The sequence below is a fragment of the Vibrio sp. IB15 genome, assembly GCF_016406055.1.
In the GTDB taxonomy this organism is placed as follows: domain Bacteria; phylum Pseudomonadota; class Gammaproteobacteria; order Enterobacterales; family Vibrionaceae; genus Vibrio; species Vibrio chagasii.
Map to the genome: position 1 here is coordinate 57,672 of NZ_JAEFCE010000007.1, position 55,900 is coordinate 113,571.

A 55,900-nucleotide genomic window follows, 5' to 3' on the forward strand; every position below is an offset into this window, starting at 1 on the left:
AATACCGCGAGGGCTACGCGCACCAGTGTCTGATTGTGCCACCATTTCTTGCACATCTGGAGACGGTGATGTTGTCTGCGTCATGTACTTTATCCTTATTATTGATGGTCTGCCTTTCTTACGAACAACGAGACGTTATTTCTTTCCTATCTAGTGTAGTGAATGGATAGGGAAATGCGTTTTTTGTTCGTCTTTGTCTTAGGCTTGATACGAAGGTAAGTTCGCCAAATTGGAGAAACTTAAAGGTTTGCTCTTTTCACTTAAGTTATTTTTATAAAACGTGAAAAGCCAATAAGGAGGGCTGGCCTCCTTATTGGTGTAGTAGGCTTAAAGTAGAATTACTTTAGAAGGCCTACTTCTTTGTAGTATTTTTCTGCACCTGGGTGAAGAGGGATAGAGATACCCGCTTTTACCATGTCTTCTTTCTTCAGGTTAGCAAATGCTGGGTGTAGGCGTTTGAAAGTGTCAAAGTTTTCAAATACCGCCTTAGCAACGTTGTATGCTACTTCATCAGAAACGTCAGAAGTGGTTACCATAGTTGCTGCAACACCGAAGCTGTTTACATCAGCATCTGTACCACGGTACATGCCTGCAGTAACTGTGCTGTATGCGTAGTATGGGTTTTCAGCTACGATTTTGTCGATCTGTGGTCCTGTTGCTGAAACCAATTTTGCGTCACAAGACGTTGTTGCTTCTTTGATTGATCCGTTCGGGTGACCAACCATGTAGATGAATGCGTCAATCTTGTTGTCACAAAGCGCTTGTGAACGCTCAGAACCTTTAAGTTCAGAAGCAAGCTTGAAGCTGTCGTTAGTCCAACCCATCGCGTCCATTACAACACCCATAGTTGCACGGTCACCAGAGCCCGGGTTACCAATGTTTACACGCTTACCAGCTAGGTCTGCAACATTGTTAATACCAGCATCGGTACGAGCGATGATGTTGAACGGTTCTGTGTGTAGAGAGAACATAGCGCGTAGTTTTTTGTACTCGCCCTGATCTTTGAACTTACTTGTACCGTTGTAGCCATGGTACTGCCAGTCAGACTGAACAACACCGAAATCTAGTTCACCAGCACGGATGGTGTTAACGTTGTAGATTGAACCACCAGTAGACTCTACAGAGCAACGAATGTTGTGGTCTTTGCGGCCCTTGTTCACTAGCTTACAAATCGCACCACCAGTTGGGTAGTAAACACCTGTTACTGAACCAGTACCAATTGTGATGAACTCTTGAGCGTTAACAGCGCCAGCGCCCATTACAGCAGCTGCAATAGCACCAACTTTGATAAGTTTGGTAAATGCCATGAATTTCCCTTCCTTTATTCATTATTAACCCAAAAACAAGTGTAGTTGTTTCTGGAGTTTCCTATTTGGAAACGGCACCTTTTTCAATCCATGTGATGAAAAAGTGTCTGAATAATATCAAAAATTGGCAGAAAATTACTCGAATGTTAAAAGATATAGCTAAAAAATCTAACAAATGATGCCTAGATCTTGTGTTTAATTTGCTACTGACTTTTTTAAAATCAACGGTTTAGTGTTGCTGGGTAGAGAGGAGGGGAGATATTCTAGGATGTGATTTGGATCACGAAGTCAATAGATGTTCGCGATCCATTTATATGGCTGATAATTATGAAACTATGAGCAATTATCCAGCGTATTCAAACAGTTCACAGACTGAGTCAAATAGCTGTTTAGTCGTAACGGAAAGGGTTGGAGTGATAAAGATAGTGTCATCACCTGCGACTACGCCCAGTATGCCTTCTGACTTACCTAGTGAGTCTAGCAAGCGAGCAATCAGTTGAGCAGCGCCAGGGCCTGTGTGTATCACAACTAATGCATTGTTGTGGTCAATATCTAAGACAAGTTCTCTCAAAGAACTTGAAACTGTAGGAACACCCAGCTCAGCAGGAAGACAGTAAACCATCTCCATTTTAGCGTTACGAGTTCGAACCGCGCCAAACTTGGTTAACATACGCGAGACTTTAGACTGGTTGATGCTTTCAAAGCCTTCATGCTTAAGGGCATCAACAATTTCGCCTTGTGAACCAAAACGTTCTTCTTTTAGCAGCGCTTTAAAAGCACGGACCAAGTTGTCTTGTTTTTCTGTATTGCGCATATGTCATTCTTATTCATTAACAAAGATGTTTGCATATTCTCGCATACATATTCAATTTTAGCCAAAACAACCCGGTAATTTGTTAGTCATATCACTGTAAATATTTAATAGAATAATGTGTTATTTGCGACGACTTATTTTGTTATTTCAGTCGATTATCGCCATAATGCCAACTTGTTGTGTAGCACGGTTTTACTGACTTGCGCGAAGTCGCAAAGCTGGCGTTAATTGATTGTAATCACTTTGTGATTAATATAGTTTTTTAACTTTAATTTAGCTCAAGAATTACCCTACCAAGAATTTATAAGAGAAAGCTCTCAAGGAGAATAACAATGAAAGTAGCTGTTATTGGTGCCGCTGGTGGCATCGGTCAAGCCCTAGCCCTACTACTTAAGAATCGCCTACCTGCTGGTTCAGATCTTGCACTTTACGACATCGCACCGGTAACTCCGGGTGTTGCTGCCGATCTTAGCCACATCCCAACACCTGTTTCGATCAAAGGTTACGCGGGTGAAGATCCAACACCTGCACTAGAAGGTGCGGATGTTGTACTTATCTCTGCGGGCGTTGCTCGTAAGCCTGGTATGGATCGTGCGGATCTTTTCAATGTGAACGCTGGCATTGTGAAGTCTCTTGCAGAGAAAATTTCGGTCGTATGTCCAAAAGCTTGTGTTGGTATCATTACTAACCCTGTAAACACGACTGTGCCAATCGCTGCTGAAGTTCTTAAGAAAGCGGGCGTTTACGACAAGCGTCGTCTATTCGGTGTTACTACTCTGGATGTGATTCGTTCTGAAACTTTTGTTGCTGAGCTAAAAGACAAAGATCCAGGCGACATTCGCGTTCCTGTTATCGGTGGTCACTCTGGTGTGACTATTCTTCCTCTTCTTTCTCAAGTTGAAGGCGTAGAGTTCACTGACGAAGAAATCGCAGCATTAACGACTCGTATCCAAAATGCAGGTACTGAAGTTGTAGAAGCTAAAGCGGGCGGCGGTAGTGCAACACTATCTATGGGCCAAGCAGCTTGTCGTTTCGGTCTTGCTCTAGTGAAAGCTCTACAAGGTGAAGAGAACGTCATCGAGTGTGCATACGTTGAAGGTGAAGGCGAGCACGCACCATTCTTTGCTCAACCAGTTAAGCTAGGTAAAGAGGGCGCAGAAGCTATCCTTAGCTACGGTGAATTGAGCGATTTCGAACGTAATGCTTTAGACAGCATGCTTGAAACGCTAAATGGCGATATCGAGATTGGTGTTGAATTCGCTAAGTAAGCGAGACACGATTCATTTAGCCAAACAGATATAATAAAAGCCGACTTTATAGGTCGGCTTTTTTGATCTTTTCATCTCAATCTGCGTATTAGAGTCAGTGTAAATTCACTTTGTGAAGGAAAAGATGATGGAAGCAAATCGAATCCGTAAAGGTCTAGTAGTAGAGTGTCAGCAAGGGGTAGGAACTATATTGGTAGTTGACCAAGAAGCAGAAACTGTGTTGTTGGCTAAGCAGGGCTCGGAAGAGCAATTAGCGGTAAGCTTTGATGAGATCGAAGATAACCCTCAACTACACGGAAGTTGTGAGCAGTACTATTAGGTTGAACATGCATCCACTCAGCTATCGACCAATAGATAACAAAAAGGAAGAGCTCAGCTCTTCCTTTTTACTCTAGGGTCTTTGTATTCAGCCTTAGCTAGTTCGCTTCACGGCAAGATGCGCAAGAGTCGTCAGAGCTTGCTTATATTCCGAGTCTGGCAGTACTGAAAGCTCAGCAATCGCTTTGTCAGCTTCTTCGTATGCTTTGCTGGTGGTGTACTCTAACGAGCCTGTCTCTTTCATCACAGCCATAATGTCGTCGAGACGTTCCATGCCGTTGGCTTTTTCAATCGCCTCACGAATCATGCTTGCTTGCTCTGGAGAGCCATTGTGCATTGCGTATAAAAGAGGCAAGGTCGGTTTGCCTTCTGCTAGGTCATCACCAACGTTCTTACCCATCTCTTTGCCATCTGCGGTGTAATCCATCACATCATCAATCAGCTGGAATGCAGTGCCTAGGTATTTGCCATAGTTTTGCATTGCCGTTTCGATGTCTGGTGACGACTCAGTCAGAATCGCGCCAATTTGAGTCGCAGCTTCAAACAGGCGAGCAGTTTTCGAGTAGATAACCTGCATGTAGCTTTCTTCAGTGGTGTCTGGGTTGTTGCAGTTCATTAATTGTTGAACTTCACCCTCAGCAATCACGTTTACCGCTTCACTCATTAGCTCGAGGATCTTTAAAGATCCTAGCGTCGTCATCATTTGGAATGAGCGTGTGTAAATAAAGTCACCTACCAAAACACTGGCAGCATTACCAAAGGCTGCGTTGGCGGTTGCCTTACCACGTCTCATGTCTGATTCGTCGACAACATCGTCATGAAGCAGAGTCGCGGTATGAATAAACTCAATAAAGGCTGCAGAGGTAATATGTGCTTCGCCTTGGTAACCAAGAGCACGAGCAGATAAAAGAGCAAGCAAAGGGCGTAGGCGTTTGCCGCCGCCGCTAACGATATAAAAACCAAGCTGGTTGATTAAACTTACGTCAGAATTAAGTTGGGCTTGAATTGTTTCATTCACTTTTGCCATATCATTGGCAGTAAGCGTTTGGATAGCTTTAAAATCCATTGTTCATCCGGCTGAAGTTAGACCCTGTAAGGTTTATACGTTGTATTAATTGTTGAATAATACACTAAAAAACGTTGATTAATACATCGCTTAAGGGCATGATTGCCGCACTTTTCTTTGGCGAACAGGTTTTCGCCAATTTTTTAAAAATATGGCTTGTCATAGCGCCATGATTCCCGTAGAATCTGCGCCCTATTGATTAGTTTAGCGCACACCCGAGTTGTACAAATAACAACCATAGGCTGTGCGGAAAAAGCGGAGTAAAATATGTACGCTGTTTTCCAATCTGGTGGCAAACAACACCGAGTAAGCGAAGGTCAAACACTTCGTTTAGAGAAATTAGACGTTGAAACTGGTGCAACTGTAGAATTTGATAAAGTTCTTCTTGTTGCTAACGGCGAAGAAATCGCTGTTGGTGCACCTCTTGTTGAAGGTGGTAAGGTTACTGCGGAAGTAGTACAACACGGTCGTGGCGATAAAGTAAAAATCGTTAAGTTCCGTCGTCGTAAGCACTCTCGTAAGCAAGCTGGTCACCGTCAGTGGTTCACAGAAGTGAAAATCACTGGCATTAACGCTTAAGTATTAGGAGAGTTTAACAATGGCACATAAAAAAGCTGGCGGTTCTACTAATAACGGCCGCGATTCAGAAAGCAAACGTCTTGGTGTTAAGCGTTTCGGTGGCGAATCTGTTCTTGCAGGTAACATCATCGTACGTCAACGTGGTACTAAGTTCCACGCTGGCACAAACGTTGGCATCGGTAAAGACCACACTCTTTTCGCTCTTACTGAAGGTAAAGTGAAATTTGCTGTTAAAGGTCCTAAAAACCGTAAGTTCGTAAGCATCGAAGCTGAGTAATTTAATCTTTAATTAGATTTTATTATAGCTTTCAAGCTGAATTCAAAAGCCCTGCCGATTCGGCAGGGTTTTTTATTTATAACGAGAATAAAAAAGTAGACGCTCTTGTTTAAGCTTTAACAAGTTTCAAGCAAAGAACCTCTCCTTATTTGTTCCTTGGTTGCAGGTCGGCCTAGATCTTAGGTGATCGATCTAAACTCGGATCTGCTAGAATTTATATCACTCCTTGATGAGTGGTAACGCAACGTAAGTGCGGAGTTAAAAAATGAAATTCGTTGATGAAGCGGTAGTAAAAATAGAAGCCGGTGATGGCGGTAATGGTACAGTGAGCTTTTGGCGCGAGAAATTCGTCGCTAAAGGCGGTCCTGACGGTGGTGATGGCGGTGATGGCGGTGATGTTTACATCCAAGCCGATGAAAACCTAAACACATTGATTGATTACCGTTTCCAACGCTTTTACAACGCAGAGCGTGGTGAGAACGGTCGCGGCGGTAACTGTACTGGTAAACGTGGTAAAGACATCACGTTGAAAGTGCCTGTAGGTACTCGCGCTGTTGATATCCATACTAATGAAATCGTTGCCGAAGTTGCTGAGAACGGCAAGAAGGTGATGGTTGGTAAAGGCGGCTGGCACGGTCTTGGTAACACGCGTTTCAAATCGTCTGTTAACCGCGCTCCTCGTCAAAAGACAATGGGTACTAAAGGTGAAGTTCGTGAACTGCGTTTAGAGCTTCTTCTATTAGCTGACGTTGGTATGCTTGGCCTACCAAATGCAGGTAAGTCGACCTTTATCCGCTCTGTTTCTGCAGCGAAGCCAAAAGTAGCTGATTACCCGTTCACAACCTTGATCCCAAGTTTGGGTGTGGTGAGCGTGGTTCCTGAGAAGAGCTTTGTTGTTGCCGATATCCCAGGTCTGATCGAAGGTGCTGCTGATGGTGCAGGTCTTGGTATCCGCTTCTTGAAACACCTTGAGCGTTGTCGTGTTCTTCTACACATGATTGATATCATGCCGATCGACGGTTCTGATCCTATTCAGAATGCACTAACGATCATTGATGAACTTGAGCAGTACAGTGAAAAAGTGGCACAAAAACCTCGTTGGTTAGTGTTCAACAAAGTTGACCTAATGCCAGAAGAAGAAGCAGACGAAAAGATTCAAGAAATCATCGATGCTTTAGGTTGGGAAGACGAGTACTTCAAGATCTCTGCAGTGAATAAGCTAGGCACTAAAGAGCTTTGCTTTAAACTTGGTGAGTTCATGGAGAACCTACCACGTGAAGTGGAAGAAGTTGCCGAAGAAGAAAAAGTCGACTTTATGTGGGATGACTACCATAAAGATGCGATGAGCGGCAAAAATGTCGTTACCGAAGATGATGACGATTGGGATGATTGGGACGACGAAGAAGATGACGGCCACGTTATCTACGTTCGTGACTAATTGAGTCAATTAGATAAAAACCGCAATTAATATTGCGGTTTTTTTGTATCTAAATCATGAACAGAGTTTTATTGTTAAGGCAAAATTTACCTCTTAAGTATTAACGCCAATGGGAAGGAAATCATGGCATCAAAACAAAGAGCGATCTCAAGACTTGTCGCTCAGTCAGGGCAAATGTTATTAGCGCATGGCGCGGAAAGTACTTTAGTTGGCGACATTATGCGTCGTATCGGTATTGCTTGTGGAGTCGACGAGGTCGAGGTTGCGCTGTCTGCCAATGCACTTGTTGTGACGACAGTAATGAATGATCACTGTATCACGACCACTCGAAGCTGTGCAGATCGTGGGATCAACATGCAAGTGATCACCGATATTCAACGCGTGTGTATCATGATGGAGAAAGGGATCCTCGATTATGGGCTAGCGTATAAAAAGATCCAAAATATCAGCCCTGAGCGCTATAACCGTTGGTTAGTCGTTGTGATGATAGGCCTATCTTGTGCTTCTTTTAGTCGGCTTGCAGGCGGTGATTGGCAGGTGTTCATGATGACCTTTATTGCTTCTGCCTGTGGCATGATCGTCAGACAAGAGATTGGTCATCGCCACTTTAACCCACTGTTAAACTTTGCAATCACAGCTTTTGTTACCACGACTATCTCTGCTCAAGCTGTCCTCTACAATATTGGTGGTCAGCCAACTATCGTAATGGCTTCATCGGTATTGATGCTCGTGCCTGGATTCCCACTGATTAATTCTGTTGCAGACATGCTCAAAGGGCACATCAATATGGGGTTGGCGCGCTTTACCATGGCAAGCTTACTTACTTTGGCGACTAGCTTAGGCATTGTTGCTGCGATGAGCCTATCTGGTGTTTGGGGGTGGGCGAGCTAATGAGTATCTTCGAACTGTTTTTAGGCTTACTTAACGATATGTTTTTTGCAGCGATTCCGGCTGTCGGATTCGCATTGGTGTTTAACGTTCCGCAACGCGCTTTAATTTATTGTGCACTCGGCGGCTCTATCGGTCACGGTAGCCGTTATTTGATGATGCACTTTGGGATTCCAATTGAATGGGCAACCTTCTTCGCCGCAACAGTGGTTGGTCTCATAGGTGTGCATTGGTCTCATAAGCTGTTGGCTCATCCCAAGGTATTTACAGTCGCGGCTCTGATTCCTATGGTGCCGGGCGTCTTTGCCTTTAAAGCGATGATTGCCATGGTTGAGATTAATAGGGCAGGATATAGCCCTGAGCTGGTTGCGATGTTGATGGAGAACTTTTTGAAATCGATGTTCATTATCGCAGGTCTAGCGGTTGGCTTAGCTGTGCCTGGGCTGTTATTCTACCGACGCAGACCTATTGTCTAGCATCCATTTTCTCAGTTAAGGACAGGACTTTCGATTTATGATCATCAGTATGATTGCAGCAATGGCCAATAACCGTGTAATAGGTAAAGATAATCAGATGCCTTGGCACTTGCCTGCGGACTTCGCATGGTTCAAACGCTCAACGATGGGGAAGCCTGTAGTCATGGGCCGTAAAACCTATGATTCGATCGGTCGTCCTTTACCTGGTCGATTGAACATTGTGATTAGCCGTGATGCGAACTTGGAAATTGAAGGTGTGACAACGGTTACCTCAATTGAAAAAGCTCTGGGGTTAGTCAGCGATGTTGAAGAGGTGATGATCATCGGTGGTGGCTCAATCTATGAAAGCTGCCTACCTAAAGCAGATAAGCTGTACCTGACTTATATCGATTTTGATGTTGATGGTGATACTCAATTCCCAGATTGGGGGGAAGGTTGGAAGCAGAGCTTTCACGATATGTATCAAGCGGATGAGAAAAACAAACACAATATGGAGTTTGTGATCCTCGAACGTTAAGGTCCATGGTGTTAGAAACGCTTGCGCTGCGAAATCAGTAGCGCAAGCTTCTCGTATCTCGTATCTCGTATCTCGTATCTCGTATCTCGTATCTCGTTTTTATAACGCTTTTTGAGTAAAAAACTGTTTGTCTTCCCAACGAAGCGCAGTCAGCTCTCCTCCCCAAACACACCCAGTATCTAGCCCTATCACATCTTTACCTTGATAGCCTTCAAGTGCAGCCCAGTGGCCAAAAACAACCGTTTTATCGAGCTTTATACGTTGTGGAAGGTCAAACCATGGCACCAATGGTTCATTAGTAATTTCACTTGGTGGTAGCTTGCATGCCATATCAAGCCGAGCATCGGTAAAGCAGAAACGCATTCGGGTAAGGCTGTTAATCGCATAACGATACCGTTCAATATCGTGCAAATTCACGTCCCATAGATCGGGTGTATTGCTATACATATTCTCGATGAGCCACTGCCATTTATCCGAGCGTAATAGGGCGACGACTTTTTGATTCTCTATGCGAGCTCTTTCAAGGTTCCACTGTGGCGAAATACCCGCATGAGACATTATGAACTCAGGGTGCTCTTGAATTAACGGCTGCTGTCTCAACCATTCGAGTAGCGACTCACGGTCTTCGGCATCTAGGATAGCTTGCGTCTTATCTTTAGGCTTTGCTGGAAACAATCCTAGAGATACCGCGAGCAGGTGTAGGTCGTGATTGCCCAATACCACCTTTGCCGAGTCACCTAAACCACGAATAAAGCGAAGTGTTTCTAGAGACTTAGGACCTCGGGCAACTAAGTCACCAGCAACCCATAAGGTATCTTGTTGTGGATTAAAGTTGATGGCTTCGAGTAATAACTGAAGTTCGTCGAAGCATCCTTGGATGTCTCCGACAATATAATTAGACACAGTATTTTCCTATGGCTGCAAAGGTGGTTAGTTAAGGATGTTAGGAATGGCGAGTCTGAATGGGTCGACTTCGGCAATAAAATCGATGCCCTTGTGATCGGTCATAACATAATGACCCTGCATAACGCCTACGGGCGTTTCGATAACGGTACCACTGGTGTAAGTGTATTCGTCGTTGGACTCGATAATTGGTTGCTGACCAACCACACCATCGCCTTCAATGGTCAGTTGCTTACCGTTAGAGTCGGTAATTAACCAGCGACGTGACATGAGTTGAACCGTACTTTTACTTAGGTTTTTGATAGTAATGATGTAGGCGAAGACATAACGATTCTTCGTAGGCTCAGACTGCTCCTCTATGTACTTAGAGTGAACCTGGCATTTGATACAAGGCGTAGATATATCCATATTCGCACCTTTTGTTGTTGATATACTTAATGTAATTAAAGTATTACATAAAAAAGGCTCCTAACCGAAGTGTAGGAGCCTTTTTATTTTATTTGTCAGCGTTGTGGTTGTCGTGCAACCAGTTCGCCATATCGACAAACTGTTCGAGTGTTAGGTTCTCAGGACGCATGCTTGGGTTGATGCCAAGCTCTTCTAGTACGTCCTTATCAATCAGACTCTTGTAGCAGTTACGAACTGTCTTACGACGTTGGTTAAATCCTTCACGACATACGCGATCTAGCCATTTTAGGTCTTTAGCCGGGTAAGGCAGCACTTCGTATGGCTGAAGACGCACAACTGCAGAATCTACCTTCGGTGGCGGAACGAAAGCCGTTGGTGGCACTTCCAGTACTGGTGTCACTTTACAGTAGTATTGAGCCATCACTGTCAGACGACCGTATGCTTTGCTACCAGGGCCTGCAGCTAGGCGGTTCACCACTTCTTTTTGTAGCATAAAGTGCATGTCTTTAATGTCTTTATGGAATTCAAAAAGGTGGAACATCAGCGGTGTCGAGATGTTGTATGGCAAGTTACCAAAGATACGAAGCTTATTGTTTGGTTTAACAAGTTGCTCGAAGTCGAACTTCATCGCATCACCTTCGTGGATCGTCAGCTTATCAGCTAGGTCCGGGTGGTTACGAAGACGTTCTGCAAGGTCTCTATCCAATTCGATAACAGTAAATTTATCGACAAGCTTACCTACCGGCTCAGTAATTGCGCCAAGGCCTGGACCGATTTCTACTAGGTTTTGACCTGGTAGTGGGTTAATGCTAGATACGATGCCATCAATAATGTATGGATCGTTAAGGAAGTTTTGACCAAAACGTTTACGCGCTTTGTGTCCTAAGTGGACATCATTTCTCATTGCTTTTTCTCTACTAATTCAATGGCGTGCGTGAGCGCTGTTCTAAAGCTCCCTGTATCGGCTTGGCCTTTCCCGGCCAAGTCTAAGGCGGTACCGTGGTCGACTGATGTACGAATAAACGGTAAGCCAAGCGTGATGTTCACTGAGCGACCAAACCCTTTGTATTTCAATACCGGGAGTACTTGGTCGTGATACATACCTAAAACAGCATCTGCATCTTGCAAATATTTTTCATTAAAGATGGTGTCTGCTGGCAATGGGCCAACCAAATTAATCCCATCTTTTTGACGAATTTTTTCTAGCGTAGGGGTGATGGTTTCGATCTCTTCACGTCCTAAACAACCATCTTCACCGGCATGTGGATTCAAACCACATACGTAGATAGTTGGTTTCTCAATCGCAAATTTTTCGATCAAATCTTTATTCAGAATCGCAATGATTTGCTCTAACCTGTCTTCAGTCACTGCTTGAGATACATCTGCTAGTGGGATATGTGTTGTCACTAATGCAACACGCAGCCCTTCTGTTGCCAACATCATTACTACAAGTGGCGTGTTGGACTTCTCTGCAAAGAACTCGGTATGGCCGCTAAAAGCAACGCCAGCTCGGTTAATTACACCCTTATGAACGGGGCCGGTGACAATAGCATCAAATTCATCATTCATACAGCCAATTGCTGCGGTTTCTAAAGTATTTAATACGTAATGACCATTAGCTTCGTTAAGTTGGCCTGCAACAGCGCTTTCAGCAAGTGGGATGTGTTTCACAACCAGTGTGCCAGAGCGTTGCGGTTGCTTTGGTGCAGCAGCGTCGTAATCTAACAACTCTACTTCGATACCAAGTAGTTCAGCACGTTCCACGAGAAGGTTTTTATCTGCACAAACCACAAGTTGGTGAGGCCAGCTCTCTTGAGATAAGGCCAGAGTCAAATCTGGGCCTATCCCGGCTGGTTCACCCGCGGTAATGACAATACGTTTAGTTGTCATCTTTGTCGTCCTCAACCATTTCAACAAAGGCACTCGCTCGTACTTCTTGCAGCCAAGCTCCTGCTTCTTCGTTGAACTTACGGTTAAATAAAATTTGGTAAGCTTTGTTTTTTAAAGCGGAATCTGTACGGTCAACTTCGCGACGGTCCAGTACTTCGACAATGTGCCAACCATGAACCGTTTTAAATGGTGCACTGATTTTACCTTCCGGCAGTGTTTCTACTTGGTGCTTGAATTCAGGTACGTATAAATCCGGTGTTTGGTAGCCTAGCTCACCATCCTGAACGGCTGAGCCCGGGTCTTGGCTATATTGCTGAGCCATATCCCCAAAGCTTGCTTCGCCTGCGTTCACACGACGAGTGATCTCTTCAAGTTGCTCTTTCGCACCGTCATCGCTAAGGATTACGGTTGGTTTAATCAGGATATGACGAGCATTCACTTCAGTAACAGCTACTGTCTCTAAGCCTTTCACATCTTCAATTTTTAGAATGTGGAAGCCGACACCGCTGCGGAAAGGACCAATGATGCTGCCTTTATTTTGCATTTTGATTTGGTCTGCAAAAATGGTTGGCATCTCTTCTTTACGCATCCAACCCCAATCACCACCTTGTAGGGCTTTAGGGCCTTTAGAGTAAGTATAAGCCATGGTGCTGAAGTCTTTACCAGAGTTAAGCTCTTCTACAAGTTCTTTTGCTTGAGCTTCTAGTTCTTCTTTGGTTTGGTCGTCGTTGAAACGAAGTTGAATGTGGCCAATTTTATATTGGACAGTCGCATTAGTCTCTTGAGCAAGAATATCTGCTAGGTTGTCTACTTCCGCTGGAAGGATGTTGATACGACGACGAACAAGAGCGTTACGGGCTTCACTTGCCGCGATCTCTTTTCTTACTTGCTCACGGAATGCGTTGTAGCTCAGACCTTCTTCTGCAACTGATGCAGTGAGTTGTTCTACGGTTTGGTTGTTGTCTTTGGCGATGCCTTCAATCGCTTGATCAAGTCGAGCATCATCAATACGAACACCGATACGTTCCGCTTCTTGAGTTTGGATGGTATCGATAATCAGCTTTTCTAGTACTTGCTCATCAAGTACGTCTTGAGATGGTAATGTCTGACCGCTTTTCTTCGCGTTTGCTCGTAGAGTTTTCATCGAAGTATCGATGTCGCTCTGTAAGATCACGCCTTCGTTTACGATCACTCTTACGCTATCGAGTTCAACTGGCGTAGCAAAGCTTGTTGATACAGTGCAAGCTGCTGCGATAGCGATTAATGTGCGTTTCCACAATGTCATGTGTAATCCTTTAAACTTACTGATGCGTTATCAATAAAGAAAATTAGTTATTTAAGAAGAATGGACGACCGTAGCTCAGAGAGTTATCAGAACTGCTTTCCCCAATTGCGCCTGAGTCTGAGCCGATATTGGTACCAAAGCCAATAATACCGAAGTTCACACTGAAGTTGTTTTCGTATTCAGGAGTAGTATTTGGAACGCTAATGTTATTCGTCAAACGGTTACTATAGGTAAATCCGATGTACCAACAATCTGATTTGTAGTTTAAACGTGCTAACCACTCTAGATCTTCTTGTGTGGTTAAGTCATAGAAATATTGAGCACTGGTGCTCCACTTTGGTGAAATTTGGTAAGCACCAAGTAACCCCGCTTGTGAAATACCGTCTCTTGTTATTGATGATACGTCAAAATCTACCGTTTCATTTATGTACTCTTCTGTTACATAACGGTAATTGGTTTGTATGTAGCCACTAGAGAAACGGTATTCTAATGTACTGTTTGCGAGCTGCATGGCTGTGGTATCGATGTCGTATTGCACACCACCATGATAGAACAGGTAGTCATCATAGTTGAAATCCACTTCAATAGCCCAAGACGAATAATTAGTTTGATTATCAGAGTCGTCGTTGTCTAAAGTCTGTTTTGTATCTTTATCGATATAAAAAATTTGGCCGAAAGAGATATTGAGGCGCTCTTTATATTCATCATCAAAGAAGCGAGATGAGGCGCCATAGCTGATTTGGTTTGCCGCAGCAATGCGGTCTACGCCACTGTATTTACGACTTCTAAATAAGCCGTAATAATCTGTTTGTAATAGTGTAGTGTCGTACAAGCCAATATCACTTTGCTCTTGCTCTGGTACATACAAATACTGAACCTGTGGCTCGAGTGTTTGAGTGTAGTTGCCAACGATAGTAGTATTACGCTCAAGAACGATACCAGCATGACTTCGAAATTCAGGTATAACTCGACTTACCGATTCTTCTAAATTTTTGTATTCATCACTTGTTTTATCAACGCCATCAAGATCTTGTTGGTAGTATGTACCAAGTAGTCGAGCTTCAGTTGTCCACGTACCCCAAGTATTTCCTACTGGTATAGTTATACCCGGCTCTACATGGATGCGAGTCGCAGATGGCTTGCCCTTGGCATCGGTATCAAATACCGATACATGACTGATCATATCGAAATCTAAATATTCCATTACTTCTGGAGCGTAGTAATTATACTCAAGCTGCGGCATTAGGCGGTATGGTAGGTTATTACTCGTTGTAAGGACTTGGAAGTCTCGAACAAGCACTGACGCATCCCAGTTGTGAGAACGGTAAGTCGCTTGACCTTCCTGCAATAGTTGACCATCTTCACGGTTACCGATACTACTTGAGCTAACGTCAGTAAAGTAATCTATGTCACTGACTTTGGAGTAATCAACTTCAAACAACCACGACTCTTGGAAAATCCCTGTGTGCTCTAGCTGCGCGCCCCAGCGGTCACCTTTATCTTTGAACTTCTTATCATCTGGTAGGTATTCAGACTTAATGCTACCTGAACCGAAATCACTTAAGTAACGGAATTTACTGTTCAGTTGCGTTCCACGTTCTTGCATGTACTTGAAGGTGGTTTCTAAGTCGTAGTTTGGTGCCAGGTTCCAATACACTGGGATCTCGGCTTCAAAGCCGTCGCTTGAACCGTATGACACGGTTGGATAAAGGAAACCTGTCTTACGTGTATCGCCAATAGGAACGGTTAGGTAAGGCAAGTAAAATACAGGGACACTTTGAATTTCAAAACGCGGGTTATAAAAAGTGGCTTGTTCTTCGTCTTGATCAACATCGATACTTGATGCTCTCAGGCGCCAAGCGTTGTCCCCAATAGGACAAGAGGTGATTGAGCCATCTTCGATTTCATAAACAGCTTTACCTGTTTTCGCGATATAAACAGCATTGCCACGGCCTGGTTCACAAAGAAATTCGTAGTCGGTGTTTTCTAGCGTCATTTCATCAGTAGTCAGATTATTTGTTGCTCTGTCTGATATTGATTTAATTTGACCATCACTAAAGTTTACGTTGCCTTCAGCTACAACGATGTTTTCTTGTTGGTGCAGAGTTACGTTATCAGCAAGGATGGTCTTGTTTCCTTGCGTAACTCTTACGTCACCTGAATATATTGCCTTGTCACCATTGATAGCCTCTAAGCGATCGGACTCAACATGAGCGGGTAGTTGAGTCTCGTTTTCTGCAGCGGGCTCGATCAAGCATTGATCTATAGAGGGCATTTCCTGCACACTACTATCGGTTATTGTTTCAGCTTGAGTTGTCGACACGTATAACGCCGTACTTATAGACGCGGCTAACAAGGTGCGGGAAAAAGATTGCATGAAGTTGAACTATCCTGTGTCACTAGATGAAGGGTTGATCTAGTATCAATCCAATAAATAAAGCATTTTCCTTATGATAAAGGAAATATTAGCATTCAGCATCATCAGACAGCATTACTCAGATAAAATTCATAGATAGAGAACACATAATGCAAATATTTGGCAAAATTTTGGGCGCTTTCTTTGGCTTTCTATTTGGAGGGCCACTTGGTTTAGTTTTTGGTCTATTTTTAGGACACCAATTCGATAAAGCTCGCCGATTGAACCAATCTGGGTTCAACACCTCTGGTTTTGGGCGTGGTCCAAACCAAGCTGAAAGACAAAACGAGTTTTTCAAATCTGCATTTGCGGTTATGGGGCATGTTGCCAAAGCGAAAGGTCAGGTTACGCCAGAAGAGATTCAACTCGCTTCTACTATGATGGAGCGTATGAATCTTCATGGTGAGCAACGCAGAGCGGCGCAAGATGCATTCCGCGAAGGAAAAGAGAGTGACTTCCCGTTAAATGATGTCCTTGAACGAGTCAAAATCTCATCGGGTGGGCGTTTTGACCTTCTTCAGTTCTTCTTGGAGCTTCAAGTTTCAGCTGCATTCGCTGATGGAAGTTTGCATCCAAGTGAGCGTCAGGTTCTTCATAAGATTGCTCAAGGCCTTGGTTTTTCTGCAGAGCAACTTGAACGCCGCTTGCAGATGCAAGAGGCGGCATTCCGTTTTCAACAGCAGGGTGGAAGCTTCGGTGGTGGTCATCAAGGGCAGTCGTCAGGTTGGCAACAAGCATCACAACAGAACCAGTTGGCCGACGCGTTTAAAGTGTTAGGTGTGAGCGAGAACGCGGAAGGTAAAGAAGTTAAAAAGGCCTACCGTAAGCTGATGAATGAGCATCACCCCGATAAACTGATGGCGAAAGGTCTACCGCCTGAAATGATGAACGTTGCGAAAGAGAAATCACAAGAAATTCAAAATGCTTACGACCTAATTAAGAAGGTCAAAGGGTTTAAGTAATCGAGTACAAAGCCGAGTAATGCTAAGAAGTTACTCGGCTTTTTTATTTAAAGGAATAAATATGTCTATCAGTTATCAAGACGTTCTGGACTTTTGGTTTGATGAGCTAACACCAAAGGATTGGTTTACTGGTGGTGACCACATTGATGCTTTGATTAAAGAGCGATTCTCGGATTTACACCAAGCTGCAACTCAGGGGGAGCTGTTTGAATGGCGACAAATTGCACAAGGGCGCTTAGCTGAGATTATTGTATTGGACCAGTTTTCAAGAAACATCGGCAGAAATAGCCCTGCTGCATTTTCAGCTGACCCTATGGCGCTAGCATTGGCGCAGGAAGCGGTAGCGGGTGGCTTTGACCATCAACTTAGTCAGCAACAGAAAAGCTTTCTGTATATGCCTTACATGCACAGTGAGTCACTGTTAATTCATGAGCTGGCGATTGAGTTGTTTTCTCAAACTGGCTTAGAAAATAATCTTGATTTTGAGTTTAAGCATAAGATTATCATTGAGCGTTTTGGTCGTTACCCTCACCGTAATGAAGTGCTAGGGCGAACTTCGACTCCCGAAGAAGTTGAATTCTTGCAGCTGCCTGGTTCAAGTTTTTAGCTCTAGAACACAGTGAAATAGATGAAAAGAGGCTAGTGGTTAATATACCACTAGCCTCTTTTTTGTTTTAGTCGTGAGCGACTGGCAGCAAGCTATTTTGCTTGGTTGAGTGACCAATCGTACTCATAGCTAATTTTGTCGGTATTCTTTACAGGCTCAGCTCGATATTGATCTAAGTGTTGAATCAGCTGCTGTTGGTTACCAAAGTCCACTGCGAACCACTCGTAAATCGATGATAGCTGGAGCTTATTGCCTTTAACCACCACACCTTTGTCACTATTCACAAACTCAGAGGCTGCTTGTTCCAGTAGAGTTTCGGTGTTGTCAGAAGTAAAGGCTTGAGGCTGGAGGTTTGGACACCCTAGGCTGGCACAGTTTACGGCGTAGTGTGTACGTGGATCTCGCCATATTGGTCTTAGGATGCGGTGCTCAATGTCGTTGAGTGTCAGTGATTTACCATTTACTGATACGACATCATCTCCCCATGGCCCAAAGCTAAACAGACCGCCGAGTTTAGTGATAGATTTTACTGGGTAGGCATCGAGAATTAATTCAACAGTCACGGCATTGTATAGATTGACCCAGTAAGCGTACTGCTCTGCTTTTGGGTACTCGAGTGGGTTCATCTGCTCTAACTGCTTGATGTATTGTTTCAGCTTTGACTTCTCTGTAGCGGTCACTGCTTGATAACGAACTAACGTATTTTGCCCTTGTTTAACCAAGTAGCTATCGAGGAATTGCTGCCAGCTTTGATGAGAAACTTGTTCTGAGTTGGCCTCATTACTTTGATTCCAGTACGGCCACAGTTCAGACTTAGGTGCCGACCAAGCTAAGGTTGAAAAAAGTAGGCTGATAATAACGAGTAGTTGTTTCATGGCATTCTCCTGATAGCTGACTACTAAGACCTTATGCTTTACGATTTTCTTTCATGGCTCTTTAGTTAAATAACAGATCAGAGTTTGTAGACACTTTAGACTAAAGCTGAACCAAATAAAAAAGGTTGGCACTTGGCCAACCTTTGGATTTATTCAGAAACGTCTCATTATTTTAGGAAGCTAGGAATCTTAGCTTCAAACTCTGAAATCTTATCAGCGTGCTGCAGCGTTAGACCGATGTTGTCTAAACCGTTCAGTAGGCAGTGACGACGGAACTCATCAATTTCAAACGAGTATTGTTTGCCATTTGCGCTCACTTTCATTGCTTCTAGATCAACGGTAACCTCTGCGCCTTCGTTCGCTTCTACGAATTGGAAAATCTCATCCACTTCTTGCTCAGTCAATCGAACAGGAACCATTTGGTTGTTGATTGAGTTACCGTAGAAGATGTCTGCAAAGCTTGGCGCAATCATCACTTGGATGCCGTAATCAGCAAGTGCCCAAGGTGCGTGTTCACGAGATGAACCACAACCAAAGTTTTCACGAGCAAGCAGGATTGAAGCGCCTTGGTAACGCGGAACATTCATCACGAATTCTGGGTTTGGCTGTTCGCCAGCATCGTCTAGGAAGCGCCAGTCATGGAATAAGTGCTTACCAAAACCAATGCGGTTCACTTTCTGTAGGAACTGCTTTGGAATGATCGCATCAGTATCGATGTTGGCCGTATCTAGAGGAACGACTAATCCGGTGTGTTGTTGAAAACCTGACATGTTAAATCCTCTAATTAAAGTTCACGAATATCGACAAAGTGGCCAGCGATCGCTGCGGCTGCAGCCATTGCAGGACTAACTAGGTGCGTACGACCATCACGGCCTTGGCGACCTTCAAAGTTACGGTTTGATGTAGACGCGCAGCGCTCTTGTGGACCAAGACGGTCGTTGTTCATTGCAAGACACATAGAACAACCTGGTAAACGCCACTCAAAACCGGCTTCTTTGAAGATAACATCTAAGCCTTCAGCTTCAGCTTGAGCTTTTACTTGCTCAGAGCCCGGAACGATAAGCGCTTGCACATGTTTTGCTACTTGGCGACCTTTCGCTACTGCAGCGGCTGCGCGCATGTCTTCGATACGAGAGTTAGTACAAGAGCCAACGAATACTTTATCTACGCTGTAATCTGATAGAGATTTACCCGCTTCTAAGCCCATGTATGCCAGTGCTTTTTCAGCCGATGCTTTTTCAACAGGGTCTGCGAAGCTTTCTGGTGCTGGGATAGGTGCATCAACAGAAATTACCTGACCAGGGTTAGTGCCCCAAGTTACTTGTGGTTTGATGTCTGCGGCTTCTAGAGTTACTACAGCATCAAACTTTGCGTCAGCATCGGTTTTTAGTGTGTTCCAGTATTCAACGGCAGCGTTAAACTCTTCACCTTCTGGAGAGAATTTACGACCCTTGATGTATTCGTAGGTGGTTTCATCCGGTGCAATCAAGCCTGCTTTAGCACCCAACTCGATAGCCATGTTACATACCGTCATGCGGCCTTCCATTGTAAGGTCGGTAATTGCCTCACCGCAGAATTCAACCACGTAGCCAGTACCTCCAGCCGCTGTTGTTTTACCGATGATCGCTAGCACGATATCTTTGGCAGTGATGCCTGGAGCAACCTTACCTTTTACTTCGATCTTCATGGTTTTAGCGCGAGCTTGTTTCAGCGTTTGAGTTGCTAGCACGTGCTCAACTTCTGAAGTACCGATGCCGAATGCAAGAGAACCAAATGCACCGTGTGTTGCGGTGTGCGAGTCACCACAAACGATAGTCATACCCGGTAGAGTAATACCTAGTTCAGGGCCCATTACGTGCACAATACCTTGGTATTTGTGGTTTAGGTCGTAAAGCGTTACACCAAACTCTTCACAGTTTTTTGATAGCGTTTCCATTTGGATACGCGCCATCTCGCCAGAAGCATTAATGTCTTTGGTTTGTGTGGATACGTTGTGATCCATGGTCGCGAAAGTCTTGCCTACTTGGCGAACTTTACGTCCCTTTTCACGCAGGCCATCAAAGGCTTGAGGTGACGTTACTTCGTGGACTAGGTGACGGTCGATGTAAAGAATCGGGTTTTCGCCTTCCGCTGCTACTGCAACGTGCGCGTCGTAAACTTTTTCGTATAAGGTTTTGGCTTGCTGGTTTGTCGACATAGCTTTTCTTCCTTGGGAGCATCAGTCCCAGTGTTTGTTTCTAGCCAAGTCAGGCACTTTGGATGACTTGGCTGGATATTATTCTTATGTACTTACTTTAGATCGTTATGCTTATGAAGCTAAGATGTACTCTGCAATCTTGTCACCCATTTCAGAGGTGGTTAGCGCTTGTTTATCGCCTGCTAGGTCTGCTGTTAGCTCGCCTGCTGAAAGCGCTTTAGATACCGCTGTTTCAATGTCTTGTGCTGCCGCTTCTTCGCCTAGGCTGTAACGAAGCATTAGCGCTGCAGAAAGAATTTGTGCAACTGGGTTTGCAATGTTCTTACCTGCGATGTCTGGTGCACTGCCTCCTGCTGGTTCATATAGACCGAAGTTGCTTTCGTTCAAGCTTGCAGAAGGAAGCATACCCATAGAACCAGTGATCATTGCGCACTCATCAGAAATGATGTCGCCGAAGATGTTTGAACACAGCATTACGTCAAACTGAGATGGATCTTTGATTAGCTGCATGGTCGCGTTGTCGATGTACATGTGGTTTAGCGTTACATCTGGGTAGTCTTTTGCGATCTCTTCGACAACTTCGCGCCATAAGATAGAGCTCTGTAGAACGTTCGCTTTATCAATGGAGTAAACGTTTTTGTTACGTAGACGTGCCGATTCAAAAGCAATCTTTGCGATACGTTCGATTTCGTAGCGGTGATAAACTTCGGTATCAAACGCTTTTTCCGTAGCGCCTTCGCCTTCACGACCTTTAGGTTGACCGAAGTAAATACCGCCTGTTAGCTCACGTACTACCACGATGTCAAAACCGCGCTCGGAGATATCAGCACGAAGTGGAGAGAAAGACTCTAAACCTTTGTGAATTTGCGCAGGACGAAGGTTACAAAACAGTTGGAAGTGTTTACGTAGAGGAAGTAGGGCGCCACGCTCAGGTTGGTCATTGGGTGGAAGGTGCTCCCACTTAGGACCACCAACTGAGCCGAAAAGTACTGCGTCAGACTCTTCACAACCTTTCACTGTAGACTCTGGTAGTGGACAACCGTGGTTATCTATGGCGATACCACCAACATCATACTCTTCGCGAGAAAAGCTAATCGCATGCTTCTTTTCGATCGCGTCTAGCACCTTGTGTGCTTGCTGCATTACTTCTGGGCCAATGCCATCACCAGGTAGTACGGCAATTTTGTATGATTTATCAGTCATGTTAATCCTTTAATTCTTTGTTACTGAGCTATTTGGCTCGTTTTAAATTTTGTCCCTAAAGCCAATAACATCGGCTCTAGGGCTCTGTTATTGGGTACTTAAACTGTCGCGATTTTTTGCTGTTTCATTTCAGCAATGGTGTCTGCGCGTTGAATGCTATTGATAACGTGCAGTAGCGCCTGACCAGAAGCTTCAACGATATCTGTTGAAACGCCTGTGCCGTGGTACTTACGACCTTTATAGTTAGCAATGATGTCAGCTTGGCCTAAACCATCTTCACCTTCACCTTTCGCGGTTAGGTCGAACTTATCTAGTACGATTTCGTAGCCAGTTAAGCGGTAGATACACTGGTATAGCGCGTCAACAGGACCGTTACCGACAGCGGCTTCGCACTTCTCTTCATCACCACATTGCAGCTTGATGCTGGTTGTAGACATTACACTACCAGATTGTACGCTTAGGTAGTTAAGTTTGTAGAAGTCATCTTCGTCACGTAGATTCGCGAAGTGCATCAATGCTTCTAAGTCGTAATCGAAGACTTGACCTTTACGGTCAGCAAGCTTCAAGAAGTCTTCGTACAATGAATCTAGGCTGTACTCGTTGTCTTTGTAACCCATTGCGTCCATATGGCTCTTAACAGCAGCACGACCACTACGGCTGGTTAGGTTCAACGCCTTGTTTTTCAAGCCAATAGACTCAGGAGTCATGATCTCGTAAGTATTTTTGTTCTTTAGCATGCCATCTTGGTGGATACCTGAAGAGTGGCTGAATGCGTTAGCACCAACGATCGCTTTGTTGTCTTGAATTGGCATGTGGCAAAGCTGGCTCACCAATTTACTGGTGCGGTGGATCTCTTGATTATCTAGGCCGGTATGAACACCTAATAACTCTTGACGAGTTTTGATGATCATTGCGATCTCTTCTAAAGAACAGTTGCCCGCGCGTTCACCAATGCCGTTAATGGTACCTTCTACTTGGCGAGCACCAGCTTGTACCGCTGCGATTGAGTTAGCAACCGACATGCCTAAGTCATCGTGACAGTGAACTGAGATGATTGCTTGGTCGATGTTTGGTACGCGGTCAAATAGCGTTTTGATAATACCGCCAAACTCGTTAGGCACTGTGTAGCCCACTGTGTCTGGAATGTTGATAGTTTTCGCGCCTGCGTTGATGGCAGCTTCAACCATACGGCATAGATTATCGATAGGTGTACGGCCTGCATCTTCACAAGAAAATTCAACATCGTCTGTGTAGTTACGTGCGTGTTTAACGGCTTTTACTGCCATCTCTACCACATCATCGTAGCTGCGACGCAATTTATCTTGAACGTGAACCGTCGATGTAGAAATAAAGGTGTGAATACGGAATTGCTCAGCCACTTTTAACGCTTCTGCTGCTGCATCGATATCTTTCGCTACAGCACGAGAAAGTGCACAGATACGGCTATCTTTGATGTTCTTTGCGATAGTTTGTACTGATTCAAAATCACCCGGAGATGATACTGGGAAGCCAGCTTCGATTACGTCCACACCCAGTCTTTCAAGTGCATAAGCAATTTGTAACTTCTCTTTTACTGTCAGGCTTGCAGCTAGAGCCTGCTCGCCGTCACGTAAAGTCGTATCAAAAATTATCACTTGATCGTTCATGGGTGCTTCCTTATATCGATATTGTATCGATTGCTATCCAAATTATTATTGAGAATGATGTTCTTTTAAAAGTGCCAGTTACAAAAAAACCCGCTCAGCGCGGGTTTTAATATTTGTGTAGTTCTTGACCCACAACTTACCCGCGCGATTGGTTCACGATAAGGAGAAGTTTCAGCAGTCGAGAAGAAGAAAAAATCATTACACAAATATCCGTAAATAAACTGTTAACACCATATGTACCGTAATTTATTCTGAGCGTCAAACAAGAAAATCCAATATCAGCATACATTAGCGGCGTTTTGGTTTGGTTTGTGCTGTTAGGGCTGTATTTATTGGTTTTATCATCTGCTTGGGGTTTTTAGGTTGGGCGGTTAGTTTATCGTTTGGCTTATGTGTAGGTTAAAACTTTGTAGTAAATCTTTTTAATGGAACGATTCACCAAAAAAATCACAAGCTCGTTTAAATTAATTAATCAATTGATTAAATAGTGAGTAATTAATCTTCTGCCAGTGTATCGATTTATCCCTATAATTAATCGTGTGATTAATTAGGTTAGTAGGTTTCAGTGATGGCAGGGCGCAAAGCAGGACGACCGCAGCAGAATCTCGATGTCAGGCAGTTGCTTATTGAGCATGCTCGTGATCTGTTCGTTGTTCAACCGTATGACAAGGTATCTACTCGTTTAATTGCTGAACGAGCTGGTGTGAATATCGCGATGATTCGTTATTACTTTGGTAACAAAGCAGGGTTGTTTGAAGCAATGCTGCGTGAAACGTTGCGACCAATGCAGCTGCAGATGCATAAGCTGGTAGCAGAGAGCAGCCACGAGAACTTTCTCGATTTAATGCGGACTTACTACAAAGAGATGGTCAAGGTTCCTAAGTTCCCTCGCTTAATTGCCCAAGTGATGAATATGCCGCCTTCAGAGGTGCAGAGAGAACTGCTAGAGAAGGTCTTTCTCGATGTAACCAAACCCGCCCAAGATGTCATTTTTGAAAAGCTGATGGCACAAGGCGTTTTGCGTAAGGATATGGATCCTAAGCTCTGCCGCGTGTCGTATATAAGTTTGATGGTTTTTCCATTTATAGCACCTCCGCCTTTGCTGGCTATTCATGGCATCGAGCTTAATGAAGCCTTTCTCAACCGATTAATCGAACACAACATTCAACTGATGACGGAAGGCTTTATCAATGCACCAAGCCCTTCATCTTTGCAGGAACCAAAATAATGAGAATAAATAAAAAGCTCCTTTTCTTCCCAGTCCTAGCCGTTGGTGTGATTGGTCTAGTGTTGGCGATTAACTTGAAGCCAGATTTACCAACTAAGCCTGCCGGCGACAGGGCGCGCTTGGTTGAAACTGTCAGTTTAGAGAAGCAGATGATCGCGCCGTTGGCGGTTGGTTTTGGCAAAGTGGTACCTAAGGTTGAATGGAAAGCGATTGCCGAAGTAACAGGACAGATCGTTTATCGACACCCCGATCTTGAGAAAGGGCAAGTGATCCCTGCAGGAACTGAGGTGCTTAAGATCGATCCTTTGGATTACGAGTTGAAGTTGGTACAAGCCGAAGCGGATCTTAAATCGAGCCAGACCTCACTAGAGAAACTGAACCAAGAAGAACAGAACCTGAAACAGACACTGAAGATCGAAAAAAATCGTTTAGTGATCAGTAATAAAGAGCTACAACGTAAACAAGATCTACGTAAGAAAGGGCTGACCTCTCAGTCCGATGTCGATCTTCAACAGCAGAGTGCACTCTCCCAACAGAAGCTGGTGTTAGATATACAGAACCAAATCGCCTTAATGCCAGATGAAAAGCGTGTCGCACAAGCGGTGATTAAGGTCAATGTCTCTAAGGTCAAAGAAGCGCAACGCTCTTTGGATAAAACCACCATCACCTTGCCCAGACCGATGCGAGTCGCTCAGGTTGATATTGAACAGAACCAAGTAGTTAATCTGCAGCAAGAGATGTTCATTGCTCATGGAATTGACGTTATGGAGGTTGAGGCACAACTCTCTATTCACGATATGCAAACTTTAGCCTCAAGCTTTACTCAATTCCCTCGCGATGCTGCTGGCATCCCAAACCCATATCAAACGCCAGCTAAGGCAAGCATTCAGTTGAACAGTGGCAGCTTAAATCTGACTTGGCCAGCCAAGGTTGCACGAATCAGTGAGACTGTGGATGAAAACCAAGCGACAGCAGGCATCATCCTTGAAATCAATCAAGACTATTCTGCGCTTCAGCTAAACAGTGCCACGCCTTTGGTAAATGGTATGTTCGTCAAAGCGGAGATTGAAGGCTTAGCCAATCCAAGCTGGGTGGTACCCGAACGTGCTTTACATGGCGATAAGATCTATTTAATGGATGAGAATCAGCGCTTGAAGGTTGTGAATGTAGAAGTGCTTTACCGCCGAGATAACCAAGTGGTGATTCGTGGTGAATTACAGACGGGAGACAAACTGGTTCTCAACGACGTTCTGCCCGCTATTGAAGGCATGCTGCTGAAAGAGTCTGGTTCAAATGGTGATGAACTTACCGCAGACAGTGACGGGAGCGCTTCATGATTAAGTTCTTCTCAAGACACCCAACCGCAGCCAACTTGTTGATGCTTGGGTTGTTGATATTGGGTTTGAGTTCGTTATCTACCATCAAACGCGAAACCTTCCCTGCTTACGATCCACCTTACATTATGGCTGCGATTGTTTATCCGGGGGCTTCTCCACAAGAGGTCGAAGAGAGCCTGTGTGTGCGAATGGAAGAAGCGGTCGATGGTTTAGCTAACATTGAAGAAACCCAATGTGAGGCGATAGAAGGCAGCGCTCGTCTAATTCTCAAGCTCAATGAGAAAGCGGATATCGGCCGAATGCTGGTGGATGTGCAAACTCAGATCAATTCGATCAACGATTTCCCTACTGAGATTGAATCACCTGTCGTACAAGAGCTGGATTGGAATGAGCCAGTCGTTGATATCGCGATTACTGCGGACACCTCGTGGCCGGATTTGAAGGCATACGCTGAAGATCTAAAACGCACTATGAAGCTCGATTACGATGTTTCACTGGTTGATGTTAGCGGATTCTCAGATCACCAATATCGCGTTGAGCTAGATACTCAAGCGATTCGCCAACTCGGTTTGAGTGTCGGTGATATTGCTGATCAAATTGGCCGTCAGAATGTGAAACTGCCGAGTGGTAACGTTGAAACGCCAGACAAAAACTTCCTGATTCGCTTCGATGAAAGGCGCATTACGCCCGTAGAATTGGAAAGCATTGTAGTGGGTTCTGCGCCAAATGGCTCTGTGATCCGTTTACGAGATATTGCCAAGATCACTGACCGCTTTGAGCTCGATGAACAGAAGGTGTTGTTTGATGGTAAACCTTCTGCGCTGCTCAAGATCAGCAAGAACAAAGAAGATGACGCACTGAGAATCAAAGAGCGTGTCACTCAGTTTGTCGAGGACCAGCGTGCAATTGCACCTGATGGCGTGACTCTGCAAATGACCAATGATCTCTCTTCTGTATTGTGGGATCGTCTGACCATGATGGTGCGTAATGGCTGGCAAGGTATTGTGCTGGTATTCGCAACCATGTGGCTATTCTTCAGCTTACGTTATTCCTTTTGGGTTGCTGCAGGCCTGCCGGTAGCCTTTCTTGGCGGATTGTTCTTAATGGCCAATTTAGGACTGTCGATTAACATTATGTCACTGGTCGGTTTGTTGATGGCGATCGGTATTATGATGGATGACGCCATCGTGATCGCCGAGTCGATAGCCTCCCACCTCGATCGGGGACAAAATGTCGATGACGCGGTGTATAACGGTGTTAAGAAAGTGCTTCCCGGCGTGTTGTCTTCCTTCTTAACCACAGTGTGTATCTTCGGTAGCTTGTTATTTCTTGATGGGGAAATGGGCGCGGTACTCAAGGCCGTTCCTCAGGTGCTGATTTTGGTGCTGTCGTTGAGCTTGATCGAAGCTTTCTTAATTCTGCCGAATCACTTGTCGCATTCGTTACACAAAGAGAAAAACGATAAGCCAGCGCTGCGCTTCAAAACTGTGTTGCTAGAGAAATTTGAGAACTTTCGTAATACCACCTTGATGAATATGGTCGAGAAAGTGGTGACCTTCCGCTATGCCTTTATGGGCGGAGTGTTGACCTTGCTGCTCCTATCGATCTCCTTGATTGCTGGTGGTGTTGTCAAATTCCAGCCATTCCCAGAGCTTGATGGTGATATTGCTGAGGCTCGTATCATTCTTCCTCCGGGGGCATCACTGTCTCAAACTGAGAGAGTGGTCGATAAGATTGTGGCTTCTGCTGAGCGTTTGAATGAGCAGTGGAGCGAAGAAGTTGAAGAGGGCAACACGCTAGTCGAACATATCACCAGCCAGTTTAACGCTAATGCCGATGCCAACGAATCTGGCCCGCACTTGGCTACCGTGCGCTTAGACCTTCGTGGTGCTGAGAGTCGTAATACGGTGATCGATGATTTTATCGATGCGTGGCGAGAGGATATTGGTGAACTCGCAGACCCAATCTCGTTGGTTTTCAAGCAACCAACCATGGGGCCAGGTGGACGAGCGATTGAGATCCGTGCCAAGCATGATGACCTTAATGCATTGAAAGCTGCTTCTCTGGATATTCAAGCTTATCTGAATGAGTTTGATGGTGTTCATGGTGTGCTTGATGACATGCGCATGGGTAAAGAAGAGATCTTGGTTAAGCTGCGCCCAGGCGCTGAAACCTACAATGTGAACGGGCAGATGATTGCCTCTCAATTGCGCGCGGCCTTCTTTGGCCAGACAGCGGACGAGATTCAAATCGGTGTTGAGAATATCTCGATAGAGGTGCGTCTTGATAAAGAGCAAGCGGGTGACATTCAACAGCTTGCTAACTTCCCAATCATTACCGCGGACGGCAGCCAAATTCCGTTAGCTACGCTGGCGACGCTCGATTTCCAGCGTAATTATGTACGTATTCAACGTATTGATGGACTGAGGACTATTAGTATCTTTGGTGATATTGATAATAAGAAAGCGAGCTCTTCAGCGATCTTGGCTCAGTTCCAAAAAGATGAAGCGCCTAAACTCATTCAGAAGTACCCAGGCTTACGTTTTGATTTCGAAGGGGAAGCGAAGGATGCTGCCAAGACGGGCGCCTCGATGGGCAAAGGCTTCTTGCTCGGTCTGTTTGGTGTGTTTGCGATTCTGAGTTATCAATTCAGAAGCTATTTAGAGCCTGTAGTTGTGATGCTCGCGATTCCATTAGCCTTTATCGGAGTTGTAGTTGGTCACTGGGTGCTTGGCCACTCGTTAAGTATGCCAAGTATGATGGGCTTTGTGTCGCTTGCAGGGATTGTAGTTAACGACTCTATCTTACTCGTTCAATACATTCGTCATCACGTTGATGAAGGAGATAGCGTGCATGACTCGGTGGTGAAAGCGAGTCGTGAGCGTTTCCGTGCCGTGTTCTTAACCTCGATGACGACGGCAGCTGGTTTATTGCCTTTGCTCACCGAAACCAGTTTACAGGCTCAGGTTATTCAGCCTTTGGTTATCTCGATCGTATTTGGCATCTTTGCTTCAACCCTGCTGGTGCTGTTTATGATCCCTGCGGCTTACGCAATCTTGGCTGACTTCGGTTTAGTGAAAAAGCACGAGCCCCTTTCGCTATAGAGTTTTAAGTCAGAAATTAGAAATGAATAATAAAGCGGCCTAGGGTCGCTTTATTTTTATATGAGGTGAATGAGCCTCTGATACGGTTGAATCATCGGCTTCTCAACCGTGGAAAATTTCATTTTAGTTCATTCAAAACGTCACTTAACTGTCATTTGTTGGGCATAAGTTGACCCTTAACTGAATAAGGATTGTTAAGGAGAACGTATGCGTACTATCGAACCTATTGTCCGCTGGGATGTGGCATTTTCTGTTTTCTGTTTAAAGAACCGTTTTAGTGGCCAACATGCGACGTTGAGTAAGGCGGTCTCTCATACGGGGGATGGTCACCTCTATATATTGATTGCTTTGATTGCATTGCTCGCCGATAGCAAAACAGGCAGTGATTTTCTGTTGGTGGGCTTAACTGCCTTCGCGATTGAGCTGCCAATCTATTGGCTTGCTAAAAATACTCTAAAGCGCCGTCGACCAGCCGAATTTTCCTCTTTGCTTCACTCTCATATTGTCCCATCAGATAAGTACAGCCTGCCATCTGGGCATGCCGCTGCTGCTTTTGTTATGGCGACATTAATCGGGCATTTCTATCCGAGCTTACATCTCTTTAGTTTGACTTGGGCTGCAGCGATTGCTGGATCTCGAATATTACTCGGCGTGCACTTTTTAACGGACGTACTCATTGGTGCTGCTTTGGGCATAGCTTGTACCAGCCTTGCTATTAGCTTCATTCTTTAATTATCGAATGACCACATCACCAAGCGCTAAACCAGCGAATCGAAAGGAAGTTTCATGAAAATTTTATACGGCGTACAAGGCACTGGAAATGGTCATATTGCTCGTGCAAGGGCAATGGCTGTCGCGTTTCGTCAACAAAACATCGATGTTGATTTTCTCTTTTCAGGCCGAGAAGCAAGCAAGTACTTTTCGATGGAAGAGTTTGGCAACTACCAAGTTCGTAACGGCTTAACCTTTTATAGTGAACAAGGGCAGGTCAAATATGGAAAGACATTCATTAAGAATAATATCTGGCGCTTTCTTAATGAGGTTAAACAGATGGACCTTACACCCTATGACTTGGTGCTCAATGACTTTGAACCTGTGACAGCTTGGGCAGCCAAAAGGCAGGGAGTCCCTTGTATCGGAATCAGTCACCAGAATGCGTTTCGTTATGATGTTCCTAAAGAAGGGGGAAACTGGATTGAACATTCTGTGATTCAACACTTTGCTCCGACAGAGCACTCTATCGGTTTGCACTGGTATCATTTTGAGCAGCCTATACTTCCGCCTATTGTTCACACCTTAGTTCACAACGAGCAGACTCAAGCGCCACAGGATTTCACTTTGGTCTATTTGCCGTTTGAGGATCTGGAAGCGATTTCAGAGCTATTAATGAAGTTTGTTTCGCACAGTTTTGTCTGTTATCACCCAAATGTGATAGAGCATAGCCAAGTCGAAAACATTACCTTTAAACCACTCAGTCATGCGGGTTTCCAATTCGACCTAAATCAGTGCTCTGGTGTGGTGGCTAATGGTGGGTTTGAACTGCCATCTGAAGCGCTTACTCTGGGCAAGAAGCTACTGCTTAAACCACTTGATGGACAGTTTGAACAACAGAGCAATGTGGCCACACTTGAAGCGCTTGGATTAGCTCAAACTATGAGCTTTCTTGATCCGGCGATCTTGCGTAGTTGGCTCAACGAAAAACAGGCTGAAGTTGTCTCTTATCCAGATGTCGCTAGTGCGCTTGTTGAGTGGGTTTTAGCCGGGAATTGGGCCAATCAAGATGACCTAAGAAAACAGCTTTGGGAGAAGGTGGACTTTCCGAGCTACGCATCGCTTACCTAATCCATAAGTGGTGTTTTTGGATTGAATGGTCAATCAATTCATCAATTCAATAAATTGTAACAAATGTAACCAAACGATAGAACAGCTAAATAAGTCGAAATGAAACTCATAAATAGCGCATTTTATGTTTTTTTATAACTATTCAAGTTATTGATTTTTAATTATTAATTAATTATTGAGATAAAATTAAGTCATTCTTTATCAATCTTGTTGGTAGCCTACGATGTATTGGTTAATAGTAGTGGTAATCCGAAAAACATCGGTCTGATAAATATAAGAATTAGTGGTTATCTATTCCCATACCATTACAAATTTAATGCTGTCGTACCGACAAGAGGCAACTTGAATGTTAGATAAAAAAGACGCAATGAGTGCTATTGCTAGCTACAGAATGGAAAGCACACTTCGTGGAGTAGACTTAAACCTTTTGACTGTATTTGATGCAGTAATGCAAGAGCAAAACATTACACGTGCAGCTCACAATTTAGGTATGTCTCAGCCGGCAGTAAGTAACGCTGTGGCTCGCTTGAAAGTGATGTTTAACGACGAACTATTTATGCGCCAGGGTCGTGGTATTCAACCGACTCAACGTGCACGTCAGTTGTTCGGTCCTATCCGCCAAGCGCTTCAACTAGTACGCAACGAATTACCAAGCTCTGTGTTCTCTCCAGAGTCGTCTTCTCGCTTGTTCAAGCTTGCGATTTGCAGCCCTTGTGACATGCGTTTTGCACCTAAGATTATGTCGACTATCAACGAGCAAGCACCTAGCGTTAAACTGCACATGGATGCTGAATTTGATCGTCAACTTTCTGAGCGTATGCGCTACCAAGAAATCGACTTCGTGATCGATTACGCTCGCTTTGATGAGCAAGGTTTCTCAAGTACTGAGATCTTCCAAGACGAATTGGTTGTGGTTGCTTCGTCTTCTCACCCACGCATTAACGGTGAAGTGACAGCTGAAGAGCTATTGAACGAGAAGCACGCTAAACTGTCTCGCATTCACGGCCAACGCAGCTTCTCTGAGCAAGCATACCGTGACCTAGATTGCATGCCTTTCTACGAAGGTACGAGCCTAAGCAACGTACTTTACGTTGTTGGTCAATCAGAGTTAGTGACGATTGCACCTCGCTGGATGGTAGAGCACGCAGCAAACAAAGAGAACTTACAGATTCTAGATTTCCCATTCGATAATGCGGCAATCTCTGGCTACCTAAGCTGGCACGAATCAAGTGAAAAAGATAAGGGACACATTTGGTTACGAGATCAGCTGATGATGATCTGTGGCGAAGTAGTGGCGCTTAACTAAGCACTAAACTCTATGATTTATAAGCCCTAAGCTGGGAGTCTGGCTTGGGGCTTTTTTGTACCTGCTATTTTTGTTGATAGAAAACTTAGCGTGATACGTACTATTACTTATAACTTTGAGCTTCATCAGTTGCCTTTTCCATGATCAGAGGTACACTTGTGCGCTCAAAAAAGCTTACAGGTGTAAGCCAAAGGTAAAGAGATGGCCAATTTAGATTTTCATATCGTAAAAAGACTTCGTGACCAAATTGCCCAAGGCGGCAACCGTACAGCTTTGAAGCACAAAGTAGATAATGTATGGCAAGGTATTAGCTGGCAGCAGTTTGGACAACAAATCGATACGCTTTCATTAGCACTATTGGCTCAGGGACTGAGAGTTCAAGAAAAGATCGGTATCTATTCAAACAATATGCCTCAATGGACCGTGGCAGATTTTGCATCTTTACAAGCTCGTCTTGTGACTGTGCCGATTTATCCAACCAACACAGCAGCGCAGTCGTCTTACATCATCCAAAATGCGGATGTGAAGATCTTATTCGTTGGTGAGCAAGTCCAATTTGACGCGGCCGTGAGCCTATTTGAAGAGTGCGAACAGCTAGAAGTGGTTGTCGCGATGTCTGATGATATCGATCTTCAAGGCCATAGCTTTGCGGTATCTTGGACTGATTTCATGGCGCGCGGTGTTGAGGCTCAGCAAGCTGAACTTGATACTCGTCTTGCTGACGCAAGCATGGACGACTTACTGACTCTTATCTATACCTCTGGTACTACAGGTCAACCTAAGGGCGTAATGCTTGATTACACCAATGTTGGCTATCAACTAGAAGGGCACGATGAGCGCTTGAGCTTAACGAAAGACGATGTCTCATTGTGTTTCTTACCTCTATCTCACGTATTTGAGCGTGCGTGGACTTTCTACGTGCTCTACAAAGGCGCAACCAACTGTTACCTGCAAGATACTATGCAGGTGCGTGACGCGCTGAGCGACGTGAAGCCGACCGTGATGTGTGCGGTTCCCCGTTTCTACGAGAAAATCTTCTCAGCGATTCACGAGAAGGTTTCGAAAGCGCCGTTTATCCGGAAAGTGCTATTTACTTGGGCAGTAAACATGGGCGCGAAGCTGTCGGTTTGTCACCAAGAAGGTCGCACACCATCACTGATGCTGAAGAAGAGCCATGCACTAGCTGATAAGCTTGTGTTATCCAAATTGCGAGCGCTGCTTGGCGGTAACATCAACTTCATGCCATGTGGCGGTGCGAAGCTCGATGAAACCATTGGTCGTTTTTTCCACGCTATCGGCATTAACGTAAAACTTGGTTACGGCATGACTGAAACCACAGCAACCGTTTCGTGCTGGGATGACCGCTGCTTTAACCCTGACTCGATTGGTATGGCGATGCCGGGCGCGGAAGTAAAAATTGGTGCGCAGAATGAGATTCTTGTTCGCGGCCCAATGGTAATGCGTGGTTACTACAAAATGCCAGAAGAGACAGCGAAAACGTTCGACGAGCATGGTTTCTTGAAAACCGGAGATGCGGGTCATTTTGATGAAAATGGTAACCTGTTTATTACCGACCGTATCAAAGAGCTGATGAAAACCTCAGGTGGCAAGTACATTGCACCGCAAGTAGTAGAGGGCGCGATCGGTAAAGACCACTTCATCGAACAGATTGCCGTTATTGCTGATACGCGTAAATTCGTTTCTGCACTGATTGTTCCGTGTTACGACTCTCTTGAAGAGTACGCTAAAGAATTGAATATCAAGTACCACGACCGCGTTGAATTGATTAAGCACCATCAGATCGTTGAGATGCTTGAGAAGCGTGTGAATGACTTGCAGCAAGAATTGGCTAAGTTTGAACAAGTGAAGAAGTTCAAGCTATTACCAAAAGCATTTTCGATGGATGATGGCGAACTGACGCCAACTCAGAAATTGCGTCGTAAGGTTATCAACGACAAGTATCAAGACGAAATCGAAGAAATGTACACTGAAAAGTCGAAAGATAAGTAGATTTCTGCTGAGATAAATTTTCAGTTGTTTAAAAATCCCCCTACGAATGTGATTGCATTTTTAGGGGGATTTTTTATGCCTTAAGGCTTGGAATAATGTGCGAAGACGCACACAGGAAAGCGCTTCATTTATCGATAATTAGCCATTTATATAAATATTAAGTGCTTTTTTTGTCTTTTTTTGTAGTGTTTGTAACTGGTTATTTAACTCTGCTTAGGTTTTGTTTGATGCTTTAAGCTGATAGTTGGTTTTTTGGCATAATTGTCGATTAACAGGTGTTAGACCGGATGATAATAAAGCGTTAAAGTTGTTTCGTATTACTGTTTGTTGTTATCACGACAGACAGCCATAGCCGAAAAAGTGGAAGTATTTCGAATTAGGCTACGAATAAGCCCTAGACTATGAAAAACCAGCCCAACACGTTCACCAAATGTGCTTGGAAACTGGTGAGGAGAGCAATATGACAACAAAACCTGAAACAGCAATGTTATCCGGCGCTGAGATGGTGGTGCAGTCTCTTATTGAAGAGGGTGTAGAACAAATCTTTGGTTACCCAGGTGGTTCTGTACTTGATATCTATGATGCGCTGCATGCGAAAACTGACGAAATCAAACACGTATTAGTACGACACGAGCAAGCCGCTACTCATATGGCAGATGGCTACACTCGTTCTACCGGCAAGCCCGGTGTAGTACTAGTATGTTCTGGTCCTGGCGCAACCAATACCGTAACGGGTATCGCAACGGCGTACATGGATTCGATTCCAATGATCGTTATCTCTGGTAACGTACCAAACAATCTCATTGGTAATGATGCCTTCCAAGAGTGTGATATCGTCGGTGTATCTCGCCCGATCGTTAAACACAGCTTCTTAGTTAAGAAAGCGGAAGATATCCCTGAAGTGCTAAAAAAAGCATTCTATATTTCAACGACAGGACGTCCTGGTCCTGTGGTTATCGACTTGCCAAAAGATGTATTAAATCCGCAAATTAAGCTTCCTTATCAATACCCAGAAACGATCAAGATGCGTTCGTACAACCCAACGGTTACGGGTCATAAAGGTCAGATTAAGAAGGCACTAAAGGCACTTCTTGAAGCGAAAAAGCCAGTACTTTATGTCGGTGGCGGTGCGGTTATCTCTGAGGCCGATCAACAGCTGATCAAATTGGCTGAAGCATTGAATTTACCTGTAGTAAGCACTTTAATGGGGCTTGGTGCCTTCCCGGGCACGCACAAGAACTCTCTAGGCATGCTTGGCATGCACGGTTTGTACGAAGCCAATATGGCGATGCACAACGCCGATCTTATTTTTGGTGTCGGTGTACGTTTTGATGATCGTACAACCAACAACCTTGATAAGTACTGCCCAAACGCGAAGATCATGCATATTGATATCGACCCGTCGTCGATCTCTAAGAACGTGAAAGTGGATCTACCAATCGTAGGTTCTGCGGAAAAAGTACTAGAGAGCATGGTTAATCTACTGGTTGAGCAAGGCGGCACCAATGATGCTGAAGCTCTGGAAAGCTGGTGGAGTGAAATCAAGCAGTGGCAAGATCGTAACTGCTTAGCGTATGAAAAGTCTTCTGAGTGCATTAAGCCGCAGCAAGTTATTGAAGCTCTGCACAAAGTAACCAATGGCGATGCTTACGTTGCTTCTGACGTTGGTCAACATCAAATGTTCGCAGCGTTATACTACCCATTTAATAAACCGCGCCGTTGGATTAACTCTGGTGGCCTAGGCACTATGGGCTTTGGTCTGCCTGCTGGCATGGGTGTTAAGTTTGCTAAGCCAGATGAAGAAGTAGTAGTGGTAACCGGTGATGGCAGTATTCAGATGAATATCCAAGAGTTGTCTACGGCGCTGCAATACAATATCCCAGTTAAGATTATTAACCTAAACAACCGTTTCTTAGGAATGGTAAAACAGTGGCAAGACATTGTTTATCAAGGTCGCCACTCTAACTCATATATGGACTCTGTTCCTGATTTTGCTGCCATCGCAGAGGCTTATGGCCACGTAGGTATGCGCATTTCATCTCCAGATGAACTGGAATCAGGTTTGGAAAAAGCACTGGCGATGAAAGACCGTTTGGTATTTGTCGATATCAGTGTGGATGATACCGAGCACGTATACCCAATGCAGATTAAGGGCGAGGGTATGGATAACATGTGGCTAAGCAAAACGGAGAGAACATAATATGAGACACATTATTTCACTACTAATGGAAAACCAACCGGGTGCGCTTTCTCGTGTGGTTGGTTTGTTTTCTCAACGTGGCTACAACATTGAGTCGTTGAACGTATCGCCAACCGATGATCCAACGCTTTCTCGTTTGAACGTGACGACCAACTCGAGCGAAATGCAGCTTGAACAGATTCAAAAGCAACTGCACAAGCTAATCGATGTACTAAAAGTGCAAGAGGTGTCTGAGCTTGAACACATCGAGCGTGAGCTCTTGATGGTTAAAGTACGTGCGAGCGGTTTTGCTCGTGCAGAAGTGAAACGCACAGCGGATATCTTCCGTGGTCAGATCGTTGATGTGACGGCTTCTCAATATACAGTGCAAATGGCGGGTACGAGTGAAAAGCTGGATGCTTTCATTCAAGCGTTGTCTGAAGTGACTGAAGTACTTGAAGTGGCACGCAGTGGCGTTGTGGGCATCGCCCGTGGCGAACGTGCGCTGAAAGCTTAAACAACAAGCACTTAAAAAATAGTTTTATAGCCGCTTTTTTAAGCGGCTTTTATTTTGTTAATTTTATAGAGTGCTATAATCCTGCGCTTCACGCCTTCTTTTACTTGAGTTATCAATGAGAAATAGTAAATCGATAATTACATTGCTGATTATTTCGATAACACTGTCTGCTGCAGTGGGTCTTTACTATTTACAACGTTACCAAGAAGTAAAACAACAAAGTTTTGATTACTCTGCGAAACAAGCCCTTCATCAGTTGGTTTACGCAGAACGAGATTACAAGCTCTTAAAATCTCAGTTGGTTTCGGTGATGAAACTACTGAGTCATAGCCAAAGCCTTGTTAATTTCGCTTCCTCCCCCTCTGAACAAACCAAAAGCCTCCTCGAAGAGGTATGGCAGTCTGTGTTAGTGAACCAAAAATGGTATACACAAATTCATCTTATTGATGTTGAGGGTAAAGAGCTGGTCCGAGTGAATTATTCCTCTGCCACGGGCGCTGTGACAATACCTCAGCAATTACAAGATAGGTCTGACTCTAGCTACTATCATTTTGCTAAGAGCTTAGAGCATGAAGATATTGGTGGTTGGGGAATTGAGCTTGAAACCGAACATGGTGAGTTGGCATATCCTTATAAACCGGTGTTTAGAGTCTTCACGCCTGTTGAAACTCCGGAGAAGCGAGTCGGTTATCTGGTGATCAATCTGGATGTCTGGGGGTTGTCTTCACGTCTTAATTTCGCACCTGATTATGATTTTAGAGCTGAAGTCGTCAATGGTGAGGGTTATTACATTGCGAGTCCAAACAACAGTAAATTGTTTGGCGATTCTGTTCCTGAAAGGAAAGGCTTCAACCTAAAAAACATCGCACCTCAAACATGGGAAGCCCTCTCTCGACAACAAATGGGCACTGTGTTTGAAGATGGTAACCTGTTCGCGTTTAACACGGTTCAGCTAGCTAATAATCAAAAGATGCACCTTGTGATTCAATTGAATCAAAAACAACTGCTCGCTAGAGCTGAACGTGATCTAAATGATCTTGCCCATGAAGAGATCATCGTGCTTTTCACTGTGTTGCTGTTCGCGTTCCCATTTGCTTATCTGGTGACGCATTATCGACGTCGTAGCTTAGAGAGTAAGTTAGCTCGCGCAGCGTTGAATGGCATGTCTGCCGTGATGATCACTGATAAGCAGCATCGTACTATGATGATCAACAACGAGTTTGAAAATATGACCGGTTACAGCGAAGCACAAGTTATCGGTCATAATGCGCTGCAACTTCTGTTGGAAAATACAGAGCAGCAGATCACCAGTGAATCCATCTGGCGACACCTAGACAACGAAGAAGTGTGGGAAGGGGAAGTGCTGTGTAAAAACAAACTGCGCATCCCTTTTACCGCTATTATGCGTGTCCATGCGGTCAAGAACAGTTCAGGGAAAGTGAGCTACTACATTACTTCGCTGGTGGATATATCAGTAAGGAAAGAGCTCGAAGTTCGTCTGCGTTTTCTGAGTGAGCGAGACGCTTTGAGTAACCTTTGGAATCGTCGAAAGTTTGAAGAGCAGTTAGCTTATTATTCTCGTTTGGTTGAGCGTTACCCAAATGAAGCGACTACTTGTTTAGCTTTAGTCGATATCGATAACTTTAAGCGAATTAATGACGAGCTTGGTCATGATGAGGGCGATCGTGTGATTGCAAGAGTAGCTAAGCTTCTACAAGACAGCCTCCGTAGTACCGATTTTGTGGCGCGTGTTGGTGGGGAAGAGTTTGCACTGTTGATGCCGCACACCTCTTTATCAGAAGCGAAGCGTGTCTTGGACCGGCTGCGAATCGAGATTGAGTTATCGTCAGCGTCGGTTTCACTGATTTGACGAGTAACAGTACCCGTTCATACAAATGCGCAGACGTCGGCCTTTACGAATCGAAATCCTCGGGACGAAATACCGTCTCGATTTGTCCTAGCTATGCGGATGTTGCTTAGCTACAGACTCTTTTTACTCCTAAATATCCTCCCACTTTCCCATCGAGTACTCTTTATATAGCTTGCAACTTAGTAAGTGATGAAGTCGCTTCCTCTGTGTACATATGAGGAATCTCATTTTTGAGCGACCTATGTCACAAATTCTACACGGTTAGACTAAAGTCTAATGTTGGCGAAAATTTGAGCTAAAATGAACAATGAGTAAACTACCTTGCTTCAGATTACATCGTGTTAAGCGGTGTGATAAATAGAGTGTTTACCAGATATTAAAGGGATGACACCGTTAACTTAATTCAGCTGGTTAGTTAGCTTTTTCAATGAGTTGAAAAGCAGCAGTAGAATTAGGTTAGCTGGAGCAAGAGTTTGGGGATGATACAGTCTGGTTGAAAGAGGCGTGGTATGTTTGTCGATTTTTTAGTGAGATTAACCATAGGTACATTGGTCATTCTTGGTTTTAAGCTGAGTGCTTTGTATTTCTTACCTATGGTTTTACTGCTCAATACTCATCACAAAGAGTTTTTTGGGTGGTAGCCAGCTTGATGCTGAAAAACAAAAAACGGAGCTGCTAGGCTCCGTTTTTATTTGTTCAAAATTTATCGCTGCATTAAGCCGCTTCGATAACTTCTTCAATTCGCTTCATTGAACCTAGTAGGTGTTGATCAAGCAACTCTGTCGCTTGTTCTACGTTTTTTGACAGCACGAGTTTCATGATCATTTCGTGCTCATCAATATTGAACAGATCATCTGATGCACTTTCCGCCGACATCGCTAGGAAGCGGTAACGTTTTACTTGATTGATCAAATCTTCAAAGAAGCTAAACATGTTCTCTGAGTCCGCACCTTCAAGTAGCGCAACGTGGAATTGTTGGTGACGTTCTTCCCATTCCACACAATCAAACTCTTCAGATACGTGCTGTACTCGCGAAAGCTTATGGTAAGAAGTCAGTACATCCAGTTCCCAAGTTTCATCCCCCGCAGAAATGGCTTTTTTCAGTAGAACTGAAGACACGACACGTAAGCTTTCATAAAGATCATTCAGCTCTTTCTTTGACACTGGCGATACCCAGCAGCCTTTTTGCGGCTCGAGCTTCACGTATTTGCTCCAAGATAACTGTACTAGGGCTTCACGAATCGGAGATGCGCCAACGTTGTATCTGTTCTTTAGATCAGCAACAACGAGCTTTTGGCCTGGGGCTAACTCACCATTAAGAATATCTTGGCGAATCATCTTTGATACTTTGTCAGTGAGAGTAGGACTAGACATTACAAACCTCATGTATATTTGATTTCTAGTCTGCTAATCCGTCTCTTAGAAAGAGTCCATAGGAAGTTAACAGTACGTAGTTCTATTGTGATTGATAATACAGCGTACTGAAAAGTTAGGCAAGATTTTGTTTCATAAAAAAAGAGGGCCGAAGCCCTCTTTTATATTTTATGCGAATCGGTTCATTCTTATAGAACGTGAACAGATGCCGTGTTTGTAGTGCCTGAAGCTACTAGAGCACCAGAAACCATTACAACGATGTCGCCTTTGCTGCCGAACTCAGCTTCAAGTGCGTATTCTTTACCCATTTTGTAGAAAGCATCAGTGCTGTCGATAGACTCAACAAGAACTGGACGAACACCTTTAGTAAGAACAAGCTGAGCAGCTGTCTTTTGGTTAGTTGTCAGTGCAATGATGTTTGCAGTTGGGAAGTACTTACGTACTGAACGTGCAGACTTGCCGCCTTCAGTAGCAACGATGATTAGAGGAGCAGCTAGCTTCTCAGCTGTGTCTACTGCGCCTTTACATACTGCTTCAGTGATGCGTAGACGTGGGCTGTCTAGACGAGAACCTAGCTCAGCTTTAAGAGCTGAATCAGTACGGTTCGCGATTTGAGCCATGATAGTAACAGCTTCAACAGGGTACTTACCTTTAGCCGTTTCGCCAGAAAGCATTACTGCGTCAGTACCATCCATGATTGCGTTCGCAACGTCACCCGCTTCTGCACGAGTTGGACGTGGGTTGTTGATCATAGAATCAAGCATTTGAGTTGCTGTGATAACCATCTTACGTGCACGGTTACACTTCTCGATCATCATTTTCTGAGCGAAGATTACTTCTTCAGCTGGGATTTCAACACCTAGGTCACCACGAGCAACCATGATACCGTCAGAAAGCTCAAGGATTTCGTCGAAGTTATCTACACCTTCTTGGTTCTCAATCTTAGAGATGATGTGGATATCGTTGCCGCCGTTTGCGTCTAGGATCTCACGGATCTCTTTAACGTCAGATGCTTTACGGATGAAAGATGCAGCTACGAAGTCAACGCCTTGCTCACAACCAAACTTAAGGTCAGCTTTGTCTTTCTCAGAAAGAGCTGGAAGTTGAACAGAAACACCAGGAAGGTTAACACCTTTGTTTTCGCCTAGTGCGCCGTTGTTAAGAACTTTACACTTAACTTCAGTTTCAGTAGTAGAGATAACTTCCATTTCGATTAGGCCGTCATCTACTAGGATTGTGTTACCAGCGTTTAGGTCAGCTGCGAAACCAGCGTAAGTTACCGCTACAGTCTCTTTGTTACCTACAACTGAAGTATCAGTTGTGAAAGTGAATTCTTGACCAGCTACTAGATCTACGTCGTTACCGCCTTCTAGTTTGATAGTACGGATCTCTGGGCCTTTAGTATCAAGAAGGATAGCAAGTTGCTTACCTACTTTGTCCATTACTTCGCGGAAGTTCGCAATACGAGTGCCGTGCTCTGCGAAATCACCGTGAGAGAAGTTAAGACGCATAACGTTCATGCCAGCATCTACTAGTTCAGTTAGCTTCTCTACAGATTCAGTTTTAGGGCCAATCGTACATACGATTTTGGTCTTTTTCATGGAAGGTACTCTCCGGTAAGTATTGTTACAATTTGAAATTTATTTAAGTTCTGAAGATTGGTCCGCTACATCAACATTTTGTGCCTGCTGAGTAAAATCGCGGGACTTCCAATATGCCCTTCAGAGTTGTAAGTCTTTCATCAATTTTAGTCATTTTATGACCAAAAGATTTTGATTCAACATCGGGTTTCTGTGACTTACACCAATATATCAGGTGAAAGTTGCAAAAAAATAACGGTCAGTTTTGTAATTTTTTTTCTTTTCGGGTGCGGATTCTACCACCTAATCAATTCAATATCACTGCTTAACAATTGTCTTAGGACAAGGTTTTCTCGCTATTTATTAATTTTTTGGATCAAAATAAATGGACTAAATAGTTTCGTTGTAACTATAATATGTTTCATATCGAAACTTACTGGTCTTTTTTAAATGTCGAAACGAAACACTCAGCTCAGAAGGCATGCAATTTCTAACCTAGTGAACGAAAAAGGGGAGGTTAGTGTTGATGAATTGTCCGCTAAGTTCGAAACCTCAGAGGTCACTATTAGAAAGGACTTAGCGTCTTTAGAGAAAAACGGTCAGCTTTTACGCCGTTATGGTGGTGCGATTTCGCTACCGAAAGAGGTTGTGAACGAAGAATTGGGTCAAAAAGTTTCGACTCGAAAGGTTTCGTTAGCGAAAGCAGCTGCAGATTTAATTCGCGACCATAATCGAATCGTGATCGACAGCGGCAGCACAACAGGTGCCCTAATTCAGCAACTAAACAGTAAGCGTGGTTTGGTTGTCATGACCAACTCGTTGCACGTGGCTAACGCGCTCAATGAGCTGGAAAGTGAACCAACGCTACTCATGACCGGCGGCACTTGGGATACCCATTCGGATTCTTTTCAAGGCAAAGTCGCAGAGTCAGTGTTGCGTGCTTACGATTTTGACCAACTATTTATTGGGGCTGATGGTATCGACCTCGACAGAGGCACAACCACGTTCAACGAACTGGTTGGCTTAAGTAAAGTGATGGCTGAAGTGTCACGAGAAGTGATCGTGATGGTTGAGTCAGAAAAAGTGGGACGAAAGATCCCTAATCTAGAGTTGGCATGGGATCACATCGACATCTTAATTACAGATACAGACTTGAGCAAAGAATCTCAGGCAAGTATTGAATCACATGATGTTCGAGTGATCTTAACGGATCCAGCTTAACAACTTATTTTAACTATTATGCATTTAACTTCCTATAATTGATCTTAATAAAGACATGGCCTTTGCTTGCTGCCAATAGGAATAAACGAAATTGATGGAGTCAAACTATGTGTGGAATTGTTGGTGCAGTAGCACAGCGTGATGTAGCCGAGATTTTAGTAGAAGGCCTTCGCCGCCTAGAATACCGTGGCTACGACTCAGCGGGTGTCGCTGTGGTTGATACCGAATCAAATCTAACTCGCGTACGTCGCCTAGGTAAAGTACAAGAGCTAGCAGACGCGGTAGAAGAGCAACAAGTGATTGGTGGTACAGGTATCGCTCACACTCGTTGGGCTACACACGGCGAGCCGTCTGAAGCAAACGCGCACCCACACATGTCTGGTGACATTGCAGTAGTGCATAATGGCATTATCGAAAACCATGAAGCACTGCGTGTAATGTTGCAAGAGCGTGGCTACGTATTTTCTTCTCAAACGGATACTGAAGTTATCGCTCATCTAGTTGAGTGGGAACTTCGCACTTCAGCTTCCTTGGTTGAAGCACTGCAGAAAACAGCAAAGCAGTTGGACGGCGCCTACGGTACCGTTGTGGTTGATCGTAAAGATCCTAGCCGTATTGTTGTGGCTCGCTCTGGTAGCCCTATCGTTATCGGTTTTGGTGTGGGTGAAAACTTCCTAGCATCAGACCAACTTGCACTACTAAGCGTAACTCGCCGCTTCATGTACCTAGAAGAGGGTGATGTTGCTGAAGTGACTCGTCGTGATGTGACCGTATTTGATGTTGCAGGTGAGCGTGTTGAGCGTGAAATCGTTGAATCAAATGCAGAGCATGATGCAGGTGACAAAGGTAAGTACCGTCATTTTATGCAGAAAGAGATCTTCGAACAGCCAACGGCGCTGATCAACACAATGGAAGGTCGCATCTCAGATACTTCTGTTATCACTAACGCGATTGGTGTTAAAGCCGAAGAGATCCTAAGTAAGGTTGAACACGTCCAGATCATCGCATGTGGTACGTCTTACAACTCTGGTATGGCTGCTCGCTACTGGTTTGAGTCTCTAGCAGGCGTAAGCTGTGACGTAGAGATCGCTTCTGAGTTCCGTTACCGTGACTTCGTGGTTCGTCCAAACAGCCTGCTTGTTACTTTGTCTCAATCTGGTGAGACGGCAGATACACTAGCAGCACTTCGCCTTGCGAAAGAGAAAGGCTACATGTCAGCGATGACAATCTGTAACGTTGCTGGATCTTCACTGGTTCGTGAATCTGACTTCGCATTCATGACTCGTGCGGGCACCGAGATCGGTGTAGCTTCAACTAAGGCTTTCACAACTCAACTTGCAGCAATGCTGATGATGGTGACTTCAATTGGTCGTCTACAAGGCCGTATCAATGAAGAAAAAGAAGCAGAAATCGTGCAAGCGCTTCACCAACTGCCGACTGACATTGAGAAAGCACTGGCGTTTGATAAAGAGATCGAAGCACTAGCGACAGACTTCGCAGACAAGCATCACACGCTTTTCTTAGGTCGTGGCGAATACTACCCAATCGCAATGGAAGCGTCCCTAAAACTGAAAGAGATCTCTTACATTCACGCTGAAGCATACGCTGCGGGTGAGCTTAAGCACGGCCCTCTAGCTCTGATTGATGCCGATATGCCTGTAGTGGTTATTGCACCAAGTAACGACCTACTAGAGAAACTGAAATCAAACGTTGAGGAAGTACGTGCACGTGGTGGTCTACTTTATGTATTCGCAGACCAAGATGCAGGCTTTGAAAGCGATGAGAACATGAAGATCATCAAGATGCCTCACGTGAGTGAAGTCACTGCACCTATCTACTACACAGTTCCAATGCAGCTACTGTCTTACCACGTAGCACTAATCAAAGGTACTGACGTTGACCAACCTCGTAACCTAGCGAAAGCGGTAACGGTAGAGTAAGTTAACTTAAACCCTTAAATAGACGAAAGCCCATCATCATGATGGGCTTTTTGTGCATGCTATTTAGTAAATCTACATTCAGCTTATAGTCGTTAAGCGTTAAGAGCTTGCTCTAGGTCTGCAAGGATATCTTCGATGTGTTCAATACCGACTGATAGGCGAATCATCTCTGGTGATACTCCAGCTTGTTTCTGTTCAGCTTCGCTTAGTTGACGGTGTGTCGTCGAAGCAGGGTGACAAGCCAGAGATTTTGCATCGCCAATGTTTACCAAGCGCTTAAAGATTTGTAGCGCGTCATAAAAGCGAACACCTGCTTCATAACCATCCTTTAAGCCAAAAGATAAAATCGCCGATGGCTTACCTCGCATGTACTTTTCAGCAAGCGGGTAGAACTCTGAACTAGGTAAGCCAGCGTAACTTACCCAGCTGACTTTCTCATGTTGGTTGAGATACTCCGCCACTTTCAATGCGTTCTCTGTATGTCGCTCCATACGTAGCGACAGCGTCTCCAAGCCTAGCATCAACATAAAGGCATTCATTGGCGACAAGGCTGCGCCTGTATTGCGTAGTGGAACCGTTCTAGCACGACCAATAAATGCAGCCTCACCAAAGGCTTCGGTATAAACCACACCGTGATAAGAGGGCTCTGGTTGATTAAATACCGGGAAGCGATCTTTGTGTTCTGCCCAAGGGAATTTACCTGAATCGACAATCACACCACCCAAGGTTGTACCGTGACCACCCACGTACTTTGTTAGTGAATGGACTACAATATCAGCACCAAACTCAATAGGCTTACACAGCACTGGAGTCGCGACGGTATTATCGACAATCACAGGGACACCTTGCGCGTGGGCAAGTTCGGCGACACGCTCTAGGTCGATGATATTACCCGCAGGGTTACCGATACTCTCACAGTAAACCGCTTTGGTTTTTTCATCGATAAGCTCTGCTAGGCTCTCCGGTTTATCGTCTTTAGCAAAACGAACTTCAATCCCTTGGTTTGGCAGCATGTGAGCAAACAAGGTGTAAGTGCCACCGTAAAGCTGAGGTGTTGAGACAATGTTGTCACCGATTTGTGCCAATGTCTGAATCGCGTAGTTGATTGCCGCGCTGCCTGCACTCACTACCAAACCTGCAATACCACCTTCTAACGCCGCTATACGTTTCTCCAAGACATCGTTGGTTGGGTTCATAATGCGGGTGTAGATATTGCCAGGTACGGCTAGGTTGAACAGATCAGCACCATGCTGAGCATCGTCAAATTCATAGGCAACGGTTTGGTAGATAGGAGTAGCAACGGATTTAGTGGTTGGATCGGTTTCGTATCCGAAGTGAATCGAGAGTGTTTCGTCTTTCATGTTTCTTCCCTGAACTATTGAGCGATTTATGTACACTCATATTGCCGATTTTTTTATAAAAGAAAAGTAAGCTTAGTCACAGAGAGGCAAATAGCATTGTGTACTGTGGAGTTCACTCATTCAGGGATGTATTGATACGAGTAGGGCGTAAATAAATAGCGAGCTTAGAAAAGCAAAAAGCCAGAGCAGCATAAACTGTTCTGGCTTTTCTAATTTGGTGGCCCCTCCCAGATTTGAACTGGGGACCGAACGATTATGAGTCGTGCGCTCTAACCACTGAGCTAAGGGGCCGTAGGGCATAGATTATAGGGGAAGCATTCAGTGGTGTCTAGACACTATAAGGGGCAATTCCGCTTATATCTTAGCCACTTAAATCACACAGCTACAAAAAAGGTGAGCCAAAGCTCACCTTTTGTTAATTATGCTTAAAATCTAATCACATCAATAGGTGTGATTACTCGTCTAAGAAGCTGCGCAGAGTTTCTGAACGGCTTGGGTGACGAAGTTTACGTAGTGCTTTTGCTTCGATCTGACGGATACGCTCACGAGTTACGTCGAACTGCTTACCAACTTCTTCAAGAGTATGGTCAGTGTTCATGTCGATACCGAAACGCATACGCAGTACTTTCGCTTCACGAGGTGTTAGGCCTGCAAGAACGTCTTTAGTTGCACCGCGTAGGCTGGTTGCCGTTGCAGAGTCTAGAGGTAGTTCTAGCGTTGTATCCTCGATGAAATCACCTAGATGCGAATCTTCGTCGTCACCGATTGGTGTCTCCATTGAGATAGGCTCTTTAGCGATTTTCAGTACTTTACGGATCTTGTCTTCAGGCATTTGCATGCGCTCAGCCAGCTCTTCCGGAAGTGGTTCACGACCCATCTCTTGTAGCATTTGACGAGAGATACGGTTTAGTTTGTTGATCGTTTCGATCATGTGAACCGGAATACGGATAGTACGAGCTTGGTCGGCAATCGAACGAGTGATTGCTTGACGGATCCACCATGTAGCGTAAGTAGAGAACTTGTAACCACGACGGTATTCAAACTTATCAACCGCTTTCATCAGACCGATGTTACCTTCTTGGATTAGATCCAAGAATTGTAGACCACGGTTTGTGTACTTCTTAGCAATCGAGATTACTAGACGTAAGTTCGCTTCAACCATCTCTTTCTTCGCACGACGAGCTTTTGCTTCACCGATAGACATACGACGGCTGATGTCTTTAATGCTTTGAACAGTCAGAGAGGTCTCTTTCTCGATCATATCCAGTTTTTGGATTGAGCGACGGATATCGTTCTCGTGACGTTTGATCTTTTCTGCGTATGGTTTGTCAGAAGCAAGTACTTCATCTAACCATGCTTCGCTAGATTCGTTGCCAGTAAATAGAGCAATGAAAGATTTCTTCGGCATTTTGCCGTACTCAACTGTTTGACGCATGATTAGGCGTTCTTGAGTACGTACACGATCCATAGAGTTACGCAGTTCGTTTACTAGGTAATCAAACTGTTTTGGTGTTAGACGGAACTCTTTGAATACGTCTTGCATCATTGTCGTTGCAAGCATTGCTTTCGGGCTTTCATGGCCGTACTCGTTGATCGCTAGCTGACGGTTTTGGTAGCTAGTACGAAGCGCTGTGAATTTCTCAAGAGCAAGCTCAGGATCGATACCTGTATCTTCTTCTTCCTCTTCTTCATCGTCATCAACGTCTTCTGCGTCTTCGTCATCCAGATCTGTTTCAGCAAGTTCTGAACCGATGTGAGTCGCTGTTGGTGCAGCTGTGCCATCGTCATCTGGGTCAACAAAGCCATTAATTAGGTCTGTTAAGCGAATCTCTTCTGCTTGTACGCGGTCAAACTGTTCCAAGATGTATGGAATAGTACCTGGGTATTCAGCAACAGATAGCTGAACGGTGTTGATACCATCTTCAATGCGTTTCGCAATGTCGATTTCGCCTTCACGAGTCAGTAGTTCAACTGTACCCATTTCACGCATGTACATGCGAACTGGGTCAGTAGTACGGCCAATCTCGCTTTCTACGCTTGAAAGCGCAGCAGCTGCAGCTTCGGCTGCGTCTTCATCTATATTGGCATCGTCATCATTAAGCGCTAGATCATCAGCATCAGGTGCAGTTTCAACTACTTTGATGCCCATGTCGTTAATCATTTGAATGATGTCTTCTACCTGTTCAGAATCCACGATTTCTGCAGGTAGGTGGTCGTTTACTTCGGCGTAGGTCAGATAGCCTTGTTCCTTGCCTTTAATAACAAGTAATTTAAGCTGTGACTGCGGATTTTGATCCATAGATGATATCCAACTTCAGGTCTGGTGAAGGACGTTGCATTCTCAAATGCAAACCAATTATGTTAACAAATTTATTAAATGCTGACTAATCAAACAGGGTTACGCTTTTAGATCTAGCATTAAAGCTAGTAGCTCCCTTTTTTCTTCGGCTGATAAACCGACACTTCTTGCTTTGGCCTGCAGGTTTTCAATTTGTTTTTCAACGCACTGGGCAAGTATTTTGTCCAATGAGTCTAAAAATATGTCTTCTTGATTGTCTTCGTCGAGGGGGATTTCCCAGCTCGCGAGACGAGACAGAAGAGCCTCATGTTTATTATCTCGCCAGTGCTCTAATAACTGGCCGGTGTTGATATGGGGATGCGCGTGGCATTTATCAAGTACTTCGACGAATAAACTTAGTCCAGGCAATGGTAAGCCTTTGACACTTGATAAATCCGGTACCATATCAGCATAGCTCGGATTTTGGATAAGCAAAGCGATAACTTCACGCATTGGAGTTCGCTTGAGCTCTTTATGCGGTTGAGGTGTCGGGTTTTGTGTATGAACACGAGCACGTCTCAGTTGGTTATCAAATCCAGTTCGCTCATCCAATAACTTTTCGAGCAACTCTTGGAAATAACTGTCAGGAATTTTATTAATTAAGGCGCTTGCGTGCGCACGCAGTGCCGATTTTCCTTCGGTTGTTCCCAAGTTAAGTTTGTGTATTTCTATCAGGTTGTCGAACAAATAGGTCGATAGTGGCGTTGCATTTTGGACGAGCTGCTCAAAAGCGGCTTTACCATGTTCTCTAATATAGCTATCTGGGTCTTCACCATCGGGCAAGAACAGAAACTTGAGTGTGTTACCTGTTTTCAGGTACTCAAGTGCATTTTCTAGAGCGCGCCATGCGGCCTCTTTACCAGCTCGGTCACCATCGTAACAACAAACCACAGTGCCGGTTTGTCTAAACAGCATTTGAATGTGGTCACCGGTTGTTGAAGTGCCTAGTGAAGCCACCGAGTAATCTACACCATATTGCGCAAGCGCCACGACATCCATGTAACCTTCAACCACAAGGACTTGAGGCGGTTCACGGTATGCCTGTAATACTTCATAAAGGCCATATAGCTCTTTGCCTTTATGGAAGATAGGTGTCTCTGGTGAGTTTAGGTATTTTGGTGTGCCATCTTCTAAGACACGTCCACCAAAACCAATCACACGACCACGACGATCGCGAATCGGGAACATAACACGACCACGGAATCGGTCGTATCGATTACCCTTATCGTTTTCTATCAACATGCCGCCTGTTACCAGCATGTCTTGAGCTTCTTTTTGTTGACCAAAGTTCTTACGAACTAAGTCCCACTCATCGGCCACATAACCAATGCCAAACTTCTGAACAATCTCGCCCGATAAACCACGATTTTTTAGGTACTCAATCGCGGGCTTATTGGCTGCTATTTTTAGCTGTGAGCGATAGAACTGGCTAATGCCGCCCATCAAATCATAGAGGTTACGTTTTTGTTCAGTGTTGGCTCTTGGTGCGGTAGAGATCTCACCGCTACGTTGTTCTCTTGGAACATCGAGCCCTAAGAAAGAGGCCAGCTCTTCAATAGCTTCAACAAATTCAAGGCGTTCGAACTCCATAATGAAGTCGATGGCGTTGCCGTGTACGCCGCAACCAAAACAGTGATAAAACTGTTTCTCTTGGCTTACGCTAAAAGAGGGGGTTTTTTCGTTATGAAACGGACAACAAGCGCCGTAGTTTTTGCCTTTTTTCTTAAGTTTCACGCGTGCGTCTATGATGTCGACAATGTCGAGACGCGCTAGGAGATCATCGATGAAACTACGCGGGATGTGTCCTGCCATAAAACCTTAGAAAAATGCACTAACAGAGAGTGTGGATAATAATAGTTTGAATGGGTTACAGATACAAACAAGCCGTGCGTTCCGAAGGATTGCACGGCTTGTTGCAATTTGATTTGGGATTAAGCGAGTTTAGAACGAACTAAACCACTAACTTTACCCATATCTGCACGCCCTTGAATTTGTGGTTTCAAGATAGCCATTACTTTACCCATGTCTTGCATGCCCGCAGGTTGAGCTTCTGCAATTGCGCTATCAAGTAGTGCGATTACTTCTTCTTCAGTAAGCGGTTGAGGCATAAAGCCTTCAAGTACAGCAATTTCTGCTTGTTCCACGTCAGCAAGATCTTGACGACCAGCTGATTCATATTGAGCAACAGAATCGCGACGTTGTTTAACCATTTTTACTAGTACAGCAAGAATGTCGTCATCGCTCAGAGTAATCTGTTCGTCGACTTCACGTTGCTTTACAGCAGCAAGAGCTAAACGGATAGTGCCAAGGCGCGGTTTGTCCTTGGCTTTCATCGCTAATTTTTGCTCTTCTTTGAGTTGTTCAATAAGAGCCATAACTCAGTCCTTATGGATTAAGTTATTAGTACAGGCGAACGCGACGTGCGTTTTCGCGAGCTAGCTTCTTAGCGTGACGCTTTTGAGCTGCTGCTTTAGCGCGTTTGCGAACTGTAGTTGGCTTTTCGTAGTGCTCGCGACGGCGAACTTCAGAAAGGATACCTGCTTTTTCACAAGAGCGCTTGAAACGACGTAGTGCAACGTCGAACGGTTCGTTTTCACGTACTTTAACTATTGGCATATGCCTTTCACCTCAGGGGTTATTCATTATCGCTGGCTACTGATGACCAAATCAGAAAAATTATCCGTAGACAACTTTCGATTAAGTGTGGTCTCTAACCAGCTTGATCAAAAATGGTGCGGAATTTTAATCCGATCAGAGTGACTTTGTAAAGCACTTTGTCGATTATAGTCTGTACAATATTTGTTTGAAGAGCTTAGGCAGGGTAATATTGCGCTAATTTCCCATTTTAGACGAAAGCGTGCCGAGAAAATTATGCGCATTATTGGTATTGAAACCTCTTGTGATGAAACAGGAATCGCAATTTATGATGATGAGCAGGGCCTGCTTTCTCATCAATTATACAGCCAAGTAAAGCTGCACGCCGATTACGGTGGTGTAGTACCTGAGCTGGCATCACGTGATCACGTGAAGAAAACAATTCCGCTAATCAAAGCGGCTCTTAAAGAGGCAAACCTAACCTCTAAAGACATCGATGGTGTTGCTTACACGGCTGGCCCTGGCCTTGTTGGTGCGCTGCTTGTTGGTGCAACCATTGGTCGCAGCATTGCTTACGCTTGGGGCGTACCAGCTGTGCCAGTTCATCACATGGAAGGTCACCTTCTTGCGCCAATGCTAGAAGATAACCCACCGCCGTTCCCATTTGTCGCTCTGCTTGTTTCTGGTGGTCACACCATGATGGTCGAAGTGAAAGGCATTGGTGAATACAAGATCCTTGGTGAATCGATTGATGATGCGGCAGGTGAAGCCTTCGATAAAACGGCTAAGTTAATGGGCTTAGATTACCCTGGTGGCCCATTACTATCTCGACTAGCAGAGAAAGGCACGCCGGGCCGTTTTAAGTTCCCACGTCCAATGACGGATCGTCCGGGCTTGGATATGAGCTTCTCTGGCCTAAAAACCTTTGCAGCGAACACGATTCGTGACAATGACGATAGTGAGCAAACTCGTGCCGATATCGCATATGCATTCCAAGAGGCGGTTTGTGGCACCTTGGTAATCAAGTGTAAGCGTGCCTTGGAACAGACGGGCATGAAACGTATAGTGATTGCTGGTGGTGTAAGTGCAAACAAACAACTACGTGTTGAGCTTGAAGCACTTGCTAAGAAAATTGGTGGCGAGGTTTACTACCCGCGTACTGAGTTCTGTACTGATAACGGTGCGATGATCGCTTATGCCGGTATGCAGCGCCTGAAAAACGGTGAGACTGCTGATCTTTCAGTTCAAGCCACACCGCGTTGGCCGATCGACCAATTAGAGCCAATTGCGTAATACATCAAAATGTTTCGATAAACGGTCGCCTTGTGCGGCCGTTTTTATATCTTAGCTTACCGACTATATGTCGATAAATAATTGCCGATAGAGATTAGGGAAGAAGATGAATAAGTTCACTGTAGATAATCAATCGATGGCGTACCTAGACGAAGGCGAAGGCCCGGTTGTTGTACTAGGACACAGCTACCTTTGGGATAGTGCGATGTGGAAGCCACAGGTTGAAGCGTTAAAATCTCAGTACCGTTGTATTGTGCCTGAGCTTTGGTCTCACGGTGAGTCTCAAGCAGCACCGAACGCAATGGGCAACCTAAAAGACTACGCTCAACATGTTCTGGCACTGCTTGACCATTTAAACATTGAAGAATTTTCTGTGGTGGGCTTATCGGTTGGTGGTATGTGGGGTACTGAGCTTGCAGAGCTGGCACCGGCACGTATCAAATCTTTGGTACTGATGGACACTTTTGTCGGTCTAGAGCCAGAAGTTGCACACGCGAAATACTTCAGCATGCTAGACACCATCTCTCAAACTAAGATGGTTCCTCAACCGATCGTAGAAGCGGTTGTGCCGTTGTTCTTTGCTAATGACGCACAAACTAACACGCCAGCTTTGGTAGAAGGTTTTACTCAGCAGTTATCGGCACTACAGGGCGAGCAAGCAGAGCAAGTAGCTCGAATTGGTCGTATGGTGTTTGGACGTCGTGACATGATTGAAACTATAGAGAACTTTGCTCTACCTGTGTTGGTAGCTGTCGGCCAAGAAGATAAACCACGCCCGGTACTTGAATCTTACCTAATGCATGATTGCATTTCGGGAAGTGAATTAGTGGTAATTCCTGGCGCAGGACACATTAGTTCGCTAGAGCAGCCAGAATTTGTAAACACTATGCTGAAAGAGTTTTTAGGTAAGCACCTGCTGTAGACTTTCTATCGTTTGAAATGATCGGTTTAATCTTGAATATAAGGTTAAGCCGATTTTTTTTGTCCGAGTTTTGGCTCGCTACCGTCCAGTAGGCGGCGGATGTTTTGATGGTGACGCAGCACGATCAAGCAACACAGCATAGCCACGGGCAGGGTGTATTGCGGTTTGACTAACCAAGCGTAGAAAGGGGCAAGTAGCACTGTCACCAATGCTGCCAAAGAGGAGTAACGAAATAAAAGCGCGACCACGAGCCAAGTTGCCATGATCATACCGGTTAGGTCGAATCCAATTGGGGCGATGGCACCCAGTGCCGTTGCGACGCCTTTACCACCCTTAAAGTGGAAGAAGATCGGATACATATGACCAAGACAAGCTGCAATCGCAACGATACCTAAAATAATTGAGTCGATACCGAGAAAGTAACCAAGCCAGACTGGAATGGTGCCTTTTAACATATCACAGAGTAATACTGCTGCTGCGGCACCTTTGCCACCGACACGTAACACATTGGTTGCGCCTGGGTTGTTTGAGCCCACCGTTCTAGGATCTGGAAGCCTTAAGACTCGGCATATCAAGACCGCACTAGAGATTGAACCTAGCAAATAGGCAGCAATGATCATGATAAGTGCCAATGGGGTCATGTCTGTCCTTTAACGGTTATACGCTTAACGATGGGAAAATAATGCTCAATCCAAGAGTAATTGATATCATATCTCGAATTACGCAAATAATACGTTTTTTTCCCAAATTTGGGTATCCGACCTCTAAAAGGACAAGTCATGGCACTGGATAAAGTTTTCATTGAGCAGCTAGAAGTAATTACAACGATCGGTGTTTACGATTGGGAACAAGAGATCAAACAGAAACTGGTTCTTGATATTGAAATGGCTCATGACAACCGCCCAGCAGGCAAGAGTGATGATGTGGTTGATGCTTTGGATTATTCGAAAGTGAGCACTGCAGTACTCGATCACATTGCGAATGGCCGTTTTCTACTCGTAGAACGTGTTGCTGAGGAAGTCGCAGAGCTCATTATGACTCAGTTCTCCGTTCCTTGGGTTAAAATTCACCTAGCGAAGCCTGGTGCAGTTCCTCAAGCAAAAGCGGTGGGTGTGATCATCGAACGAGGTCAAGCATGACCATCGCCTATGTTGGTGTTGGCACGAACATAGACCGCGACAAGCATGCAAGGGTGGCATGGAAAGAGCTTCAATCGTTAGGGACTAACCTTAAATGCTCTAAAATCTATCACTGTGAGCCTGTCGGTTTTGATAGCCATCCATTTTATAACTTTGTGATAGAGCTCGACACGCCACTTTCATTGACTGAATTTTCACAAGAACTTCGTAAAATTGAGTACAAATGGGGGCGTGCGCAAGATGCACACAAGCTTCAGGATCGAAATTTGGATCTTGATATTGTGCTGTTTGGTGATGAGATATCTGAGTCTGCTCCAGAGTTACCACGCAGTGATATCTATAAATATCCTTTTGTAACACAACCACTTTATGATCTTTGTCCTGCGAGAGTGATCCCGCAAGACGGAAGAACCGTCAGTGAAATATGGCAGAAGATGCAGCAACTAGACTCGCTCTCTGTCGTAGATATAAAACTATAATTTTAAAGGTAAGTAATGAGTTATTTTGAATCGTTTATATTGGCGTTGGTGCAAGGCTTTACTGAGTTTTTACCTATTTCCAGTTCGGCACACTTGATCCTTCCATCAGCGGTTTTAGGCTGGGAAGATCAGGGTTTGGCTTTTGATGTTGCGGTTCACGTGGGTACTTTGGCCGCAGTCGTGATCTATTTCCGTAAAGAAGTGATTTCGTTGTTGAGCGCATTCTTCGGCTCAGTGTTTAAGGGCGACCGCAGCAAAGAAGCTAAATTGGCATGGATGATCATCCTTGCGACGATTCCGGCATGTATCTTTGGCCTGCTGATGAAGGACATTGTTGAACTTTACCTTCGCAGTGCATGGGTAATTGCGACAACGACCATCGTCTTTGGTTTGTTGTTGTGGTGGGTGGATAAGAACTCAAGCCTACGTGATGATGAGTACCAAGCGGGCTGGAAAAAAGCGTTGTTTATTGGTCTTGCTCAGGCAATGGCAATCATTCCTGGTACCTCTCGCTCAGGTGCTACGATTACGGCAGCACTTTACCTTGGCTTTACTCGTGAAGCGGCAGCTCGATTCTCTTTCCTAATGTCTATCCCAATCATCACTTTAGCTGGTGGTTACTTAGGACTTAAGCTTGTGACCAGTGGCGACCCAATTCATGTGGGTACACTGCTAACCGGTATTGCGGTGTCTTTCATCAGTGCTTACATCTGTATTCACTTCTTCTTGAAGCTTATCTCACGTATGGGCATGACACCGTTTGTTATCTACCGCCTAATCCTAGGTTGTGGTCTGTTTGCTTTCTTAATGATGCAGTAACAGGCGCTGATAACAGCCTCGTCATAAAATTGAAAAAGCCCGCTTAACTGCGCAATGTAGATCAGATAAGGATCGGTTGACCGATCCTTCTTCTGAGAGATAATCG

49 protein-coding genes, 1 tRNA gene and 1 pseudogene (1 of these 51 running past the window's edge) are annotated in these 55,900 nt (G+C 44.6%); 27 read left to right on the plus strand and 24 right to left on the minus strand.

The genetic code is table 11. The features are described 5' to 3' along the window. The 3 genes from JC606_RS04205 to argR all read right to left on the minus strand — a co-directional run. Positions 1 to 84: the 5' end (the start) of a TRAP transporter permease gene (locus tag JC606_RS04205; RefSeq protein ID WP_198778079.1), read on the minus strand. The gene continues 2,496 nt to the left of window position 1, outside the view; the window shows 84 of its 2,580 coding nt (coding positions 1-84); its start codon is at positions 82 to 84; its stop codon lies off the left edge, out of view. Between the two features lie 254 nt (positions 85 to 338). Then, positions 339 to 1,307, minus strand: coding sequence for a TAXI family TRAP transporter solute-binding subunit (locus JC606_RS04210; protein ID WP_198778080.1), 969 nt, complete (start codon positions 1,305 to 1,307; stop codon positions 339 to 341). A 343-nt stretch (positions 1,308 to 1,650) separates the two neighbouring features. After that, complete coding sequence (gene argR / locus JC606_RS04215; RefSeq protein WP_004740827.1) at positions 1,651 to 2,121, minus strand: transcriptional regulator ArgR; 471 nt, start codon at positions 2,119 to 2,121, stop codon at positions 1,651 to 1,653. 332 nt (positions 2,122 to 2,453) lie between these two features. Between argR and mdh the strand changes: the two genes are divergently transcribed. After that, positions 2,454 to 3,389, plus strand: coding sequence for a malate dehydrogenase (gene mdh / locus JC606_RS04220; RefSeq protein WP_198778081.1), 936 nt, complete (start codon positions 2,454 to 2,456; stop codon positions 3,387 to 3,389). Between the two features lie 127 nt (positions 3,390 to 3,516). After that, complete coding sequence (locus JC606_RS04225; RefSeq protein WP_004740825.1) at positions 3,517 to 3,708, plus strand: hypothetical protein; 192 nt, start codon at positions 3,517 to 3,519, stop codon at positions 3,706 to 3,708. Positions 3,709 to 3,801: 93 nt separating this feature from the next. On the opposite strand, the gene ispB is transcribed toward JC606_RS04225, so the two are convergent. Continuing rightward, a complete protein-coding gene (gene ispB / locus JC606_RS04230; RefSeq protein WP_198778082.1) occupies positions 3,802 to 4,773 on the minus strand; it encodes an octaprenyl diphosphate synthase in 972 nt (323 codons plus the stop codon). A 267-nt stretch (positions 4,774 to 5,040) separates the two neighbouring features. Between ispB and rplU the strand changes: the two genes are divergently transcribed. The 6 genes from rplU (at position 5,041) to folA (ending at position 8,948) form a co-directional block, all read left to right on the plus strand. Further along, entirely contained in the window at positions 5,041 to 5,352 is a 312-nt protein-coding gene (gene rplU / locus JC606_RS04235; RefSeq protein WP_004740823.1) for a 50S ribosomal protein L21, read from the plus strand. Between the two features lie 19 nt (positions 5,353 to 5,371). Beyond that, entirely contained in the window at positions 5,372 to 5,629 is a 258-nt protein-coding gene (rpmA, locus tag JC606_RS04240) for a 50S ribosomal protein L27 (RefSeq protein WP_004735905.1), read from the plus strand. Positions 5,630 to 5,894: 265 nt separating this feature from the next. Beyond that, on the plus strand, positions 5,895 to 7,067 hold the full coding sequence (cgtA, locus tag JC606_RS04245; RefSeq protein ID WP_198778083.1) for an Obg family GTPase CgtA: 1,173 nt from the start codon (positions 5,895 to 5,897) through the stop codon (positions 7,065 to 7,067). 123 nt (positions 7,068 to 7,190) lie between these two features. Further along, positions 7,191 to 7,958, plus strand: a complete 768-nt coding sequence (locus JC606_RS04250; RefSeq protein ID WP_008220033.1) for a threonine/serine exporter family protein — start codon at positions 7,191 to 7,193, stop codon at positions 7,956 to 7,958. Beyond that, a complete protein-coding gene (locus JC606_RS04255) occupies positions 7,958 to 8,431 on the plus strand; it encodes a threonine/serine exporter family protein (RefSeq protein ID WP_170222432.1) in 474 nt (157 codons plus the stop codon). Before JC606_RS04250 ends, JC606_RS04255 begins: the two co-directional genes overlap by 1 nt. A gap of 37 nt (positions 8,432 to 8,468) precedes the next feature. Then, on the plus strand, positions 8,469 to 8,948 hold the full coding sequence (folA, locus tag JC606_RS04260) for a type 3 dihydrofolate reductase (RefSeq protein WP_137407207.1): 480 nt from the start codon (positions 8,469 to 8,471) through the stop codon (positions 8,946 to 8,948). Positions 8,949 to 9,047: 99 nt separating this feature from the next. On the opposite strand, the gene JC606_RS04265 is transcribed toward folA, so the two are convergent. The 6 genes from JC606_RS04265 to lptD all read right to left on the minus strand — a co-directional run bounded on the left by JC606_RS04265 (position 9,048) and on the right by lptD (position 15,811). After that, on the minus strand, positions 9,048 to 9,851 hold the full coding sequence (locus JC606_RS04265; protein WP_137407206.1) for a symmetrical bis(5'-nucleosyl)-tetraphosphatase: 804 nt from the start codon (positions 9,849 to 9,851) through the stop codon (positions 9,048 to 9,050). Positions 9,852 to 9,878: 27 nt separating this feature from the next. Continuing rightward, the gene (apaG, locus tag JC606_RS04270; protein WP_004740817.1) at positions 9,879 to 10,259 is read right to left on the minus strand and encodes a Co2+/Mg2+ efflux protein ApaG; all 381 of its coding nucleotides are present in this window, start codon (positions 10,257 to 10,259) and stop codon (positions 9,879 to 9,881) included. An 88-nt stretch (positions 10,260 to 10,347) separates the two neighbouring features. Continuing rightward, a complete protein-coding gene (gene rsmA / locus JC606_RS04275) occupies positions 10,348 to 11,163 on the minus strand; it encodes a 16S rRNA (adenine(1518)-N(6)/adenine(1519)-N(6))-dimethyltransferase RsmA (protein ID WP_063523468.1) in 816 nt (271 codons plus the stop codon). Next, on the minus strand, positions 11,160 to 12,149 hold the full coding sequence (gene pdxA, locus JC606_RS04280; protein ID WP_198778084.1) for a 4-hydroxythreonine-4-phosphate dehydrogenase PdxA: 990 nt from the start codon (positions 12,147 to 12,149) through the stop codon (positions 11,160 to 11,162). Before pdxA ends, rsmA begins: the two co-directional genes overlap by 4 nt. Next, complete coding sequence (surA, locus tag JC606_RS04285; RefSeq protein ID WP_137407204.1) at positions 12,139 to 13,434, minus strand: peptidylprolyl isomerase SurA; 1,296 nt, start codon at positions 13,432 to 13,434, stop codon at positions 12,139 to 12,141. The genes pdxA and surA overlap by 11 nt, the downstream gene beginning before the upstream one ends. Before the next feature lie 43 nt (positions 13,435 to 13,477). Beyond that, positions 13,478 to 15,811: an LPS assembly protein LptD gene (lptD, locus tag JC606_RS04290; protein ID WP_137407203.1), complete on the minus strand. Its 2,334-nt coding sequence runs from the start codon at positions 15,809 to 15,811 to the stop codon at positions 13,478 to 13,480. A gap of 149 nt (positions 15,812 to 15,960) precedes the next feature. Here lptD and djlA point away from each other — a divergent pair, with 149 nt between their 5' ends. Both djlA and JC606_RS04300 read left to right on the plus strand, forming a co-directional pair. Then, positions 15,961 to 16,812 carry a co-chaperone DjlA gene (gene djlA, locus JC606_RS04295; RefSeq protein WP_137407202.1) on the plus strand — a complete coding sequence of 284 codons (852 nt, stop codon included), beginning with the start codon at positions 15,961 to 15,963 and terminating at the stop codon, positions 16,810 to 16,812. Between the two features lie 61 nt (positions 16,813 to 16,873). Next, entirely contained in the window at positions 16,874 to 17,419 is a 546-nt protein-coding gene (locus JC606_RS04300) for a DUF924 family protein (protein WP_137407201.1), read from the plus strand. A gap of 92 nt (positions 17,420 to 17,511) precedes the next feature. Here JC606_RS04300 and JC606_RS04305 read toward each other — a convergent pair whose 3' ends face one another. From JC606_RS04305 to leuA, 5 genes are all read right to left on the minus strand, one after another. Then, positions 17,512 to 18,294, minus strand: coding sequence for a DUF547 domain-containing protein (locus JC606_RS04305; RefSeq protein ID WP_137407200.1), 783 nt, complete (start codon positions 18,292 to 18,294; stop codon positions 17,512 to 17,514). A 167-nt stretch (positions 18,295 to 18,461) separates the two neighbouring features. Beyond that, the gene (leuD, locus tag JC606_RS04310; protein WP_137407199.1) at positions 18,462 to 19,064 is read right to left on the minus strand and encodes a 3-isopropylmalate dehydratase small subunit; all 603 of its coding nucleotides are present in this window, start codon (positions 19,062 to 19,064) and stop codon (positions 18,462 to 18,464) included. Between the two features lie 14 nt (positions 19,065 to 19,078). Continuing rightward, positions 19,079 to 20,491, minus strand: coding sequence for a 3-isopropylmalate dehydratase large subunit (gene leuC / locus JC606_RS04315; RefSeq protein WP_137407198.1), 1,413 nt, complete (start codon positions 20,489 to 20,491; stop codon positions 19,079 to 19,081). A gap of 111 nt (positions 20,492 to 20,602) precedes the next feature. Further along, a complete protein-coding gene (gene leuB / locus JC606_RS04320) occupies positions 20,603 to 21,694 on the minus strand; it encodes a 3-isopropylmalate dehydrogenase (RefSeq protein ID WP_004740807.1) in 1,092 nt (363 codons plus the stop codon). Positions 21,695 to 21,792: 98 nt separating this feature from the next. Then, positions 21,793 to 23,340, minus strand: coding sequence for a 2-isopropylmalate synthase (gene leuA, locus JC606_RS04325; protein WP_137407197.1), 1,548 nt, complete (start codon positions 23,338 to 23,340; stop codon positions 21,793 to 21,795). Between the two features lie 568 nt (positions 23,341 to 23,908). Here leuA and JC606_RS04330 point away from each other — a divergent pair. The 10 genes and pseudogenes from JC606_RS04330 to JC606_RS04375 all read left to right on the plus strand — a co-directional run bounded on the left by JC606_RS04330 (position 23,909) and on the right by JC606_RS04375 (position 38,843). After that, positions 23,909 to 24,568, plus strand: coding sequence for a TetR/AcrR family transcriptional regulator (locus JC606_RS04330; RefSeq protein ID WP_137407196.1), 660 nt, complete (start codon positions 23,909 to 23,911; stop codon positions 24,566 to 24,568). Next, entirely contained in the window at positions 24,568 to 25,905 is a 1,338-nt protein-coding gene (locus JC606_RS04335; protein WP_137407195.1) for an efflux RND transporter periplasmic adaptor subunit, read from the plus strand. The genes JC606_RS04330 and JC606_RS04335 overlap by 1 nt, the downstream gene beginning before the upstream one ends. Next, positions 25,902 to 29,009, plus strand: coding sequence for an efflux RND transporter permease subunit (locus JC606_RS04340; RefSeq protein WP_137407194.1), 3,108 nt, complete (start codon positions 25,902 to 25,904; stop codon positions 29,007 to 29,009). The genes JC606_RS04335 and JC606_RS04340 overlap by 4 nt, the downstream gene beginning before the upstream one ends. A gap of 207 nt (positions 29,010 to 29,216) precedes the next feature. Continuing rightward, positions 29,217 to 29,741 carry a phosphatase PAP2 family protein gene (locus JC606_RS04345; RefSeq protein WP_137407193.1) on the plus strand — a complete coding sequence of 175 codons (525 nt, stop codon included), beginning with the start codon at positions 29,217 to 29,219 and terminating at the stop codon, positions 29,739 to 29,741. A gap of 54 nt (positions 29,742 to 29,795) precedes the next feature. Further along, positions 29,796 to 30,851 (plus strand): MJ1255/VC2487 family glycosyltransferase, encoded by a 1,056-nt coding sequence (locus tag JC606_RS04350; RefSeq protein WP_137407192.1) that lies wholly within the window; start codon positions 29,796 to 29,798, stop codon positions 30,849 to 30,851. 346 nt (positions 30,852 to 31,197) lie between these two features. Further along, a complete protein-coding gene (gene leuO / locus JC606_RS04355; protein WP_061033548.1) occupies positions 31,198 to 32,157 on the plus strand; it encodes a transcriptional regulator LeuO in 960 nt (319 codons plus the stop codon). A gap of 201 nt (positions 32,158 to 32,358) precedes the next feature. Continuing rightward, positions 32,359 to 34,167 (plus strand): AMP-dependent synthetase/ligase, encoded by a 1,809-nt coding sequence (locus JC606_RS04360; RefSeq protein ID WP_137407190.1) that lies wholly within the window; start codon positions 32,359 to 32,361, stop codon positions 34,165 to 34,167. 460 nt (positions 34,168 to 34,627) lie between these two features. After that, positions 34,628 to 36,367 (plus strand): acetolactate synthase 3 large subunit, encoded by a 1,740-nt coding sequence (locus JC606_RS04365; protein ID WP_198778085.1) that lies wholly within the window; start codon positions 34,628 to 34,630, stop codon positions 36,365 to 36,367. A gap of 1 nt (position 36,368) precedes the next feature. Further along, positions 36,369 to 36,863, plus strand: coding sequence for an acetolactate synthase small subunit (gene ilvN / locus JC606_RS04370; RefSeq protein ID WP_008219984.1), 495 nt, complete (start codon positions 36,369 to 36,371; stop codon positions 36,861 to 36,863). A gap of 115 nt (positions 36,864 to 36,978) precedes the next feature. Beyond that, positions 36,979 to 38,843 (plus strand): annotated as a pseudogene (locus JC606_RS04375) (diguanylate cyclase). Between the two features lie 604 nt (positions 38,844 to 39,447). On the opposite strand, the gene JC606_RS04380 reads toward JC606_RS04375, so the two are convergent. Further along, positions 39,448 to 40,119 (minus strand): GntR family transcriptional regulator, encoded by a 672-nt coding sequence (locus JC606_RS04380; protein ID WP_081090364.1) that lies wholly within the window; start codon positions 40,117 to 40,119, stop codon positions 39,448 to 39,450. A gap of 176 nt (positions 40,120 to 40,295) precedes the next feature. Next, positions 40,296 to 41,708 carry a pyruvate kinase PykF gene (gene pykF / locus JC606_RS04385; protein ID WP_008219975.1) on the minus strand — a complete coding sequence of 471 codons (1,413 nt, stop codon included), beginning with the start codon at positions 41,706 to 41,708 and terminating at the stop codon, positions 40,296 to 40,298. 429 nt (positions 41,709 to 42,137) lie between these two features. Here pykF and JC606_RS04390 point away from each other — a divergent pair, with 429 nt between their 5' ends. Then, positions 42,138 to 42,908, plus strand: coding sequence for a DeoR/GlpR family DNA-binding transcription regulator (locus tag JC606_RS04390; RefSeq protein ID WP_061033552.1), 771 nt, complete (start codon positions 42,138 to 42,140; stop codon positions 42,906 to 42,908). 107 nt (positions 42,909 to 43,015) lie between these two features. Further along, a complete protein-coding gene (gene glmS / locus JC606_RS04395; protein ID WP_137407187.1) occupies positions 43,016 to 44,848 on the plus strand; it encodes a glutamine--fructose-6-phosphate transaminase (isomerizing) in 1,833 nt (610 codons plus the stop codon). Between the two features lie 92 nt (positions 44,849 to 44,940). Here glmS and JC606_RS04400 read toward each other — a convergent pair whose 3' ends face one another. The 6 genes from JC606_RS04400 to rpsU form a co-directional block, all read right to left on the minus strand. Continuing rightward, positions 44,941 to 46,209, minus strand: a complete 1,269-nt coding sequence (locus JC606_RS04400) for an O-acetylhomoserine aminocarboxypropyltransferase/cysteine synthase family protein (protein WP_198778086.1) — start codon at positions 46,207 to 46,209, stop codon at positions 44,941 to 44,943. A gap of 215 nt (positions 46,210 to 46,424) precedes the next feature. Further along, positions 46,425 to 46,500, minus strand: a tRNA-Ile gene (locus JC606_RS04405). Between the two features lie 163 nt (positions 46,501 to 46,663). Then, entirely contained in the window at positions 46,664 to 48,508 is a 1,845-nt protein-coding gene (gene rpoD / locus JC606_RS04410; protein ID WP_008222514.1) for an RNA polymerase sigma factor RpoD, read from the minus strand. Positions 48,509 to 48,607: 99 nt separating this feature from the next. Beyond that, a complete protein-coding gene (dnaG, locus tag JC606_RS04415) occupies positions 48,608 to 50,359 on the minus strand; it encodes a DNA primase (RefSeq protein WP_137407185.1) in 1,752 nt (583 codons plus the stop codon). A gap of 119 nt (positions 50,360 to 50,478) precedes the next feature. Continuing rightward, positions 50,479 to 50,922 carry a GatB/YqeY domain-containing protein gene (locus tag JC606_RS04420; protein WP_008222517.1) on the minus strand — a complete coding sequence of 148 codons (444 nt, stop codon included), beginning with the start codon at positions 50,920 to 50,922 and terminating at the stop codon, positions 50,479 to 50,481. Positions 50,923 to 50,947: 25 nt separating this feature from the next. Continuing rightward, complete coding sequence (gene rpsU / locus JC606_RS04425; protein ID WP_004396009.1) at positions 50,948 to 51,163, minus strand: 30S ribosomal protein S21; 216 nt, start codon at positions 51,161 to 51,163, stop codon at positions 50,948 to 50,950. A 255-nt stretch (positions 51,164 to 51,418) separates the two neighbouring features. Here rpsU and tsaD point away from each other — a divergent pair, with 255 nt between their 5' ends. Further along, positions 51,419 to 52,435: a tRNA (adenosine(37)-N6)-threonylcarbamoyltransferase complex transferase subunit TsaD gene (gene tsaD, locus JC606_RS04430; protein WP_004740786.1), complete on the plus strand. Its 1,017-nt coding sequence runs from the start codon at positions 51,419 to 51,421 to the stop codon at positions 52,433 to 52,435. Positions 52,436 to 52,541: 106 nt separating this feature from the next. Next, complete coding sequence (locus JC606_RS04435) at positions 52,542 to 53,357, plus strand: alpha/beta fold hydrolase (RefSeq protein WP_102425837.1); 816 nt, start codon at positions 52,542 to 52,544, stop codon at positions 53,355 to 53,357. A 44-nt stretch (positions 53,358 to 53,401) separates the two neighbouring features. Here the strand turns inward: JC606_RS04435 and plsY are convergent, their stop codons facing one another. Beyond that, positions 53,402 to 53,998, minus strand: coding sequence for a glycerol-3-phosphate 1-O-acyltransferase PlsY (gene plsY, locus JC606_RS04440; RefSeq protein ID WP_061033566.1), 597 nt, complete (start codon positions 53,996 to 53,998; stop codon positions 53,402 to 53,404). A gap of 138 nt (positions 53,999 to 54,136) precedes the next feature. Here plsY and folB point away from each other — a divergent pair, with 138 nt between their 5' ends. From folB to JC606_RS04455, 3 genes are read left to right on the plus strand one after another with little or no spacing between them, the layout of a single operon-like run. Next, positions 54,137 to 54,496 (plus strand): dihydroneopterin aldolase, encoded by a 360-nt coding sequence (gene folB / locus JC606_RS04445; RefSeq protein WP_102425838.1) that lies wholly within the window; start codon positions 54,137 to 54,139, stop codon positions 54,494 to 54,496. Beyond that, the gene (gene folK / locus JC606_RS04450) at positions 54,493 to 54,975 is read left to right on the plus strand and encodes a 2-amino-4-hydroxy-6-hydroxymethyldihydropteridine diphosphokinase (RefSeq protein WP_137407184.1); all 483 of its coding nucleotides are present in this window, start codon (positions 54,493 to 54,495) and stop codon (positions 54,973 to 54,975) included. Before folB ends, folK begins: the two co-directional genes overlap by 4 nt. Positions 54,976 to 54,990: 15 nt before the next feature. Next, complete coding sequence (locus JC606_RS04455) at positions 54,991 to 55,794, plus strand: undecaprenyl-diphosphate phosphatase (protein WP_137407183.1); 804 nt, start codon at positions 54,991 to 54,993, stop codon at positions 55,792 to 55,794. The last annotated feature ends 106 nt before the right edge of the window (positions 55,795 to 55,900 follow it).

Excerpts from the sequence above, each read along its gene's own strand:
- JC606_RS04300 (WP_137407201.1), top strand. The coding sequence starts at position 16,874 with ATGTCTATCAGTTATCAAGACGTTCTGGACTTTTGGTTTGATGAGCTA.
- leuO (WP_061033548.1), top strand. The coding sequence starts at position 31,198 with ATGTTAGATAAAAAAGACGCAATGAGTGCTATTGCTAGCTACAGAATG.
- JC606_RS04435 (WP_102425837.1), top strand. The coding sequence starts at position 52,542 with ATGAATAAGTTCACTGTAGATAATCAATCGATGGCGTACCTAGACGAA.
- dnaG (WP_137407185.1), bottom strand. The coding sequence starts at position 50,359 with ATGGCAGGACACATCCCGCGTAGTTTCATCGATGATCTCCTAGCGCGT.
- leuA (WP_137407197.1), bottom strand. The coding sequence starts at position 23,340 with ATGAACGATCAAGTGATAATTTTTGATACGACTTTACGTGACGGCGAG.
- JC606_RS04335 (WP_137407195.1), top strand. The coding sequence starts at position 24,568 with ATGAGAATAAATAAAAAGCTCCTTTTCTTCCCAGTCCTAGCCGTTGGT.
- apaG (WP_004740817.1), bottom strand. The coding sequence starts at position 10,259 with ATGGATATATCTACGCCTTGTATCAAATGCCAGGTTCACTCTAAGTAC.
- folB (WP_102425838.1), top strand. The coding sequence starts at position 54,137 with ATGGCACTGGATAAAGTTTTCATTGAGCAGCTAGAAGTAATTACAACG.
- JC606_RS04380 (WP_081090364.1), bottom strand. The coding sequence starts at position 40,119 with ATGAGGTTTGTAATGTCTAGTCCTACTCTCACTGACAAAGTATCAAAG.
- JC606_RS04345 (WP_137407193.1), top strand. The coding sequence starts at position 29,217 with ATGCGTACTATCGAACCTATTGTCCGCTGGGATGTGGCATTTTCTGTT.
- JC606_RS04250 (WP_008220033.1), top strand. The coding sequence starts at position 7,191 with ATGGCATCAAAACAAAGAGCGATCTCAAGACTTGTCGCTCAGTCAGGG.
- djlA (WP_137407202.1), top strand. The coding sequence starts at position 15,961 with ATGCAAATATTTGGCAAAATTTTGGGCGCTTTCTTTGGCTTTCTATTT.
- tsaD (WP_004740786.1), top strand. The coding sequence starts at position 51,419 with ATGCGCATTATTGGTATTGAAACCTCTTGTGATGAAACAGGAATCGCA.
- plsY (WP_061033566.1), bottom strand. The coding sequence starts at position 53,998 with ATGACCCCATTGGCACTTATCATGATCATTGCTGCCTATTTGCTAGGT.
- JC606_RS04360 (WP_137407190.1), top strand. The coding sequence starts at position 32,359 with ATGGCCAATTTAGATTTTCATATCGTAAAAAGACTTCGTGACCAAATT.
- leuB (WP_004740807.1), bottom strand. The coding sequence starts at position 21,694 with ATGACTGATAAATCATACAAAATTGCCGTACTACCTGGTGATGGCATT.
- JC606_RS04255 (WP_170222432.1), top strand. The coding sequence starts at position 7,958 with ATGAGTATCTTCGAACTGTTTTTAGGCTTACTTAACGATATGTTTTTT.
- rsmA (WP_063523468.1), bottom strand. The coding sequence starts at position 11,163 with ATGAGAAATGATGTCCACTTAGGACACAAAGCGCGTAAACGTTTTGGT.
- JC606_RS04390 (WP_061033552.1), top strand. The coding sequence starts at position 42,138 with ATGTCGAAACGAAACACTCAGCTCAGAAGGCATGCAATTTCTAACCTA.
- JC606_RS04210 (WP_198778080.1), bottom strand. The coding sequence starts at position 1,307 with ATGGCATTTACCAAACTTATCAAAGTTGGTGCTATTGCAGCTGCTGTA.
- ispB (WP_198778082.1), bottom strand. The coding sequence starts at position 4,773 with ATGGATTTTAAAGCTATCCAAACGCTTACTGCCAATGATATGGCAAAA.
- leuD (WP_137407199.1), bottom strand. The coding sequence starts at position 19,064 with ATGTCAGGTTTTCAACAACACACCGGATTAGTCGTTCCTCTAGATACG.
- JC606_RS04455 (WP_137407183.1), top strand. The coding sequence starts at position 54,991 with ATGAGTTATTTTGAATCGTTTATATTGGCGTTGGTGCAAGGCTTTACT.
- argR (WP_004740827.1), bottom strand. The coding sequence starts at position 2,121 with ATGCGCAATACAGAAAAACAAGACAACTTGGTCCGTGCTTTTAAAGCG.
- JC606_RS04225 (WP_004740825.1), top strand. The coding sequence starts at position 3,517 with ATGGAAGCAAATCGAATCCGTAAAGGTCTAGTAGTAGAGTGTCAGCAA.
- rpoD (WP_008222514.1), bottom strand. The coding sequence starts at position 48,508 with ATGGATCAAAATCCGCAGTCACAGCTTAAATTACTTGTTATTAAAGGC.
- pdxA (WP_198778084.1), bottom strand. The coding sequence starts at position 12,149 with ATGACAACTAAACGTATTGTCATTACCGCGGGTGAACCAGCCGGGATA.
- folK (WP_137407184.1), top strand. The coding sequence starts at position 54,493 with ATGACCATCGCCTATGTTGGTGTTGGCACGAACATAGACCGCGACAAG.
- JC606_RS04365 (WP_198778085.1), top strand. The coding sequence starts at position 34,628 with ATGACAACAAAACCTGAAACAGCAATGTTATCCGGCGCTGAGATGGTG.
- rpsU (WP_004396009.1), bottom strand. The coding sequence starts at position 51,163 with ATGCCAATAGTTAAAGTACGTGAAAACGAACCGTTCGACGTTGCACTA.
- leuC (WP_137407198.1), bottom strand. The coding sequence starts at position 20,491 with ATGTCGACAAACCAGCAAGCCAAAACCTTATACGAAAAAGTTTACGAC.
- JC606_RS04340 (WP_137407194.1), top strand. The coding sequence starts at position 25,902 with ATGATTAAGTTCTTCTCAAGACACCCAACCGCAGCCAACTTGTTGATG.
- JC606_RS04305 (WP_137407200.1), bottom strand. The coding sequence starts at position 18,294 with ATGAAACAACTACTCGTTATTATCAGCCTACTTTTTTCAACCTTAGCT.
- JC606_RS04400 (WP_198778086.1), bottom strand. The coding sequence starts at position 46,209 with ATGAAAGACGAAACACTCTCGATTCACTTCGGATACGAAACCGATCCA.
- JC606_RS04420 (WP_008222517.1), bottom strand. The coding sequence starts at position 50,922 with ATGGCTCTTATTGAACAACTCAAAGAAGAGCAAAAATTAGCGATGAAA.
- JC606_RS04350 (WP_137407192.1), top strand. The coding sequence starts at position 29,796 with ATGAAAATTTTATACGGCGTACAAGGCACTGGAAATGGTCATATTGCT.
- cgtA (WP_198778083.1), top strand. The coding sequence starts at position 5,895 with ATGAAATTCGTTGATGAAGCGGTAGTAAAAATAGAAGCCGGTGATGGC.
- mdh (WP_198778081.1), top strand. The coding sequence starts at position 2,454 with ATGAAAGTAGCTGTTATTGGTGCCGCTGGTGGCATCGGTCAAGCCCTA.
- surA (WP_137407204.1), bottom strand. The coding sequence starts at position 13,434 with ATGACATTGTGGAAACGCACATTAATCGCTATCGCAGCAGCTTGCACT.
- lptD (WP_137407203.1), bottom strand. The coding sequence starts at position 15,811 with ATGCAATCTTTTTCCCGCACCTTGTTAGCCGCGTCTATAAGTACGGCG.
- folA (WP_137407207.1), top strand. The coding sequence starts at position 8,469 with ATGATCATCAGTATGATTGCAGCAATGGCCAATAACCGTGTAATAGGT.
- JC606_RS04330 (WP_137407196.1), top strand. The coding sequence starts at position 23,909 with ATGGCAGGGCGCAAAGCAGGACGACCGCAGCAGAATCTCGATGTCAGG.
- glmS (WP_137407187.1), top strand. The coding sequence starts at position 43,016 with ATGTGTGGAATTGTTGGTGCAGTAGCACAGCGTGATGTAGCCGAGATT.
- ilvN (WP_008219984.1), top strand. The coding sequence starts at position 36,369 with ATGAGACACATTATTTCACTACTAATGGAAAACCAACCGGGTGCGCTT.
- rplU (WP_004740823.1), top strand. The coding sequence starts at position 5,041 with ATGTACGCTGTTTTCCAATCTGGTGGCAAACAACACCGAGTAAGCGAA.
- pykF (WP_008219975.1), bottom strand. The coding sequence starts at position 41,708 with ATGAAAAAGACCAAAATCGTATGTACGATTGGCCCTAAAACTGAATCT.
- rpmA (WP_004735905.1), top strand. The coding sequence starts at position 5,372 with ATGGCACATAAAAAAGCTGGCGGTTCTACTAATAACGGCCGCGATTCA.